The organism is Streptomyces sp. NBC_00287 (assembly GCF_036173105.1).
In the GTDB taxonomy this organism is placed as follows: domain Bacteria; phylum Actinomycetota; class Actinomycetes; order Streptomycetales; family Streptomycetaceae; genus Streptomyces.
On the sequence record NZ_CP108053.1, the window covers coordinates 6,094,307 to 6,151,977 of the forward strand.

Genomic DNA, 57,671 nt, shown 5'->3' on the forward strand with positions numbered 1-57,671 from the left:
CAGCCGCCCACCCGTCCGTAGTAGGCGTACTGACCGGCGTCGTTGAGCAGGCCCGAGCAGGCGTAGAGCCGCTCGATGACCAGCTTGGCGACCGAGCTGTTGTCACCCAGCCAGACCGGCCCGGCGATGACGAGGATGTCGGCGGCCATCACCTGCCGGTAGAGCGACGGCCACGCGTCGCGCTCCCAGCCGTGCTCGGTCATGTCCGGCCAGACCCCGGTGGCGATCTCGTGGTCGATCGGCCGCAGGTGCTCGACCTGAACGCCCTGCTTCTCCATGATTTGCGTGCTGAGGTCGATCAGGCCTTGGGTGTGGCTGCGCTCCGGGCTCTTCTTCAGCGTGCAGTTGAGGAAGAGTGCGCGCAGGTCGTCATAGCTCATACTCCTCAGTGCGGCCCGCGCGCCGAACGTTACAACTGCCCTGTCACAGAGGGAGCGGGAGGCGTCCAGCGGCGCTTTTGGGGCACGGCTCGGGAGATGCCGTAGTCCCTCTTGAGCTGCTCGGGGATGGCGTAGTGCATGACGCGGCCCCGGGTGAGGGAGGACAGTTCGAGGACCGTGGTGAGGTGGCCGAGGCGGTCGAGGGCCCAGGCGCCCAGGGGAGAGCGGTCCTCGATGGTCTCCAGGGCGCCGAGGAGATGCGGGACGGCCTTGACGACGGTGTCCCACGGGGTGCGGGGGACCTCCAGCCAGTCGGCGCAGGTGTCGCCGACGAGGTGGCGGACGAGGGCCGAGACGATCGGGTCGAAGAAGGTGCCGGGCACGATCTCCTCGTACAGGTCGATCAGTTGCCGCGTCAGGTGGGCGCCCTCCTCGGAGGGCCCCATGTGCCGGATCATGTACAGGTCCAGGAACCGACGCGCCTGGTCGAGGTCCTGGGGAACGGCGTCCTGGTCGACGCCGAGCATCGCGCCGACGACCCGCCAGGCGTAGAAGTAGGCTTCCGCGCCCTCGGTGCTCATATGGATGCCGAGGCGGTGCAGGGAGTCCAGGACCAGCAGGGAGAAGAACATCTGCCCGCCGATCATGTCCTCCTGGCAGATCGGCACCCCCAACGCCTCGGTGTCCCAGCGGTTCTCGCGCTTCAGGTGGTGGCGGATGGAGGCGTGCAGCAGGCGGACCTTCTGCGCCGCGGGGATGAAGCGGCTGCCCGCCTCGAACGCGCCGGGCTGCATCAGGTACACGGTGAACTGGCCGGTCTCCGCCATCCGCTTGGAGGGGTACTTCAGCCCGTGCGTGGCGGACAGCAGCCGCGCGACGTGCGGGACGACGTAGCAGGCGGGCATCGAGGCGAAGGAGAGCGCGGTGGAGATGTGCACGTTGTTGTCGATGAAGAACAGCCTCGCCTTCTCCATCTCCCCCCAGTCGACCCACGCCGGGGGCACGCTCGTCGCCTCCAGGTACTCCCGGGCCACCTCCGGCAGCCCGTCCGGCAGCGGTGCGCCGGCCGTGGAGACGTACCGCATCAGGGTGTTGAACTTCCCGACCTCTCCGCGCTCGAAGAGCGTGGCCACGGTGGCGTCGGCGAGTTCGTCTCCGCGTCGGCGCAGCGCGTCCATCGACGCCTCCGTGCAGTTCATGAGAAGGCTCCTTAGTGACGGCGGGCCGCCGCCGAGTGGGCGAGGGTGGTCAGGGCCGCTGCGGCAGGTGCGGGCAGGTCCAGATCGTCGAGCGCGTCGAGGGATTCCCGGACCCGTACGGTGATCATTTCCTCGATCCGGTCGGGCGCCCCCAGCCTGCGCATCACCTCCCGCACCGCCTCCAGACCGTCCCTGTTCAGGTCCCGACGTCCGAGCAGGGTGCGCAGGCGCTCGCGGTCGGTGTCACCGGCCAGCCGCCAGGTCTCGGCCAGCAGGGCGGTCGGCCGGTGTCCGCGCAGATCGTCCAGGTTGGCCTTGCCGGTGCGGTCCGGGTCCCCGAACAGGCCGAGCAGGTCGTCCCGCAGCTGGAACGCCTCGCCCATCGGCAGCCCGTAACGGGAGTAGCCCTCGCGCAGCCGTGCTCCGGCGCCGGCCAGGGCACCGCCGATCAACAGGGGCTGCTCGACGGTGTACTTGGCCGTCTTGTACCGGATCACCTGCAAGGACGCCGAGGTGTCCGGAGCGGCCCCGGTGCGCAGGATCTCCAGGCACTCACCCGCGATCAGCTCCCTGGCCAGCGCCGCCCACAGCGGGCGGGCCCGCGCCAGGTAGGCGGCCGGAAGACCGCTGACGGCGAAGAGCTGCCCGGCCATCGCCATCAGCAGATCGCCGACCAGCATCGCCAGCGAGCGGGCGGCCGTCGTGGCCCGTGGGCGGCGGCGTACGGCCGACCGCAGGGCGACGTGGGCCGTGGGTCGGCCGTGTCGCAGCGGACTGTCGTCGATGAGATCGTCATGCACCACCGCAGCGGCGTGCACCAGCTCCATGGAGGCCGCGGCACGCACCAGGGCGTCGCTGTCGGGCTGCCCCGCCGCCCGCCACCCCCAGTAGCAGAAGGCCGCGCGTAATCGCTTGCCGCCCGCCACCGCAGCCTCGACCTGCTCGGCCACCGGCCACAGCTCCGCATCCACCGCGACGAGGTGATCGGCCTCCTGTGCCACGAAGCCGCACACCAGATCGTCGACGCGCGCTTTGAACGCGGACAGCTCGTCCTGCTCAGCCCTCACCACGGGCCTGCCTGGCCATGACGTGCCGGGCGAGCACCTCAAGATGGGCAGGCGGTACGGCCGCGTACCGGTCCAGCACCAAGCGCCCCCGCGCCATCAGGTCCTGCTCCGCGTCCGCGGCCAGCTCCGCCTTGTCCGAGCGGATCAGCAGGCCCCGCACCGCTCCCACGGCCGACCACACGGTGCTCACCGCCAGGTCGGCGACCCCCGCCGCCAGTAAGACCGCGCGCTCTTCCCCTGTCATGCCACCCCCAGAGCATTCCGAGACGGTTCAAGGGTCGTGTCACACCGAGGCCCTCGACAGGAGGAACTCACCAATGAGTGATCACTTCGCAAGCATGTGCGTAGACCGCGGGAACGGGTACTCCGGGGCACATGACTGGCATCGACCTCAGCAGCAGCGAGTTCAAAGATCATGGCTTCATCGCGCGGCGGTACGCGTACGAGGGTGACAATGTCTCCCCTCCGCTGACCTGGAGCGGCTCACCGGACGACGCGGCCGAGCTGGTGCTGCTGTGCGAGGACCCCGATGCTCCTTCGGGGACCTTCGCGCACTGGATCGTGGTCGGCATCGACCCCCGCAGCGAGGGCGTCAACGCGGGGCAGATCCCACCCGGCGGCACCGAGCTGGTCAACGGCTACGGCGAACGGGGCTGGGGCGGACCGCACCCGCCCCCGGGAGATGAGGCGCACCACTACGTCTTCCGCCTCTACGCCCTGTCGGAGCCCTGCGTCCTCCCCGACGAGCCCCGCGCCGACCAGGTGCACGAGGCGGTCGAGAAGCGGGAGCTGTCCAGCGGCACGCTCGTGGGGCTCTACCGGCGCTGACAGAGCCATGCCCGAGCTTCCGGACGTCGAAGGATTCCGGCAGACCCTGCTGACCTGCAGTGGACGCCGGTCCGTCACCGATATCGACGTACGGGATGCCGGAGTTCTCCGGGGCGTCACCGAGAAACGGCTGCGGAAAGAATTGGAGGGGAGGCGTCTCGGAAAGGCGTGGCGGCACGGGAAATGGCTCTTCGTGCCGACGGGCGACGGCCCCACGCTTGTCTTTCATTTCGGCATGACCGGATCTCTGCGGTGCTGTGACCAGGAGGAACCGGTCGAGGCGCATGACCGGATCGTGCTGACGCTCGGCCGTAACCGGCTCCTGTGTTATCGCGATCAACGCAAACTGCAGGGCGTACGGCTGGCGGACAGCGCCGACGTCGACCGGATTCTGGAGGATCTGGGCCCGGACGCCCTGGCCGTGAAGCGGGACGAATTCCTGGAACTGCTCTCGGGACGACGGGGTGCCGTCAAGAGTGCGCTGATGGACCAGTCAGTCCTCGCGGGCCTCGGAAACCTCCTGTGCGACGAGATCCTCTGGCGCGCTCGGGTCGCCCCTCGGACGTCGACGCGGAACCTGGACGAGAAGACGCTTCGGCGCATCCACGCGGCGATGGGCCGTGTCCTTTCGACCTCCGTACGTGACGGATGTGTGCCGCCCCGACGCGGCTGGCTCACCGGGCGCCGGGACGACAGCGAGCCGCTGTGCCCCCGCTGCGGCACTGCCCTGCGGTCGAGCCGCGTCGCCGGACGCCGCACGGTCTGGTGCCCGCACTGTCAGAACTGAACGGCGTTCAGCGCGCTGTCGGCGGCGGTGAGCACCGTGCGGGCCTGGTGTTCCACCTGGTCGCGCACCGGCACCCAGCGCAGTCGCAGGGCCTTCTCGAAGTCCGCGCACCAGGCGGTGAAGAGCTCGCTCAGCTCGCTGTGGAGCGCCGGGGCCGCGTCGTCGTCCGCCGCCCGCAGCAGCCGTAGCAGAAGACCTGCCGCGCGCAGCGGTTGGCGGCGGGCCACCACGTCCAGGGAGCAGACCTGGGCTGTCGTCAGGGACGCTTCGGCTGCCTGCCGGGCGAGCGGTTCCCAGGAGTCGGCGACCAGGTCGTAGAGGTCGTCGGCCATCCACTCCAGCACGCGTCGGTGCGGGCTCTCCTCGGCCGCCGGCAGGAATCGGCGCGCCCTGTCGAGGACGGCGGTCACCTGCCGTCCGCCGTCGCGTACCAGGGCGGACAGATCGCGCAGCGCGTCGGCCGCTGCCGGATGCGGGGACTGGTCGTCGGCCAGGTCGGTCGCCCACATGGGCACTTCGATGATCGCCGTGACGCCGCCGTACCGCATCGGTGCGCACCAGGTGGACCGCCCGATGTTCTCGGACCCGGCGGCCAGCCGGTCGGTGCTGTCCGGCGGGGGCAGTACGTGGATCCCGGGGCTGGGGTTGTCCCAGTACAGGGCGTCGTACGTGCCGTGCTGGACCGGAATGCCCAGGGCGTAGGCGGACGTCCGGAAGGGCGCGGCGAGTTCGGGCAGGCCTCCGGTCAACTGGACCCAGCTGCCGCCCGCTTCGACGCTGTGGAGGGAGCACTGGAGGAACGGTCGCAGTTCGTCGATCACCTTGAACAGCGCCTGGCTCTCGGGCAGTTGCCGCCCGACGATCGGTGCCCACTCCGGCTGCTCCGCCGCGACCGGGCGGAACGCGCTGCCGTAGTAGCCCTCCAGGGTGGGCTCGGGTACGGCCGTCGCCTCCGCGATCCCCTCGCTCAGCGCGGCGCCGTCCGGATCGAGGCACAGCACGATGTCCCAGGTGACGAAGGCGGGGTCGGTCACCCGCGACAGCCGTTCTCCGCCTGCCACCCGCTCCGCCAGCGCGAGCGCGGTCGCGCCGCCGACCGGCTCGTCGGGATGCGGCCGGGCGACCACCAGAATGTGCCGCGGCCCGTGTCCCACGGACAGCATCAGGATCGGACGGCCCGCGCGGGACGTACCGATGTGGCGCAGACGGCAGACTCCGGGGAACCGGGAGACCAGCCGCCGCGCCGACTCGGTGACGTCCGCGACCGTGGGGTAGCGGTCCATCACTGGCGTCCGGTCAGGAGCCGCCGTTGCCACCGCTGTCGCCGGTGGTCTCCTTCTTGTCCAGCGGACGGATCTCGATCTTGTTCGGCATGCCGTTTCCTCCCGGTGGTGGCTGTGGCGTGCGGTGATCTGTGGTGCTCTTGCAAGAGTTCGTCGATCGAGTCACTGTTGTCAATGTCCGTTGATTAAGGGGCAGTTGGGACTGAGGAGATTGGCGCGAAAGTGACGGTGCACGCGATGCGACGGCCCCGGATCAAGCCGGAACACCGGGCGTACCGCACGGTCGACGGCCATGTGCGGATCGGCAGCGTCGTCCACGGCATCGGGGCCGAGGTCAAGGATCCCGACGGTTGGGTGTGGACGCTGGTCGAGGCCATGGACGGCACGCGCAGCGCCGCCGACATCGTCGCCGAGGTGTCCCGCCGCCACCCCGAACTGCGGCTTCCGGCCCCGGACATCGCCGAGGCGATCACGGACCTCACCACCGCCGGCTACGTCGAGGACGCCGGCGCCTCGCCCCCGGAAGAGCTGTCCGAGCACGAACGCGAGCGCTACGGCAGGGGCATGACCCTGCTGCGCTGGATGGACCTCCAGCCGAGGGAGAGCTCCTGGGAACCGCAGCTGCGCCTGCGCCGCGCCCGGGTCCTGCTGGTCGGAGTCGGCGGCACCGGCGGAGCCGCCGCCCGGGACCTGGTGGCCTCCGGGGTGGGGCGACTGCACTGCGTGGAGCCGGACGTCGTGGAGCTGTCCAACCTCAACCGGCAGACGCTGTACGGCGAGGCGGACCTCGGTACGCCCAAGATCGACGCGGCGTTGAGGGCGTTGCGTGCGCTGAACCCGCACTCGACGGTCACGGGCGAGAGGCGTGAGGTGCGCGGCCCGCTGGATCTCAGGGAGCTGCTGACCGGGGGCTCCGGTGGCTCCGGTGCCGGATCGGCGTACGACGTGCTGCTGCTGGCCGCCGACCGCCCCGCCACGATCCGTAGGTGGGCCAACCAGGTCTGCCTCGAGTTGGGCACGTCGTGGGCCGAAGCCGGCTATCGCGGCCCCCTGGTGAGCGTCGGTGTCTTCACGCCGGGCCGAGGTGCCTGCTGGGAGTGTCTGCGCAGTGCCGAGATAGAGCGCCGCGATCTGCGGCTGGCGGCCGGCCAGGACGAGGACGTCGCCTCGCCCCGTATGCCGTGGAACCCGGTCAACGCCGTGACCGCGGGCCTGTCCGGCAGCCTCCTCGCCCACGCCGCCCTCACGCTGCTGTGCGGCGTCCCCCGGATCGACCCCGGCTGCCGCTTCGGCCTCAACCTCATGATGCCCGGCGACCCGGTCATGCAGCGCTCGGACCTACGGCCCAACTGCCCCGCCTGCAAGGACAGCAACGCACGGACCGACGGCCCGACTGACGAGCGGGACCGGCGGTGAACCCGGGCCCGGAGGCTCCCTCATGACGGACACCGCGGCCGAGGGCCGCCCCCGTATCGAGCCGTCGACCCGCGTCCTGCTGCACGACCTCGCGGTGCGGCGTGACCGGGACGAGTGGATCGTGGGCCGCATGGCCACCCGTACCTTCGTCGCCCTGCCGGCGGCCGGGGCACGCGCGGTGGAACTCCTGGGCGAGGGGCTGAGCGTGGCCCGCACGGCGCGGCGGCTGCGCGACGAGACCGGCGAGGAGTTCGAGATCACGGACTTCGTCAGGGACCTGGCCGCGCTCGGGTTCGTGGCGCGGATCGGCGACTGCCCGGTTCCGGACGCCGAACCGCCGCGCGCGACACTCCCTCGGCTGCGCCCCCACCATGTCCGCCTCGCCCTGCATCCGGCGCTGCCCGTGTTCGTCGGAGTGCTGCTCGCGGCCGCCGTAGTCGTCCTGTTCCGCCGTCCCGATCTGCTCCCCGGCTATCGCGACCTGCTGTGGAGCCCGCACGGCAGCGTGGTGCTGCTCTCCGGGGCGGCCGCCGGGTGGACGCTGCTGCTGGCCCATGAGCTGGCCCACCTCGTCACCGCCCGCGCCGCGGGTGTGCCGGGGAAGGTGCGGCTGGGCACCCGGCTCCAGTTCCTCGTCATGCAGACCGACATCAGCGGCATCGAACTCGCGCCGCGCCGCCACCGGCTGACGGCTTATCTGTCCGGCATCGCACTCAACCTGACCGTGGCATCGGTCCTGATCCTGGTCCTGGCGCTGACGGACACCGGAACGACGACCCACGACCTCCTGGCCGCGGCCGTGCTGCTGGCCCTGCTGCCGCTGCCCTTCCAGTGCATGGTGTTCACCAGGACCGATCTGTACTTCGTCCTCGAGGACCTCACCGGCTGCCGGAACCTGTACGGCGACGGTCTGGCCTACGCGCGGTACGCGTTCCGGCGAGCAGTGCGCCCGCGCAGCTTCGGCGTCGCGGACCCGAGCACTCGTCTGCCCCCGCACGAGCGCCGGGCCGTACGCCTCTACAGCCTCGTCCTCGTGGTGGGTACGGCGGCCTGTCTGACGTTCATGGCCGCCGTCACCCTCCCCGTCGACATCGCCCTGCTGGTCCGCGCGGTCCGGGGCCTCGGTCCGGAACACGGCCTCGCGGGCAACGCCGACTCGGCCGCGGTGCTGATCGTGCTCGGCGGAGTCAACGTCCTGTGGTTGCTCACCTGGTGGCGCAACCGCCGTTCACGCAGGTCCGCGGTGTAGCTCCAAGCTCGTCGTCAGGTGGATCCGGGCATCCACCCAGGCCGGGACGGCCACCGTCGCGCTGTCCCGGGCCAGTTGTGCGGTCAGGGTGTCGAGCAGACCGGCGGCGGTGTGCAGGCCGGTGCGGCGCAGGGCGGTCGCGCTGTCGGTCAGGTGGGTGCGGGTGGGGCCGGGCAGGTTGCGCAGGCCGTGGTGGGACGCCTCGGCGAGGGCTCGCAGGGCTGTTTCCAGGGTCGTGGTGATCGGGTCGGTCTCGCGTCGGGGGGCCGTGGTGAGGGCCGTGTCGCCGTCGCCGGGTGCGAGATCGGGGACGACCAGGCCCGTGGAGGTCAGTACGGCCAGTGGGTCCAGGACGGTACGGCCGTGGTCGCGGGTGAGCATGCCGCTCACGGCTGTGACGCTGCCGTCGGCGAGCGCGGCGGCCAGTGCGTCCAGGCCCGCCGGGCAGAGCGGGTTGTAGTCGGCGCGGATCAGGAACTCGTTGCCCGCCGGGTCGTGGGCCAGGGCTTCCAGGCGCTGCGCCGCGGGGTCGTAGCCGACCGGCTCCACGGACGCGGTCTCCACCACGCGGACCGACTCGGCTTCCACGCGCGGGCGGATCAGGCGCGGCGGCTGTTCCGTCGTCGCGCCGAGGTGGGCGGCGGTGTCCTTGAGCAGCAGCGGCTCGGGCAGGTCGTGCCAGGCCGTGCCCAGCGGGGTGATGCTCGTGGCGGCGATACGGCCCCGGGAGATGGTCACCGTACGGTCGGCCGCGCGGGCCGTGTGTTCGCTGACGACGTTCGCGGTGGCCAGCGCGTGCAGCGGGGTGCCGAGCAGGCGGCGGTTGGAGAGGTCGTGGCCGGTGGGGGACTGGTCCTCCGGCAGGTCCCAGCGCTTGCGCAGCACCAGCGCCAGACCCGCGTCCGCGTGCGCGAAGTAGATCTCGGCCGTGCGGTCCCGTTCGGTTCCACCGATCCGGCATCCGAGCGCCACGAGGCGGACCCGCCGCAACGGTGTCTCCGGCGCCTCCTTGGTGCCCAGCACGCCGACCGGGTCGAGGACGGCGGCGCGCTGTCGGGCGTGGAGCTCGGCCAGGAGGTGGGCGACACGCTCCGGGTCGTAACGTCCGGCACGCGCGGCGTACGCGGCGAGCTGTTCCACGAGCTCGGCCACCGCACCGGCCGGCCAGTGCGCGGAAGCGGCGGTCAGCGCCACCCGGGCCCGGGCGAGGGCCCCACCGAACACGGGGCCCGCCTGCGGTACGCCGTCCAGGAGGAGGTCGTCGGCGAGGGCGAGCGCGGTGCGGAGGGCTTCTTCGTCGGGGTGGGCGGTGGGGGTGCGGGCGCCGACGGATACTTGGGTTGTGTGTTGGGGGGTGGGGGCGGGGGTACGTCCGCTGGGACCGGCCTCTGTTGGGGTATCAGCGGTCGTCGTACCTCCGTCGAGACCGGCCCCCGTCGCCCCCTCCGCGTCCGCCGCCCGGAATGCCCACACCGCCAGCGTCACGACCTCGGCGCGCAGGTCGCCGGAGGCGTCGGTGAGGGCGTAGCCCAGTTCGTGGGGGACCGGGAAACGGACGGTGCAGGTGGGGAGTTCGACGCGGGGGGCCGGGTCGTCGGGGGTGGGGCGGTGCAGGCGGGCGGTGTAGCCGCGGCCCATGGCGCGGCGGGCTGCGGCCAGGGCCGGGCGGCCCAGCGCCGCCGCCAGTGCGTCGTCGTCGAACTCGCCGGGGGACCAGTCCACGAACGCGGACCGGTCGGCGTCGGTGTCCGCGTCCGCGCCGCGTTGGTACGCCAGCACCAGGCCGATGCGGTGGCGGCACACACCGGGCGCCCCGCAGCCGCACTCCGCCGCGTCCAGGCCGAGGCCCGGTGGGAGGGCGGTGGCGGTTCCGTCCGGGAAGCGTCCGCGTACGGTGCCGTCGCCGTCGACGGTCACTTCCGCGCCCGAGCCCGCCGCCAGGTCCTTCTCGGCACGCTTGACGAGACCGCGGTTGGCGAGGGAGATGAGCGTCTCGGGGGTGAGGGCGAGGAGGTCGACGCGGGTCATCTATCGGCCCACCTTCTCCGCGACGAACTCCGCGAGCCGTCCCGGTGTCATCGCGCCCACCGGAGCGCCGGCCTCCGCCAGACGGGCGGCCAGGGAGCGGTCGTAGACGGGATCGGCGGCCTCGTCGAGGGCGGCGAGGCAGAGCACCGTGGTGCCCTGCTCGACCAGTCCCCGGACGGTACGGACCAGGCGGTACGGGTCGCCTCCCTCGTAGAAGTCCGAGATGAGGGCGACGATCGCGCGCCGCGGGTTGTCGACCAGTCCGGCGCCGTAGTCCACGGCCCGCGCGATGTCGGTACCGCCGCCGAGCTGCACCCCCATCAACAGCTCGACCGGATCGGACACTTCGGAGGTGAGGTCCACGACCTCGGTGTCGAAGGCGACCAGGTGAGTCTTCAGCCCTGGCAGGTTCCACAGACAGGCCGCAGTGACCGCCGAGTGGATCACGGAACCGGCCATCGAGCCCGACTGGTCGACCAGCAGCACGAGTTGCCACTGTTCCAGGTGGCGGCGGGTGCGCGCGTGGAAGTGCGGGCGCTGGATGAGGATGCGGCGTTCCTCGGGCTGGTAGTGGGCGAGGTTGGCGCGGATGGTGGTGCGGAAGTCGAAGTCGCGGGCCAGGGGCAGCCGGCTCGGGCGGCGGGAGCGGGAGCCGGTGAAGGCCTGGCGGACCTCCGGGCGCAGCCGCTCCATCAGATCCCGTACGACGGCCTCGACGATACGGCGTGCGGCGGCGAGGACTTGAGGGTTCATGAGGTGCTTGGTGCGAAGTACCGCACGCAGCATCGTCTGGCTGGGCTCGACGCGGGCGAGGACGTCGGGGTCGGTGACGATCTCCTGGATGCCGTAACTCTCGACGGCGTCCCGCTCCAGCCGCTCCACCGTCTCCTTCGGAAACAGCCGGTGGATGTCGTCGAGCCAGTCCACGGCGGTGAGCTGGGAGGGCCCGCTGCCACCTTCCCGCGATCCGGAAGGCCGCCGCACACCGCGCCGGCGCAGGTCCTCGTCGCGGCCGTAGAGCCAGTCGAGTGCCGTGTCGCGGGCGGCGGTGGAGCCTTGGAGGGGGCCGGTGCAGCGCTCGGCGGGGGCACCGAGGATGAGGCGCCAGCGTTCCAGCGCGGGGTCGGGGGTGGTCATGGCGTGGTCCTCGGGCCGTGAACGTTCAGGGGCGGTCATGGCGTCGTCCTCAGGCCGTGGCGGGTGAGCAGTCTGGCCACGTTCTCCTCCAGGGCCCTGGCGCGGGCCAGTTGCAGCGGATCCGCCGTCGTCCGCAGCAACGCACGGGCCGAGCCGCGCTTACCGCGCCGCTCCAATAGCCGCTCGGCGATGCGCTCCCGCTCGCGGGGCGGAAAGAAGGCGAAGGCCTGGCGCAGCGCGGGCAGACCGGTGAGGAAGTCGTCTTCGGGCATGGCCGCGACGATGTCGTCCAGCACGTCGACCAGCGACTCTTCCCCACCGGTGACCACCTCCCGAGCCACGGCGAACAGCCCGGCGAGCCAGTCACCGAGGGTGTCGGGGGCGAGGGTTTTTACGGCTGTTGCGGGGTCGTCGGGGGCAGGTGTGTGCGCGGCGGTGTCGGTCGGGGTTTCGGGGGCCGCGAGTGTGTGTACGGCGTCGTCGGCCGGGTCGTCCGAAGCTGCCGACGCCAATGTGTGTACGGCGTCGTCGGCCGGCGCATCCGAAGCCGCCGACGCGAGTGTCCGTACCGCCGTAGCCGAGCTCCCGGCCCCGCCCAGCGTCCTGCGCAGCCCAAACGCGGCGCCCCTCAAGTCCGCCGGGGCCAGGGCGTCCCCGGCGATGCGGCCGGCGGCCTCCGCGGCGGCTTCTCTCGTGAGTGGCAGGAGTTCGGGGGCGTGCAGCAGCGCGTCCCGTACGGCCGCCAGTGCGCGCAGGCGCCCGAGGTCCACCCCGTCGCCGCCGTGCAGCCCCTCCGCCAGCCAGAACACCCGCTCGACGGCGCCCGCGACGACACCGCCCAGCAGTCTGCCGCGAGCCACGCCGAACACTCGGTCGTGGCGCCACAGCCCGAGTGCCGTGGCCAACACCTCGCCGAGCGGACCCAGTTCCCGGACCTGACCCACCTGCGCCGCGAGCCTGTCCAGCAGCTCCGCGCAGAGCGCCCCGACTCCGCACAGCACCGCGTCGAACAGCAGCCCGGCGAGCGGCCCGGCGTCCGTGCCCGCGGCCTGGGCGCGCTCGGCGAGCAGCACCGAGGCCGCCTCGTCCAGCCGCGCCCCGTACGCGCCCGCCTCGATCAGCGCGGCCTCACGACCCCCCGCCGGTCCCGGCTCCCAACGCTCGGTGAACACCGGATCGGCACCGTCGGCCGGGCCCGAGACACGGGTGAAGCCGGGGATGCCGAGCACCCGCAGGCGGTGCAGGACCCGGCTGCGGGTCAGACCGGACGGGTCGGTGAGGTCGAGGGTGACGGGGCGGTCCGCGTCCGCCAGTCCCAGGCGGGCCAGCTGCTCGGTCACATCGTGCACCAGCGGGGGCAGCGGGGTGTCCGGGTGCAGTCGGCCCTCGGTGTCGCCGGTGCAGGCGGCGACCATCTCCGCCACCACCGGATGGGTGCCCGCGTGCAACGTGCCCCGGGTGGTCCACGGCAGCGGACCGTCCAGGTCGTCGGCGATCAGCGCGCCGGCGAGTCCGTCGAGGACATCGACCCTGGTCTCGTACGGGTGCCCGCGCAGCAGGGCCAGACCCTGGGCCAGACCACGCGCGGCGATCAGGTCGGCCGTGGACACCGGGATTCTGCGACTGCGCAACCGCTCGGCGACGCCACGCAGCAGCCCCTGCGCCGCCGCCCCCGGTCCGTCCTCCCACAGCCGCTGGTAGTAGCCGGGCGAGGGCATGCCCGACTGATACCCACCGAAGGCATCCAACTGCCGAAAGGAGTACGGCACCAGAAAACTCCCCCCGAGCGCACCATCGGGCGGCCGCGGAACCTCCGGCCAGCCGCCCTCCGCCTGGTCCTCCCGGTCCTCCCCGTATGCCAACGCCCGCAGCGCCGGTCGATGGAAACCGCCGGTCACCACCAAAACCGGCCGCCCGTCCGAGTCAGCCACGGCCGCCCGCACCCAGGACGCCATGTACTCCTCGCGTGCCCGGTCGCCGACGTCCGGCTCGGCGTCGCCGCGGACCAGGTCGAAGTAGGTGTCCAGGCGGGCCTGGAGGGCGTCGGCGTCGTCCCGGTCGTCCGTGACCTCGAACAGGCGGTCCCACAGCGCGTCCACCGAGTCCACCGAGAAGTGCGCGCACAGCCGCCCGGTCGCCTCCGCGTATCGCGTCTCGGCATCGGCATAGCGGTTGGCGGCGCCCTCGGCGCGTTCGGTGAACGCCGGATGCCAGGCCGGCAGATCGATGAACCGCACCTCCGCTCCCGCGGCCCGCCCCTCCCGCAGCGCGATCCACTCCGGGGAGTAGTCGCACAGCGGCGCCCAGGAGGTCGCGACCCTCGACTCGTCCCGGTAGTGACTGAACACGGCGACCGGCAACCGGTGTCCGAGCAACAACTCGTCCAGCCGCCCGTTCATATCCGCCGGCCCCTCCACCAGGACGTACGCCGGACGCAGCGTCGCAATCGCCCGCGCGACGAGCCGGGCACAGGCGGGGGAGTGGTGGCGCACGCCGAGAAAGACAGCGGGACCGCCGGACGCGGACGGCATGACACCACCGGCCTCCGATGTGCTCGCCGAGTTCCCCCCGGCCCCCAACGCGCTGCCCATCAGTCCACCAACAGATGCCGAGCATCATGCAGCGCCCGCCACTGTCCGCCCCCGCGGCGCGGCACCTCCTGCTCCAAGAAGCGGCGCAGTCTCGCCAGATCCTCGGGGCTGTCCTTCGCCGCCGTACCCGCGAGGCTCGCCACCACGTCGGCCGCCGTGCCGGACTCGCCGCGCAGGAACCAGCCGCGCACCCCGACCGCGTGCGCGACGGACACGGCCTCCGCGGTGCTCATCACCGTCGACATCCGCTCGCCGCGATCGGCGGAACCGCGCAGCTCACGGAAGGTTCCCACCAGGACCTCCAGCACGTCCCGGCGCGGCGGAGCCGTGACCCCCGACTGCGCCAGAAGCGCTGTCGCCTCGGCCTCGACCAGGGCCAGTTCGGTGTCGAAGTCGGCGATGGGGAAGACCGTCTCGAAGTTGAAGCGGCGCTTGAGCGCGGCGCTCATCTCGTTGACGCCCCGGTCGCGGGTGTTGGCGGTGGCGATGACATTGAAGCCCTGGCGGGCGAAGACCATGCCCTGCGGCCCGTCCAGCTCCGGGACGGCGATGACCCGGTCGGAGAGCAGCGAAAGCAGACAGTCCTGCACCTCCAGCGGACAGCGGGTGATCTCCTCGAACCGCACGATCCGGCCCTCCGCCATGCCGCGCAACATGGGCGCCGGGACGAGGGAGCGGGTCGAGGGGCCCTCCGAGACCAGCAGAGCGTAGTTCCAGGAGTACTTGATCTGATCCTCGGTGGTCGCGGCGCCGCCCTGCACGGTGAGCGCGGAGTCCCCGCTGACCGCCGCCGCGATCAGCTCGGACAGCAGCGACTTCGCCGTGCCCGGTTCTCCTACGAGCATCAGGCCCCGGTTGGTGGCCAGCGTCACCAGGGCCCGCTCCACCAGGGAGACATTGCCGACGAACTTCCGGCTGATACCGGCCTGTTCGTCACCGACCACGAACCGGCGGGCGGCGCGCAGACTGAGCTGCCAGCCGGGCGGACGGGGGTCGTCGTCGGCGGCGCGCAGGGCGGCGAGCTCGTCGGCGTAGCGGACCTCGGCGGGCGGGCGCTGGAGCTGCTCCTCGTGTTCCCTGGTGATGCTCACTTCGCGGTCACCTCCGTGAGGTCGGCGAGCAGCTCGGAGGCGATGACCGGGTCGAGCCCGGCGAAGCTGAGGTCGTTCTTCCGGTTGCGCCAGTAGTCGTCGGGGGTCGTGTTCAGCCATACGGCGTTGAAGGTCTGATCACCCAGCATGTCCACGGCGCCGACGGCGATGCCGGGGTCGAGGTCGATGACCAGGTACCGGCCCTCGTCGATACGCCGGAAGAACCAGCGCTCCACGCCCGCGTCCTGCGGCTCGCCCCGTTCCCACCCGCGCTTGGTGAGCCCGAGCAGCTTCCCGACCGGCACGGTGGCGCCCTCGAACCGGGCCAGCCGGTGCTCCGCGGCCTCCTCCTCGGTGAGCGCGTGCACGGCACGGCCGAGCTGCGGGAAGGGCTGAAGGATCTCGTAGTCGGCGAACAGCTCCGACCAGGCGCCCAGTTCCCCGCCCAGGTTCAGCGGATGGGCGAGCCGGATGCTCGCCCCCTCGGGCAGCGTCAGCTCGTCGTCCTCGACGTCGGCGAACGTACGGTCCTCCGCGACCCGGAACGCCGTCACCTCGCCGTCGGTCTCACTGAGCCAGACCAGCCGCCGGACCAGGTGCCACAGCAGCGGATGGGCGACGAACAGGTCCCGGAACTCCCCGGCCGTCCAGGAGCGTTGCGCCACCATCGCCGCCTCGAGCCGCCGTACCTGGTCGGTGGCGACGGTACGGGCGTCCTTCTTCAGCGCGGCGAACCGCTTGCGCTCGGCCGGGGCCAGCTCCGGGTCGTCCTTGGCGGCGGGGGTGGGCAGGGCCTTGCGGTGCTTGCCGTCGGCGTCCCGGACGTAGGGCCGCAACTGCTCGTCGAAGCCGACGGTGAACTGCCGGGGGCCGTAGTCGATGACGGTGCTGCCGTCCGCGTTCAGGCCGAAGTCGGGCACGAGCCGGTCGCCCAACTGCTCACCGGTCAGTCCGAGTCCCTCGGCGACCTCGGCGATCTTCTCCTGGGCGCGCGTCTTCAGCGCCTTGAACGGCACACGCTGGGCGATGCCGTGCAGATGCAGCAGTGCCACATCGCTGCCGATCGTCGCGAGCACGTTCAGCCCTTCCACCGCGCGGTGATGGGCGGACTCGCCGGGCCAGGCGCGCACCACGGGAGTGAGCCGCCGTACGACCTCGTCGTCTCCCAGCCAGCCCAGAGCATGCAGCGCCCAGCTCTCCTTCGCGGGCATACCGGCCAGGCGCCACTGCTCGAACAGGCCCCAGGCGAAGGCGGCGAGGGAGTCGGCGGTGCAGTGCTCGGTCAGCACGTCGAGGCCTGGGTAGACATCGCCGGGCTTGGACAGCGCCAGGACCATGAGGGCGTTGCGCACCGCGTCGGCGGGAAGGGCGGCGCCGCCCTCCTTGAGCACGATCTGCGGCAGCAGCGCGGGCTCGGCCCAGGCGCCCACGGTCGGCATCCGCGTCGGCAGCGCGCTCTCCAGCGGATCGGCGTCCAGCGCCTCGGAGACGATGCCCGCGGCCGCCTGACCGGACTCGGCGACGGCCGCCAGCACGGCCTCGCGGCCATGGGCCTCCACCAGCAGCCGCAGCGCCCGCTCGGCGCCCCGCCGGGCGTGACCGGCCTTGCCCACCGCGTGCGGGAGCAGACACGGGACGGTGGCGAGACCGTGCCGCTTCAGCCAGGCGCGGGCCAGGGCGTCGGCGGACTTCAGCCGGGCCAGCCAGTCGCTGACCAGACCGGCGACCTCGACGCTCAGATACGGCATGACCAGCATGCTCAGGGTGGCGGGATGTCGCGTCGCGGCGCGCAGCATCAGCGGCAGAGCGTCCACCCCGAACCGCGCGGCCACCGGCTTCAGCGCGGCCTCGCCGTCCCAGTAGTCCTCGGGGGCGCAGTGCGCCAGCAGCGGGCGGACCACGTCCTCGGGCGCGGTCACGAACAGCCGGGCCTGGCGGACGTCCGACAACTGCCCGCCGTTCTGCAGGGTCTTGATCTCCTCTTTCCACTCGTACTTGCCCCGCCAGGTGGAGTACCAGGAGCTGACCCCGGCCCAGGCCTTCTGCTCATCGGGCCGCCAGACGACCTTCGGCTCCGGGGCGACCGGCGCCTTCGCCGCCACGCGCGCCTTCGCGGCCTTGCGCTGCTTCGCCCACGGTGGGCTGACCAGCAGCGCGGGCAAGGCCTCCGCCGAAGCCTCGGCCACCCGGTCCCGGAAGGCGAGCCGCGGCTCGATGAACTCGGCCACACGCGCGGGGAGTTCGGGCAGCACCGCAGCCGTCAGCTCGGCGTGCGTCTGGATGTGCGCGACCAGCAACTGCTCCACAGTCGACGCGTACTTGGCCGTGCCGGTCGCCGCCGCACCCAACAGACGCAGCGCGCGCACGGGCCGGCGCCGCATCGCCTCCATCAGATACGGCCGTACGTTCTTGTCCTCGACGCGGGCCAGCAGCACCCCGAACGCCTCGTCCGTCGGCAGCTCCACCAAGGTGGCCGAGAAGGCACGCACCCGGTCGGAGCCGTACGCCGTTTCGATGCCCCGCTCCAGCACGGGCGCGATGTGCGGGCCGATGCCCTCGGCGAGCGAGGCGACCATCGGCATCGTCCAGTCGTTCCAGCCGAGGTGGAGGGAGGTGCCGACGGTGGCGAGCTGCTCGGGGGAGTTCAGCGAGCACAGCAGCAAGCTCCGCAGGCCCGTGTCGATCTTGTCCGCGTCCGTGCAGGCATCGGCGACCCAGTCGTGCTCGCTGGGCACGACGTACGCCACGACGACCCGACGGCGCACGCTGTCCCGGCACTCGGCGAGGACGGCGACGGTCTCCTGGAAGATGTCCTCGTCGGCGACGGCCAGCAGGGCGCGCAGCCGGCTGGCGAACGGACCACCCCAGTGGCCGCTCCCGGTGGTCGTGCCGGCGCGGAAGCCGATCCGGGGATCCTGGCGATGCCCGCCGTGCTGCATCCAGTGGGTCTCGATGTCGAAGTACTCCACCACCGCCCGCGCGGCGAAGGCCAGGCCGTGCGCGCGGACCCAGGCGTCCACGAACACGCCGTCGGGGAGCTGGTAGTGCATGGTCAGCGATGCCAGGGCGGCAGCGCCGAGGGGGCTCTGACTGCCCTTCAGATGCGCGCGGACGGCATCCACGATCCGCGGGTCGCTCTCCGGCGCGGCGAGCATCTGCTCGATCCAGCCGGCCTCCTCCTTCAGCCGGCCGTCCAACAACTCCTGGGCATCGGCACGGAGTTCGGGGACGGTCCGAGGGATGCCGCCGCGCCTCGGGTGGACCAGGCGACGCCAAGCGGCGGGCATGACGAAGGTGTCCTCGTCGGGAAGCACCGCCGGCTCGGGGTCGGCAGCGACCTCCACCTCCCGATACCCCTTCCCCTCCTTCTCCGCGATGCCCTTCGCCAGATACGCCTCGGCCGCCTCCGCCGAGCCCAACTCCTTCGGCTGCGTACGCCCCTGCGCCCCGACCCTCCCGTAGCGCACGGTGACCGTCGCCCCCTCGGCCTCCGCCTCCCAGAACTTCGCCGAGCCGTCACCGACCAACTCCCAGCGCCGCACAGCCCCTCCCCTCCGCCCGGCCCCCCGGCCGACCGCTCGATCCAAGTGGCTGTCACCGTAGCCGCCCCCACTGACAGTGACCGTCCGGGAGGCCGCGGCGGCGTTGTCAGTGGCGGCTGCCATGATCCAGGCAGGCTTACGAGAGGGGGACGCCCGATGAACCTCGCCGACCGGCTGATGAACGCGCTGACCGACCCGGACTCGACATACGACGACACGTCGGCCGACATGTCGCGGATCTCCGACGAGGAACTCGGCGCCCTGGTCGTCGCGGCCAACGACGTGGCCACCTGGATCCGGCCGGCCGCCCTGGCCCGCGCCGCGGTCGAGCGGGCGGCCGAGGAACGGCAGCCGCGCTACACGCCCGAGGCCTGCCGCCGGATGTTCGAGGTGCTCGTGGGACGGACCGAGAGGGAGGACTTCGCGGATCTCACGCTGGGTCTCGCCGCGGTGCAGCACTGCACGGGTCCGCTGCCCGACGTGTCCGAACCGGTCCGAGCCCTGCTCGAGTTGAGACTGGCGGAGAACAAGGTGCGCCAGCCCTACGCACTGCTCGCGGTCGCGGGGCTCGCGGGCGAGGAGACCCTGCGCAGGGCCGTGGAGGGCCTCTCGCGGGACGCGGGACCCATCGTGGCGGACGAGACGGCCGTCGTCGCCGGACTCAGCCGGGACGAACAACTTCTCCTCGCCGGGATCGACCGCGACCACCCCTTCGGCACGCCACCGCCCGCGGACGCATGGCGCGGATCGGCCGTCACCTCCGCCTACGTCGCCTTCGCCCGCCGCGCCCTTGAGGCAGCGGCCGACCGCACCGACGCGATCCACGCGGGCGTGATTCCCTACCGCTCGGACAAGGCGTTCACCGACCGCGAGGTCCTCGCCGTCGGTCAGGCCGCGCGCGTGGCGCTGCTGCGCGACGAGCCCTGGCTCCCGGAGCTGTTCGACCGTCTGCTGCCAGGCGTGGCCATCGCCCCTACGGCCGCCAGGACGCTCCCCTCGCAGGCCATGCTGTACGAAGTGGTGCGCGCCGCCCAGGACTTCCCCACGCCCGAGCTGGTCACCGCGATCCGCACGGTGCGTCGGAACGTCCGGCACGCGGGCGTGCCCAAGCAACTGGACAAGATGATCAAGAAGGTCGAGGCGGCCCTGGCCGAGCGCACCGACGTGGCCCTACGGCTGCCGCGGCTGGACTTCGACGACGAAGGCGTCCTGCGCCGCGCGGCCGGCGACTACACGGCCGTCCTCACGGTCACCGAAAGCGCCACGCTGACCTGGGAGAAGGACGGCCGCCCGCTGCGCAGCACCCCGGCGCCCGTCCGCCGTGACCACCCCGCGCTGGTCAGGGAGGTGCGCGAGCTGGGCAAGCGGGTCGACGCCCAACTCGTCACCCTCGCCCGCGCGTTGGAGGGCGGCTTCACCGTGGACACCGTCCACCCCTACGGCTGGTGGCGCACGGAACTGGCCGGACATCCGCTCGCCCGGACCGTCGTACGCAGGCTGATCTGGGAGATCGAGGTCGCGCCCGGCGACTGGCGGGCCGTACTGCCGGAGGCGGCGGACGAACTGCCCGACGCACCCGCCGACGCCCGCGTACGGCTCTGGCATCCCCTGCGCGCCGACGCCGACGCCGTGCGGACCTGGCGGGATCTGCTCACCGAAGCGCGCATCCGGCAGCCGTTCAAGCAGGCGTTCCGGGAGATCTACCGGCTCACCCCGGCCGAGCAGGAGACCCGCGGCTACTCCAACCGCTTCGCCGGGCATCTCGTCCACTACCGCAGGATGTTCGCGCTGTTCCGGGCCCGGGGCTGGTCGAGCGGCCGGCTCGGGCCCTGGGACATCGGGGACGAGACCGATGCCGAGCGCGTGCTGGCGGCGGGGGAGTGGCGGATCCGGTTCTTCCACTCCTGGGCCGACTGGGCGGGCGAGGACGAGCTGGCGGCGACCGACCAGGTCCGCTTCGACCGCCGGGCCGAGAGCGGCTGGCGCGAGGTGCCACTGGCCGAGGTGCCCGAGCTGGTGTTCAGCGAGGCGATGCGGGACGTGGACCTGTTCGTCGGCGTTACCTCGATCGCCGCGGACCCCGACTGGACCGACCGGGGCCCCGAACGCGCCTACTGGGAGCGGGCGTCCTTCGCCGAACTCACGGAGAGCGCCGACGCGCGCCGCGACGCCCTGGAGCGGATCGTGCCGCGCCTGAAGATCGCCGACCGGTGCTCGCTCGACGGCCGCTTCCTGGTGGTCCGCGGCGAGCTGCGCACGTACCGGATCCACATCGGCTCGGCCAACATCCTGATGGAACCGGACGGCGCCTACCTGTGCATCGTCCCCGCCCGTCAGAAGAGCGACGGCAAGGTGTTCCTGCCGTTCGAGGACGAGCGGCTCTCCCTGATCCTCAGCAAGGCGTTCCTGCTGGCCGCGGACACGGAGATCACGGACGAGACGATCCGCAGACAGATAGGCAGGCGGAGCTGAGGACAGTCAGCCGTCACGCACATCACCCACCACCCGCGCACAGGCCTCCGCATACCCCCGCACCACCGCCCGCTGCTCATCCTCCCGCCGCCACGCCAGCGCGTACCGGCTCGGCGAGAGGCCTCGCACCGGACGGGTCGTCACACCCCCCAGCGTGATCAGCGGAGCGTTCCCCGTGGCGACGAGGCAGACACCGAGCCCGGCCACCAGCGCCTCGTACGTCTCCTCCGTCCCCGCGATCTCCGCACCGATCCGGGGCGGACGCCCGCCACGTTCGTCCAGAGCGAGCCAGTGGTCCCGCAGCGGCCCCGCGCTCGGGGGCAGCGCGAGGAACGGCTCCTCGAAGAGGTCGGCGAGGTCGACCTCGTCGCGCTCGGCGAGCCGGTGGTGCTCCGGGAGAGCGACCAGCCGGGGCTCCGAGGCGACCACGACCCAGCCGTAGCGGGCCGCGTCGGGCAGGGGCAGCCAGACGAAGGCCACGTCCGCGTCGCCGTCCGCCAGGCCCGCCGTGGGGTCCTCCCAGCTGACCTGGCGAAGGCGCAGCACAGCGGACGGATGCTCCGCCGTGAACCGGGAGCGGATCGCGGGCAGCAGTCCGCCGCGCCCAGGACTGGTGCTCATCCCTACCACCAGCGCCCCGCGCGCCGCGGCCCGCGCCGACTCCAGCGCCGCCGACCCGTCCGCCCAGGCGTCCAGCACCCGCCGGGCATGCGGCAGCAGGGCCGTACCGGCGTCGGTGAGCGTCACGCCCTGCGGTCCCCGGTGGAAGAGGGCCGCGCCCAGCTGCCGCTCCAGCGCCCGCACCTGCTTGCTGAGGGCGGGCTGGGAGACGTACAACCGCTCGGCCGCGCGGGTGAAGTGCAGTTCTTCCGCCACCGTCACGAAGTAGCGCAGGTCACGCACATGAACGTCCGTCGTCATAGCCATCGGTTATCAGAGTGGGTCTTGGACAGGCAACCGACCACCGGAGCAGGCTGATTCACACAAGCGGAAGCGACTACCGGGACCACGGGGAGCTGTGATGAACAAGGTGTGGCTGATCACGGGTGCGAGCAGCGGATTCGGGCGGGCGATCGCCGAGGCGGCGCTGGCGGAGGGCGATGTGGTGGTCGGCGCGGTACGGCGTCCGGAGGCGCTGGACGATCTCGTGGCCGCGCATCCGGACCAGGTGGAGGCGCTGCGGCTGGACGTCGGTGACACGAAAGCCGCCGAGGCCGCGGTCCGGGACGTCCTCGCGCGGCACGGGCGGATCGACGTCCTGGTCAACAACGCGGGGCGTACCCATGTGGGTGCCTTCGAGGAGACCACCGAGCAGGAGCTGCGCGAGCTGTTCGACGTGCATGTCTTCGGCCCCGCCGCGCTCACCCGTGCCGTACTGCCGCACATGCGCGAGCGGAAGTCCGGGGCGATCGTGCAGATGAGCAGCATGGGCGGGCAGCTGTCCTTCGCGGGCTTCTCCCTGTACAGCGGGACCAAGTTCGCGCTGGAGGGCATGTCCGAGGGGCTCGCGGACGAGGTCGCCGAGTTCGGGATCAAGGTGCTGATCGTGGAGCCGGGTGCCTTCCGCACCTCGCTGTTCGCGGCCGACCGGGCCGGGGCCAGCCCGGACAGCGGGCGGTACCCGAAGGTGAGCGGGACGCGTGGCATGGTCGCCGGCGGCGACGGCTCGCAGCCCGGGGACCCGGCGAAGGCGGCGGCCGCCATCCTGGCCGCGCTCCAGGCCGAGCAGACCCCGCTCAGGCTGCCGCTCGGGGACGACGCGGTGACCGCCGTACTCGGTCATCTGGACCAGGTGCGGGAGGACGTGGTCACCTGGGAGAAGACCACCCGGGCGACCGCCTTCGACGACTGACCGGCGGACCGCAAGGCCCTGCACGCAAGTGACGGCGTGTCATGTCGGACGCATGGCACGTGTGTTACGTCCGTGCAGGGCCCTTGTGCAATTCCTGTGGAAGCCTCAATCTTTCGGCTGGTGCACAGAGTTCGCACAGCAAAGCAGCGTTGACATGATCACGCCCATTCTGGGCGGGCTCGGCATGCTCGCACCACCCCCCACCAGCGCACCACCGATTGAGGAGGATCCCTCAGATGGCAGTGATGCGTTCCACCCGGCGAAGACTGGCCGCGATCAGCGTGGCGGCCTCCGCGGTACTCACCGCGGGCCTCGTCTCCGCCCTCCCCGCAGGCGCCGCCCCGACCGCGGGCGACGGCCGGATCCAGTACGCCGGCGCGGCGAACGCCGTGGCCGAGAGCTACATCGTGACCCTGAAGCCGGATGCGGCCCGCGCCGGCTCCGCCGAGGGCCGGGCGCTCGCCAAGAAGTACGGCGCCGACATCGAGCGCACGTACAAGAAGGCGCTCAACGGCTACGCGGTCGAGGCCTCCGCGGCCGAGGCGAAGAAGTTCGCCGCCGACCCGGCCGTCGCCGCCGTCGTGCAGAACCGTACCTTCAGCATCGCGGCGACCCAGCCGAGCCCGCCCTCCTGGGGCCTGGACCGGGTCGACCAGCGCAACCTCCCGCTCAACAGCTCGTACACCTACCCGGACTCGGCCGGTCAGGGCGTGACGGCGTACGTCATCGACACCGGCGTCCGCATCACCCACAGCGACTTCGGCGGCCGTGCCTCCTACGGCTACGACGCCGTCGACAACGACAACACCGCCCAGGACGGCCACGGCCACGGCACCCACGTCGCGGGCACCGTCGCCGGTACCGCCTACGGCGTCGCCAAGAAGGCGCGGGTCGTCGGCGTCCGGGTGCTGAACAACTCGGGGTCGGGTACGACCGCGCAGGTCGTCGCCGGTATCGACTGGGTCGCCCAGAACGCGGTCAAGCCGGCCGTCGCCAACATGTCCCTCGGCGGCGGCGCGGACACCGCGATCGACACCGCCGTCCGCAACGCCATCGCCTCCGGCGTCACCTTCGCCGTGGCGGCGGGCAACGAGTCCACGAACGCCTCGACCAGGTCCCCCGCCCGCGTGACGGAGGCCATCACGGTCGGCGCGACCACCTCGTCGGACGCGAAGGCCAGCTACTCCAACTACGGCACGGTCCTGGACCTGTTCGCGCCGGGCTCCTCCATCACCTCGGCGTGGAACACCAGCGACTCCGCCACCAACACCATCTCCGGTACGTCGATGGCGACCCCGCACGTGGCCGGCGCGGCCGCGCTCCACCTGGCCGCGAACCCCACGGCCACCCCCGCGCAGGTCTCCTCGGCCCTGACGACCGCGGCCACCCCGAACGTCGTCACCAGCCCCGGCACCGGCTCGCCCAACCGCCTGCTCTACGTCGGCGGCGGCACCACCACCCCGCCCGGACCGCGCTTCGAGAACACCGGCGACTACGCGATCAACGACAACTCCACCGCCGAGTCCCCGGTGACCGTCTCCGGCGTCTCCGGCAACGCCCCCTCGGCCCTGGCCGTCGAGGTGCACATCGTCCACACCTACATCGGCGACCTCCAGGTCCAGCTGATCGCCCCCGACGGAACGGCGTACACGCTCAAGGGCTACGGCACCGGCGGCAGTTCGGACAACATCAACACCACGTACTCGGTGAACGCCTCCTCCGAGGTCGCCAACGGCCAGTGGAAACTGCGCGTCAGTGACAACGCGGCGATAGACACCGGGCGGATCGACGCCTGGGCACTCCAGTTCTGACGCTCACTCGATGACCGGGGCGTCCTCAAGGCCCTCCGGGTAGCTGTACTCGTCCTCGTCGAAGGGCCTGGGATCCGTCACCCAGCCCGCGACGAGGGCGAGTCGCGTCTTCCGGTGGACGGCGAGGAAGCCGAAGGGCCGGTCGATACGGACGTAGGCCTCGGTCGTCTCGTACGGCAGATCGCCGCCCGGCGCACCCATCCACGCCATGCCCACCGCCGTCACCGCCGCCGCCCGGAACCCCTCGGCGCTGAAGGTGGCCGTCGCGGACTGCCCGGCCGAGCCCACGGCGAGCGGGCCGGCGCTGATGCCCGGGAAGCCGCCCCACTCGGGGTCGGTGGCGCAGGAGAGCCCGAAGAGCTCGGGGCGGGCCAGCAGGTCGTGCCGGGCGTTGAGGGTGAACTCGACGGTGTCCAGGGACAGTTGCGTTGGCGCCGGCTGTGCGCTGGGCAGCTTGGACACGTGCAGTCCCGGGCCCGCGTCTCCCTTCTTCAGCCGCTCGCCCGCCGTCGGCCTGAGGCTGCCGTCGAGGCAGCCGAGACCGGCGCCGAGGACCTGCCCCGGGGTCATCTCCTCCTCGCCGAGCAGCAGATGGACATCGATGCCGTTGTCGCCGCGCACCACGACCCGGGTGACCTTCCCGGCAGGGGTGCGGGCGACCGCCAGATCGTCCAGGCCTTCGGTGGTACGGCTGAGCCCAGCGCGGTCGAAAGCGCCGCCGAGCCAGCGGCCGTAGCCGCCCTCGAAGGGCTCCTCCCACGTGGTCCGCAACACCAGCGCGCTGGCCAGCACCAGCTCGGTCAACGGCGTCAACTCCACCGGCATCGCGTCGACGAGCCCGCCGGTCCGCTCGGCGGCCCAGGCGTCCAGGGTCTTTTGGTCCGCCCCGAGGTCCCCGCCGAGCACCCCGTGCGTCTGCGCAGGTAGCCCCGCCACCCACTCCGGCCGAGGCTCCAGTGTGCGCCGCGTCCATATCCCCAGCGCGGAGTCCAGGCCGTCCACGGAATCCAGCGCGCCCAGCAACTCCCGTCCTGCCGAAGCTGCTTGATCCGCCGGAACCCCGAGGGCCTCCGCCAACTCCTCCCGCGTCAGCTCGGCGGCACCGTCTGCGAGAAAGGCGAGCAGGGGCCACACGCCCACGGCCGAGAAGACTGTGGCGTCCTCCACCGTGGCGGCCCAGAGTGCAGTCAACCCATTGGCCGCGTGAACCGAGTTCACCACCGCACCCCCGGAAAAGGCACCGGCTCCGTGACCCACCCCGCCGCGAGAACCAGCCGTGTGTGGCGATGGACGGCGAGGAAGGCGAACGGCCGGTCGAAGTCGGCCTCGACCGTCGTGACCATCCACCGCAGCTGGGGTATCCCGGCCCCGGGGGCCGCCGCCATCGCCGTCACCGCGGCGGCCTCGAAGCCGAGCGCGCCGAACTTCGCGACGGCCGCCTGCTGGGCCGAGCCGATGCACAGGGGGAAGTCGCTGACGCCGGGGAAGTGCCCGGCGACGGCGGTGCGGGCCGTCGTCAGCCCGAACAACTCATGCCGCTTCAGCAGGTCATGGCTCGCGCGCACCTCGTACGCCGCCGTCGTGACGTTCAGTGTCGGTGGCGCCGGCCTCATGGCCCGCACCCTCCTCACCCGCACCCCGGGACCCGCTTCGCCGTAAGGGAGCCGGTCGCCCGGCACCACCCGGTCCCGGTCGGTGAGCAGGCCCACGCCCGCCCGCAGCACCTGCCCCGGCGTCATCCCCTCCTCGCCGAGCAGCAGATGGACGTCGAGCGCGCCGGTGCCGCACACCTTCAGCTCGGTGACATGGCCGTCCGGGGTGTCCGCCACGCCGATCCGGTCCAGCAGGGTGCTGCTGCGCCGTAGACCGAGGTACACCTCGCCCCCGCCCCACGGGCCGACCTCCGGGCACCACGGAGTCTCGCGGAAGGGGCGCAGCCAGCGCGTCCGCATCGCCAGCGCGCCGGCCAGCACCAGCTCCGTGCTGTCTTTGACTTCGACCGGCATCCGCTCGATCAGCCCGCCGGTCCGCTCCGAGGCCCAGGTGTCCAGGGCCTTGTGGTCCACCTCGACGTCACCGGTGAGCACCCCGTGCGCGTCTGCCGGCAGCCCCGACTCCCAGCGCTCGTGCAGCTCCAACGTGCGCTTGGTCCACAGGCCGAGGGCGGAGTCCACGCCGTGCGCCGAGCCGAGAGCGGCAAGCAGTTCCCGCGCCGCCGATGCCGCCCGGTCCGCGGGCAGCCCCACTGCGTCCGCCAACTCCTCGCGCGTCCTGCCCGCGGCCCCGTCCGCGAGGAAGGCCAGCAGCGGCCAGACCCCGGCCGCCGAGAAGACCGTGCCGCCCTCCGCGACCCCGGCCCAGCGCGCGGTCAACCCGTTGACGGCCCGGATCGTCGCATTTGTGACCCGCATTCCACCCCCACCCGTGCCGCGCTTACCATGCGCGTGCGTTCAGTCGTACGCCCGTTCTGCATCGTCCCGGCCTCGCCGCCCGAAACAGGAGCACGGTACTCGTGTCCATACCTCCGCCCCACGGGCAGCCTCCGGGACCTCAGGGACCGTACGCACAAGGCCAGTTCCCGCCGCAGAGCCCGTACGGGCCTTACCCGTACCACCCCTACGGCCCCTATGGCCGTCCCGTGCCCGTGAACGGCGTCGCCATCGCCGCCCTGGTCCTCGGCATCCTCTGCTTCCTCCCGGCCGTGGGTCTGGTCCTCGGTCTCGTGGCGCTCGCGCAGATCAAGAAGAAGGGCGAGCGCGGCAAGGGGATGGCGATCGCCGGTTCCGTGCTGTCCTCCGTCGGGCTCGCGCTGTGGACGGTGACGCTTTCCACCGGGTTCGCCTCCGACGTCTGGGACGGCCTCAAGGACGCCGCGAGCGAGGACGGCACCGCCTATGCGCTAGCCAAGGGCGACTGCTTCAACTCCCCGTCCGGCTCCCTGGAGGGCGCCACCTACGACGTGGAGGAGGTGCCCTGCGCCGGGCGGCACGACGGCGAGGTGTTCGCGGTCGTCACCCTGCCCGGCGAACGGTTCCCCGGCGACGACTCGGTGACCCGGACCGCCGAGGACAAGTGCTACACCCTGGAAGCCGAGTACGCCATGGACCCCTGGGCCGTACCGGAGGACGCGGCCGTCTACTACCTCATCCCCTCCAGCCAGAGTTGGCGCTTCGGCGACCGCGAGATCACCTGCCTGTTCGGCAGCACCGACGACAAGGGCACCCTCACCGGCTCACTGCGCAACGACGCGACCACCCTCGACGCGGACCAGATCGCCCTCCTCGAGGCGCTCAACACCGTCGACGACGTGCTCTACGAGGAGCCGGAGGACTACCCCGAGGACGACCTGCCGGCCAACCAGGACTGGGCGAGGGAAGTCGAGGGCGTGCTCGGCGAGCAGATCGAGGCCCTGGAGGCGCACGGCTGGCAGAACGGCGCCGAGGAGCCCGTCGCCGCCCTGGTCACGGACATGAAGGACGCCCGCGCGGCGTGGAAGAAGGCGGCCGCGACCGACGACGTGGACACGTTCTACGAGCACTACGACACCGGCTACGAGTACGTCGACGGCCCCACCACCGTCACCGCCCGCGAGGCTCTGGGCCTCGCCACCACCGTGCCGTCCTACGACGGGGAGTACGACGGCGGGAGCGAGAGTCCGGGCGGCGAGGAACTCGATGTGTGATCGCGGCTATAGCGGGGAGAAAGTGCCTGCGTAAGGCCTCACCGGACACAAGTCATCACATCGAGTGATTCTCTGGCCTTTGCTTGCATGGCACAACCCACGGTTGCCACGCTGTTGCTGTCTGTACAACCTGATGGGAGCGGCCAGTGACATTCGGTGAGCAGCCGGCGTACCTGCGTGTCGCGGGTGATCTCCGCAAGAAGATCGTCGACGGTTCGCTGCCACCGCACACCCGCCTCCCGTCCCAGGCGCGAATCCGCGAGGAGTACGGCGTCTCGGACACCGTCGCCCTGGAGGCGCGCAAGGTGCTGATGGCCGAGGGCCTGGTCGAGGGCCGCTCCGGCTCCGGGACCTATGTGCGCGAGCGGCCGGTGCCCCGCCGGATCGCCCGCTCCGGGTTCCGCCCGACCGGCGGGGCCACGCCGTTCCGACAGGAGCAGGCCGACGGCGAGGCGCGCGGCACCTGGGAGTCCAGCAGTGAGCAGGCCGAGGCGAGCGGGTCGGTCGCCGAGCGGCTCGCCATCAAGGCCGGGGACCGGGTGATGTGCACCAGATATCTCTTCCGAGAGGCGGGCGAGGCGATGATGCTCTCCACCTCCTGGGAGCCCCTCGTGGTCACCGGCCGCACCCCCGTGATGCTCCCCGAGGAGGGCCCGCTCGGCGGCATGGGCGTCGTCGAGCGGATGCGCGCCATCGACGTCATCGTCGACAACGTCACCGAGGAGGTCGGCGCCCGCCCCGGCCTCGCGGAGGAACTGCACATCCTGGGTGGCGTCCCGGGGCATGTGGTCCTCGTGATCCAGCGCACCTACTACGCCTCCGGCCGTCCCGTGGAGACCGCGGACGTCGTCATCCCCGCCGACCGCTACCGGGTCGCGTACCACCTGCCCGTGAAGTAGCGCACAACTCCGGGGCAGTTGCTCCCGGCACCGATCCAACCGGAGCCCCTTCAGCAGGGGTTGGAATCTGGTCGTTCTCGCAGGTCGTCACCAATGTGCCCGGCATGCCGCTGACTTGATGCGTCAGCGCGTGCCGACGGCGCATTCGATGACGTGCGCCCCCTGCGTCCTGGCCGGTTGCGTACCTCTTTGTGAAAAGCCGTATTCGCTGCGTAAAGGTTAGGCGTAGGCTCGGGCATATGCGGATTGCGGTTTCCTTAGCGGGCGGGGCAGGCCCTAGGGCGGGAAGGAGCGGTGGGACGCGATGAACGACAGCACGATCACTCTTCCCTGGCTCGTCATACGACAGGACGACAACGGCAATCGCTACCGCGTGGGCCGGTACGCGACCCGGGCCGAGGCCCAGAAGATCGCGGACAGCCTCGACTCCCGTGGGCACAAGCAGCTCTACTGGGTCGAGAGGATCAGCCAGCCCGGCGCCGAGACCGCCAACTGAGACGCCCCCTGGGGTCCCGTAGGCTCCGGCGCATGACGGAACCGATCGTGGTGGTGGGAGCCGCCCTCCTGAACGACGGCCACCTCCTCGCCGCCCGCCGCAGCGCACCCCCCGAACTGGCCGGCCGCTGGGAACTCCCCGGCGGCAAGGTCGAACGGGGCGAGACCCCGGAGGCGGCTCTGGTCCGCGAACTGCGCGAGGAACTGGGCGTAGAGACGGAAGCGGTGGAGCGGATCCCGGGGGAGTGGCCCCTGCGCGCGCCATACGTCCTGCACGTCTGGACGGCCCGCCTCCACCCCGATTCCCCTGCCCCGAAGCCCCTCCAGGACCACGACGCCCTGCGCTGGCTGACTCCGGCAGAGCTATGGGACGTGGAGTGGCTGGACCAGGACGTTCCGGCGGTACGGAAAATCGAACCGCGACTGGGACGTTCCTAGGGGCGCGGGGAACTGCGCGACCAGCCACAACGAAACCCGCAGTCGCCAGACAACAGCACCCCCCACCCAATAGGCGCACTGCACCCCGGCGTACGCCAATCGCAGCGATACACCCCCATGAATACCGGGTATGTCCCCATTAACCCCGCGAAATAGGACACCCTGCCTGGGAAGTGATCGGTGTGATCGACACCGAAGGCGACTGCGTCGAGTGGACCTTCTCCGCCGAACCCGGCGCCGTCCGTGCCGCCCGGGCCGCCGTCCGCGGACGACTGCACGACTGGGGCCTGGACAGCCTCGCCGATATCGCGGCCCTCCTGGTCAGCGAACTCGTCACCAACGCCCTAAGGCACGCCACCGGCCCCATCGGCGTCCGCCTGGTCCGCCCCTCCCACCTCAGCGGTGTCCTGCTGGTCGAGGTCTCCGACCCGATCCCCGAGTTCCCGCGCGAGCGCATCGCCGCCCCCGAGGACGAGAGCGGCCGCGGCCTGCAACTGGTCGCCCACTCCTCACGCCGCTGGGGCACCCGCCCCGGGGGCGCCGGCAAGACGGTGTGGTTCGAGCTCGCGGTGCCCTGAAACCCGTACTGAATGCTGTACGCCCACCCCCGCCCTGTAGAGCGACTGGTTCAGGCCACTGGCGGTTGTCGGAGTCCGTGATTCGACAGCGTGTTGGCTGGTTAGAAGACTGGAAGTGTTTCCGCGGTCCGGTCCAAAAACGATCGGGAACGTGCTGTGATCGTGAACACCGTGTTGTGCGGCGCCGTAGTGCTGGATACTGCGGGCAGCCGCCTCCGGTGACCGGTGCCGGACGCGGTGAGCTGGAGGGGACGGTTCGCGTGAGCGAGATACCAGCGAAGGCCACGGAGTCCGAGGACCCGTCGGACGGCGCGAGGACGGGGGCCACGGCTGCCGCCGCGGCCGACGCGAGCAGTGGATCCGGCGATGGTTCGCCCGCCGAGGTCCTGTGGCAGACCAGTCCGCCCGGCAGCATGTACGACTACATCCGCGTCGCGTCCTTCTCCATCGGCCCCGACGGTCTCGTCGACCAGTGGAGCCTGCGCGCCGAGCAGCTCTTCGGCATCCCTGCCGGGCGTGCCGTGGGTATGGACCCCATCGCGGCGTTCATCGACCCCGAGCGGCGCGAGCTGGGGCACCGCAAGATGGCCGAGATCCTCGACGGCCGGGAGTGGACCGGTGTCGTCCCCTTCCGCAAGCCGGACCCCGAGACCGGCGAGCGCGGGGAGGAGGCCCTCGCGGAGGTCTACGTCATGCCGACGCGGACCGAGGAGGGCGAGAAGGCGGCCGTCTGCATCGTCGTCGATGTGCGGACCTTGCGCAGAATCGAGACCGACCTCGCCGCCTCGCAGGCTATTTTCGGCCAATCTCCCTTCGGCTTCCTGCTGATCGACCCCGACCTGCGGGTACGCCGCGCCAACCAGCGGTTCGCCTCACTGTTCGGCGGCGCCCCGGACGACCATCGCGGCAAGGGCGTCCACGACTATCTGCCCAGGCCCGAGGCGGAGCGGGTCACCGCCACCCTGCGCCGGGTCCTGGAGACCGGCGAGTCCATCACGGACATGCACGTCACCGGCTTCCTTCCCGGCTCCGACGACCGCCGCCACTGGTCCATCAACCTCTACCGGGTGCACAGCGGCTCCGGCCGCCCCATCGGCATCGCCTGGCTCGGCACCGACATCACGGCCCGCCGCGCCGCCGCCCGCGAGGCCGCCGCCGCACGGCGCAATCTCGCCCTTCTGAACGAGGCCGGCGCCCGGATCGGGAACTCCCTCGACCTGGAGACCACGGCCCGCGAGCTGCTCGACGTCGTCGTCCCCGGCTTCTGCGACCTGGCCACGGTCGACCTCTACCAGGGCCTGCTGGCCGGCGACGAGACCCCGCCCGGGCTCGCCGACGGCAGCGCAGAGCTGCGCCGGGTGGCCTTCGCCAGCGCGGTCTCCGACGCGCCCTTCGTCGGCGGCGGCGCGACCGTCGCGGTCGGCGCGGTCCACCACTACCCCTTCAACTCCCCGTGCGCGGACGCCCTGCGCACCGCGCGGCCGCGGTTCGTGCCCGCCGAGGAGGGCGGCCTCGTCCAGTCCACGCTGGCCGTGCCGATGGTCGCCCATGACACGGTCGTAGGCCTGGCGCAGTTCTCCCGGACGAAGGGCAGCGAGCCGTTCGGGGACCGGGACCGGGATCTGGCCGTGGAGCTGGCGGCGCGGGCGGCGGTGTGCATCGACAACGCCCGCCTCTACCGCAGGGAGCACGAGCGGGCGCTGATACTGCAACGGTCCCTGCTGCCCCCGGGCGACCCGGTCGCCTCCGGCCTGGACATCGCCTGCCGCTATCTGCCGGGCAACTCCCTCTCGGACCGGCCGAGCGAGGTGGGCGGCGACTGGTTCGACGTCATCGAACTGCCGGGTCACCGTACGGCGTTGGTGGTCGGCGATGTGATGGGGCGCGGTCTGCGGGCGGCCGTGGCGATGGGCGAACTCCGCTCGGCCGTACGCACCTTGGCCCTGCTGGATCTCGAACCGGCAGAAGTGCTGAGCGCGTTGGACGAGATCGCGCGGGGCCTCGGGGCGCCGGGCGGCGTCCAGCAGGCGACCCGCGCCGCCCGCCGCCCCCGCGAGGCCGACCTCTCCGAGGTATACCTGGCGACCTGTGTGTACGCGGTCTACGACTCGGTGACCCGGCGCTGCACCTTCGCCAACGCGGGCCATCTGCCGCCCGTCCTGGTCGAGCCGGGCGAGGACGCGCTGATGCTGGACGTGCCGCCGGGCATGCCGCTCGGTGTGGGCGGGGAGCCCTTCGAGGAGGTGGAGGTCGAACTCCCCGAAGGTGCCCTGTTGGCGCTCTACACGGATGGACTGGTCGAAAGCCGCGATCACCCCCTGGACGAGGGCCTGCAGGCCTTCGTAGGAGCGCTGACGGACCCCACCCGCCCCCTGGAGGACGTCTGCGACCACGTCCTCAACACCCTCGACACGCACCACGGCGAGGACGACATCGCGCTGCTCATGGCCCGCGTCCAGGGCCTGCCCGCCGATTCCGTCGGCGACTGGACGCTGCCGCGCGAGCCGCGCAGCGTGGGCCGCGCCCGTGAGTACGCCCGCGGCCGGCTCCTCAGCTGGGACCTGGAGCCGCTCGTCGACACGGCGGAACTCCTGGTCAGCGAGCTGGTGACGAACGCGCTGCGCTACGGCGAGGGCGACATCCGCCTCCGCCTCCTGCTCGACCGCACCCTGGTCTGCGAGGTCTGGGACGCGGGCCTGGTCCAGCCCCGCCGCCGCAGGGCCCGCGACACGGACGAGGGCGGCCGTGGCCTCCAACTGGTCGGCCTCCTGAGCGCCGCCTGGGGCTCCCGCCGCACACCACGCGGCAAGACGGTCTGGTTCGAACTCCCGCTCCCGGACGGCGAAACGGGCCTCACGGATCCGGCGGAGGCGCTGCTGAGCCTGTTCTGACCGGCGCCGGGCGCGGGCTTCCGTACGCCGCCGAAGAGACTCCGCCGGTCACTCCCGCCGCGGACGGGTGCGCGGGCCGCCGAAGCTCGCGGCCGTCGCGGTGGGCGGGGGCACGGACCAGGCGGAGGCGCTACTGAGCCTGTTCTGACCGGCGCCGGGCGCGGGCTTCCGTACGCCGCCGAAGAGGCCCCGCCGGTCACTCCCGCCGGGCACGGGTCCGCGGCCCGCCGAAGCTCGCCGCCGTCGCGGTGAGCGGGCGGCCGCGCGTGCGTACGTCCTGCTCCGCCAGCTCCCGGGCCCGGCGGGCGAGGGCGTCGGCGGTGAGCAGGTCTGTGAGGCCGGGGGTGGCGGCGAGCAGCCGCTGGGCCTCCGCGAGCCGGGTGCGAGGTGCGCTGCCGACCGCGCCGCGGTGGGTGGTGATGTGGTCGTCCGCGGCGGCCGCAGCACGGTGCGCCACGAGCGACGCGGCCGCCGACAGGACCCCGGCCCGCCCAGAGGCGACCGGCACGACACCCCGCACGATCCGCCGCAGCGCATCCAGCGGGTCGTACGGCCCTCCGGTCGCCTCGTCCCGTACGTCCGCCAGGACGCCGTCGGCATGGCCGATCCGGACCTCCGGTGGGCCCCCGGGGGCGCCGGTGGTCCGCTGCCGTGCTCCGGCGATCTCCGACTCCGCGCCGGTGAGCGCGGCCGGTACCAGTCCCGCCGCGGCGGCCAGCTCTCTTGCCAGCCGTTCGACCCCCTCGACGAACACGAGGGCCTGGGCGATCGCACCCTCGGCGGCACGCAGATTGCGGATGGCCCGTTCCGTCTCGCCGAGGTCGGCGCCCTGCCGGGCCTCGTTGAGCCGGGAGGTGGCGAACACGAGCCGGTCCTTGGCCTGTTCTACGTAGCCGGACACATCGGCGATGGCCGCGGGACCGTACCGCTTGCCGAGTTCGGCAAGTGTGGCGCCGGCGCCCGCGGTACGGCCGGTCAGTTCCCGGAACCGGGCCTCGGCGACCTCCAACGCCCCGCCCACATCCCCCTCGAGCCCCCGCAGCTGATCGAACCCGGCCGCCTCCGCGTCCAGCCGCCGCCCCGCCTCCTCGCACCGCCCGACGATCCCCGCGAGCACCTGCTGCCGCCGGGTGTCGTCGTCCGGAACCCCGTCGTCGAAGCGCTGCCGCATACGGAACGCGGAGGCGAGCTCGCCCTCGGCGTCCCGGAGGGCCTGCGCGAAGGGCGCGACGGCCTCGGCCCCCGCCCGGGCCTCGGCAAAGGAGAACTCCTCCCGACTGGTCCGCACCCAGTCGTCGGCGTCGACGAGGAGCCCCCGCGCCCGTTCGTCCAGCTCACCGAGCGGCGGCCCCTGCGCCGGGAGCGGCTCACCGCCGGGGGTGGTCCGAGTCCGCAGCCGTCGGGTCCGCCGCACATACCCGTATCCGGCGATCGCGACTGCGGCCACGGCCGCGACGAGCGGCAACGCGAGATCACCGGGCGAGGACTCCGGCTCCTCCTGGGCGGAGGCACCCGCGACGGGCCGCTCCGAACCGACCGCAACCGGAGCGTCCACCCCCGACGTCATCCCCGGCAACACCAGCCACGCCAAGGCGACCAACACACCCACCACGGCATGCACGACCAGCACGGATATGTGCCCGGCGGCCCGCCGAGGCCGGCCCCGGATCATGGATGACGTCACATTTCGGAGCGTATGAGCAGCAATGCCTCAGCGCGACCGGGATGACCCGTGGTGGAGCGCAGAACGCGAGACAAGGGGACGGGAATGAACCAGGAGACGCAGGAGCAGACCGAGGGCTCCGACACTCCCCCTGAGTCCGCTGCGACACCGACGGCCCCGGAGGAGCCGGAGAAGCCGCGGAAGCCCAAGAAATGGCGCCGCAGAGCCACCCGCACCGCCCTGGCCCTCACCCTCGCCCTGCTCCTCCCCACCCTCACCGCCGCCCTGGCCCTCCGCCTGAACTACACGGGCGACCCCGAGGACGGCACGTACACCAGAAACCGCGACGCCATCTGGCTCGGCCACGCCTGGATGGACGGCCGCAAACGCGACGCGGACGTCACCGCACTCGTGCACCGCCTGAAAACCACCGGCATCCGCGACGTCTACGTCCACGCAGGCCCCCTCAACCACGACGGCACCCTCCCGGAAACCAAGTACCCGCGCGCCCGCTGGTTCCTGAGCGCCGTACACCAACAAGCGCCGCACATCCGCGTCCAGGCCTGGCTGGGCGACAAACTCGCCGGCGAGGGCCCGGACGGCCTGCACCTGGAGAACCCGGCCACCCGCGCAGCCGTCGCCACCTCGACCCGTCAGATCCTCGACACCGGATTCGACGGCGCCCACTTCGACCTGGAACCCCTCCACTCGGGCGACACGGACTACCTCACCCTCCTCGACGCCCTGCACCGCGAAACACAAGCCCGCGACGTCCCCCTCTCGGTCGCCGCCCATCAGATAGACCCGCTCCCCGCCCTGCACTCGGTCGCCGGATTCCTCACCGGCCACCCCAAGTGGTGGTCGCAGAAGTTCTTCGGCGAGGTCGCGAGCAGGGTCGACCAGATCGCCGTCATGTCGTACGACACCGCCATGCCGCTGGAGAGCCTGTACGGCGGCTATGTCGCCCAGCAGACCTCCCTCGCCCTGGAGGTCACCCCGCCCACCACCGACCTGCTGATGGGCCTGCCCTTCTTCCACGAGAGCGACATCGGTCACCACGAGTCCGCCGAGACCGTCTCCGCCGCCGTACGGGGTACCCGCCTCGGCCTGTCCCGCACCGACCCGGACCGGGAGCGCTTCGGCGTCGCCCTGTACGTGGACTTCGCGGCCGAAGCGGGCGACTGGACCGCGTACCGGAAGGGATGGGCACCGAATATGTAACCGCTTCGTCGGGCAGACGTCATTTGTGCTTTGCCGGATTGCGCGGTTCTGTTTGTTGTGAATGGCCTGTGCACGACCTACGGTCCACATCTCCCATTTCCAGTGAAGGCCAAACAACCATGCGAGCCTTAATCACCAGCAAAGCCGCCCGACGCGCCCTGCGCCCGCTCGTGCAGCTGATCGACCAGCGCATCGAACGGGAGGTCCGCCGTCATATCGAGGTCTCCTCGAAGGACGCGCTCCAGAAGGAACTGAGGACGCTGCGAAACCGCCAGCGCCCGCTGGAGCTCTTCTTCGACGGCACCGGCCGCGGCGCGTCCCGGCTGCCCTCGGCGCCCCATCTCAACCGCACCATCATGGAGCTGGAGCAGGCCACCGGCGCCGACCGAGCGGCCTGCGAGCGCAATGTGGCCCAGGCCTTCCGGCTGCTCATCGCGATGGAGGCGCTCGGCGTCGGACGGATCGCCGGCGGCACGATGAACATCGTCGGCAAGCTCTCCGCCGTACCGCTGCTCGACCCGCCGACCGACGAGGTCCTCGAAATCGGCACCCTGTACGGGATGTTCAGCGCCGCCCTCATCCGGATGATGGAGCGCGCGGGACGGCAGCCGAGCCTGACCATCGTGGATCCCCTCGCCGGGACCCAGCTCCAGCCCGGCGCCACCATGGGCACCGACGCCTCCGGCACCCCGGTCAACCTGGCCGCCGTACGCACCAATCTGAGCCTCGCCGGAGCGGCCGGCACCGCCGCCCGCATCCAGCAGGGCTTCTCCGAGGACCCCGAGGTCAGAGCGCTGGTCGCCGACCGGCCCTACGGCGTGGTCATCGTCGACGGCGATCACTCCGCCGCCGGTGTCGCCGCGGACCTGGAGTGGGCGGAGCAGATCGTCGCGCCGGGCGGGATCGTCGTACTCGACGATTTCGGGCACCCCAAGTGGCCCGGGATCAAGGAGGCGTTCGAGAAGCACATGACCACGGACACCCGGTTCAAGTTCCTCGGCCAGGTGGCCCACTCGGGGTATCTGCGGGCGCGGACCTGATCCCTAGGTCCGCCTGCGGATCTTGTTGCCCAGCCACACCAGCGGGTCGTACTTGCGGTCCACGGCCCGCTCCTTCAGCGGGATCAGCGCATTGTCCGTGATCTTGATGCCCTCGGGGCAGACCTCCGTACAGCATTTGGTGATGTTGCAGTAACCGAGGCCGTGTTCGTCCTGGGCGGTGCTCTTGCGGTCCAGGCCGGACTCGGCGGCGGCGTCCAGTGGGTGCATGTCGAGTTCGGCGACGCGCATCAGGAAGCGCGGTCCTGCGAACGCCTGCTTGTTCTCCTCGTGGTCGCGGACCACATGGCAGGTGTCCTGGCACAGGAAGCACTCGATGCACTTGCGGAACTCCTGCGAGCGGTCCACGTCCTCCTGCATCATCCGGTACTCGCCGGGGCCGACTCCCTCGGGCGGCACGAAGGCCGGGACCTCGCGCGCCTTGGTGTAGTTGAAGCCGACGTCCGTGACGAGATCCCGGACGACCGGGAAGGCGCGCAGGGGCGTCACCGTGATCGTCTCCTCGCGGGTGAACACCGACATCCGCGTCATGCACATCAGGCGCGGCCGACCGTTGATCTCCGCCGAGCACGAACCGCACTTGCCCGCCTTGCAGTTCCAGCGGACGGCGAGATCCGGGGTCTGGGTGGCCTGGAGGCGGTGGATGATGTCGAGGACCACCTCGCCGTCGTTCACCTCGACCTTGAAGTCCTCCAGGCCGCCGCCCCCGACGTCACCCCGCCACACCTTGAAGCGGGCCTCGTAGCTGCTCACTCGTAGAGCTCCTCTTCGGCGAGGTACTTGACCAGCTCCTCCTTGTCGAAGAGGGCGAGCAGGTCAGGGCGGATGGGGTCGGTGGTCTCCCGGGTGAGGTCGATCTGGCCGCGCTCCGGGTCGGTCGCCGCGAGGCCGCCGGTGGGGTCGGCCAGCCGGCACAGCAGGTTGATGTTGCGCCAGGTGCGCTCCATCGTCGGATGGTCCTCGCGGGTGTGGCCGCCGCGTGACTCGGTGCGCTCCAGCGCGGCCCGCGCCACGCACTCGCTGACCAGCAGCATGTTCCTGAGGTCCAGCGCGAGGTGCCAGCCGGGGTTGAACTGGCGGTGCCCCTCCACCCCGGCCCGCCGGGCGCGTACTCGCAGCTCGGCCAGTTTCTGAAGGGCGTGCGCCATCTCGCCCTCGCGGCGGATGATGCCGACGAGGTCGTTCATGGTCTGCTGGAGCTCTTGGTGGAGGCTGTACGGGTTCTCCGGCGTGGCCTCGTCGGGGCTCTCCGCGGAGAAGGGGCGCAGTGCCTCGGCCGCCGCGGTGTCGACCTGGACGTCGTCCACCTCGGGGCGTTCGAAGGCGAGGGCCGCCGCGTATTCGGCCGCGTGCCAGCCCGCCCGGCGCCCGAACACCAGCAGGTCGGAGAGGGAGTTGCCGCCGAGCCGGTTGGAGCCGTGCATACCGCCCGCGACCTCACCGGCCGCGAAGAGACCGGGCACCCCGCGCGCGGCCGCCGTGTCGGACTCGACCGCGATGCCGCCCATCACGTAGTGACAGGTCGGCCCGACCTCCATCGCCTCCGCCGTGATGTCCACGTCCGCCAGCTCCTTGAACTGGTGGTACATGGACGGCAGTCGGCGTTTGATCACCTCGGCGGGCATCCGCGTCGACACGTCCAGGAAGACCCCGCCGTGCGGGGAGCCGCGGCCCGCCTTCACCTCGGAGTTGATCGCACGGGCGACCTCGTCGCGGGGAAGCAGCTCAGGGGGACGCCGGTTGTTGTCCGGGTCGTCGTACCAGCGGTCGCCCTCCTCCTCGGATTCGGCGTACTTCTCCTTGAAGACGTCAGGGATGTAGTCGAACATGAACCGTTTGCCCTCGGAGTTCCTGAGCACCCCGCCGTCGCCGCGCACCGACTCGGTGACGAGGATGCCCTTCACCGACGGCGGCCAGACCATGCCCGTCGGGTGGAACTGCACGAACTCCATGTTCAGCAGCGGCGCGCCCGCGAGCAGCGCCAGCGCGTGGCCGTCGCCGGTGTACTCCCACGAGTTCGACGTCACCTTGAAGGACTTGCCGATGCCACCGGTGGCGATCACCACGGCGGGGGCTTCCAGGACGAAGAAACGGCCGGTCTCACGGTCGTAGGCGAAGACACCGGAGACTCGATTGCCGTCCTTCAGGACCCGGGTGACCGTGCACTCCTGGAAGACCTTCAGGCGGGACTCGTAGTCCCCGGTCTCCTTGAAGTCCTGCTGCTGCAAGGCAACGATCTTCTGCTGGAGGGTGCGGATCAGTTCGAGCCCGGTGCGGTCGCCGACGTGGGCCAGGCGCGGGTACTCGTGGCCGCCGAAGTTGCGCTGGGAGATCCGGCCGTCCTTCGTACGGTCGAACAGGGCGCCCCAGGTCTCCAGCTCCCACACCCGGTTCGGGGCCTCCTGCGCGTGCAGTTCGGCCATCCGCCACTGGTTGAGGAACTTGCCGCCGCGCATGGTGTCGCGGAAGTGGACCTGCCAGTTGTCGTGCTCGTTGGCGTTGGCCATTGCGGCCGCGATCCCGCCCTCGGCCATCACCGTGTGCGCCTTGCCGAACAGCGACTTGCAGATCACCGCCGTACGGGCGCCCCGCTCGCGCGCCTCGATCGCGGCCCGCAGTCCGGCGCCGCCCGCGCCGACCACGACGACGTCCCACTCCTGCCGGTCCACCACGGACATCAGAACAACCTCGGATCGTCGAAGGCACCGGACGCGACGAGATAGACGTAGAAGTCGGCGAGCGCCACGCTCACCAACGAGGCCCAGGCGAGCAGCATGTGACGGGCATTGAGCTTCCCGACCCAGGTCCACATCCGGTAGCGCACGGGGTGCTTGGAGAAGTGCTTGAGCTTGCCGCCGACGATGTGCCGGCAGGAGTGGCAGGAGATCGTGTACGCCCAGATCAGCACGATGTTGACGAGGAACACCAGGGTGCCGAGGCCCATGTGGCCCCACTCGTAGTGCTCGTCGCGGAAGGCGAGCACGGTGTCGTACGTCAGGATTCCGGCGACCAGGATCGCGGCGTAGAAGAAGTACCGGTGGATGTTCTGCAGGATCAGCGGGAAGCGGGTCTCACCGCTGTACTTCTGGTGCGGCTCGGCCACCGCGCAGGCCGGCGGGGACGCCCAGAAGCCCCGGTAGTAGGCCTTGCGGTAGTAGTAGCAGGTCAGCCGGAAGCCGAGCGGGAAGATCAGGATGATGATGGCGGGGGAGATGCCCCACCAGCCGCCGAAGATCTCCCAGTTGGGGCCGTTCCTCATCGGCTCGCAGTTCTCCGCGAGACAGGGGGAGTAGAACGGCGAGACATAGGGCGCCGCGTAGTAGTCGGCGTTGGCGAAGGCGCGCCAGGTCGAGTAGACGATGAACGCCAGCAGACCGGCCGCGGTGACGGCGGGCGCCAGCCACCAGCGGTCGGTCCGCAGATGCGGGGCGGAGATCGCGGCGCGCGTACCGGCTCGTACACCGCCGCTGTTCAGATGGGGTTCCGTACCAGTGGCCAAGGTTTGACTCCGGTCGGTTCGGGTTCAGGGGGCTCGTCGGTCCCGGGCGCCTAGACCCTCGTCGTCCGTGTCGATCCACAGAGAGTCGTCGTATGGGGTGTCGGGGATGGTGACGAGATCGGGGCGCTTCTGAGTCGCGGGGGCGGAGGCCGCCGCGCGCAGCAGGGCCACGCTCTCGCGCAGGTGATCGCAGTCGGTGCGGACGCGGCGGATGTCCAGACCGCCGCTGCCGAGCTGCTGTTCCAGTCGGCTCACGGACCTGTTCAGGTCGTCGAGGCACCGCTGGACTGACGTCAGGTCGTCGTGCACGGACATGACGTGACCTCGCTTCCGTCGGCCGTGCGGCCGTGGGTGGCAACGTTCATGCGCCTGCGAGTGTTGCGCGTCACACCTGTCGCTGTGAAGGGACGTGCACCGATTGGCCGAGGCGCGTAGGTGCATCCCGCGGTGCGTTGCGCCGCACGGGTGGGGTTCCCGGCGTGGCTCGCCGTGTCGCCGCCCGTTGCCGAACCCTTTCCTCTTCAGTGGCCGCATAGATGTGATCAGCTCCATATACCGCCAAACGTGATCATAACCCCCCGCGGCTCCCGGAGGTAAGCAGAGATGTCCCACGACGGCCCCGGACCGCGCGCGGTAATGCGCTCGGTCGTTCTTCTCAGCGTCAGTGCGCTCGCGCTCGCCGGTTGTGCCTCCGAGGATCCGGCGGGCAAGCCGCTCGCGGAGCAGGACATCGCCCCCGCCGCCCGCTCCCTGGTCGCCGACGGCGGCACCCTGCGCTGGGCCGTCGACGCCGTGCCGGAGACCCTGAACACCTTCCAGGCCGATGCCGACGCCACCACCACCCGGGTCGCCCAGGCCGTCCTGCCGTCGATGTACCGCCTCGACGCCAGCGGGCGGCCGGAGATCAACCCCGACTACCTGGAGACCGCGAAGGTCGTCGAGACCGAGCCGAAGCAGGTCGTGCTGTACAAGCTGAACCAGCAGGCCGTCTGGAGCGACGGCCGGGAGATCGGCGCCGCCGACTTCGCCGCCCAGTGGCGGGCCCTGTCCGGCAAGGACTCCGCGTACTGGACCGCGCGCAACGCGGGCTACGACCGCATCGAGCGGATCGAGCGCGGCGCCAACGACCTGGAGGTCAAGGTCACCTTCGAGCGCCAGTACGCCGACTGGCGCTCGCTGTTCTCGCCGCTGTACCCGAAGGACGTCATGGGCACCCCGGACGCCTTCAACGACGGCGCCCGCCGCAAGCTCAAGGTCACCGCCGGGCCGTTCGCCGTGCAGAAGGTCGACCGCAAGGACGACGAGATCACCCTGGCCCGCAATCCGCGCTGGTGGGGCAGTCCGGCCAAGCTGAACGAGATCGTGCTGCGCGCCGTGCCCCGCGACGAGCGGGCCCAGGCGCTGGCCGCCGGGACGCTCGACCTGGCCGAGATCGACCCCGACACGGTCCGCCGGATCGGCCTCGCCGCCCGCGCCGGCGGCAAGGGCACCAGCACACCGCTGCAGGGCGCGACGCCCTTGTACGGCGAGGAGAACAGCGCGCGGAAGGAACAGCGCAAGGCGCTCACCAAGTACGACCGTCAGCAGCAGGCCCTCAGGCGCTTCGAGGTCCGTCGCTCGCTGGAGCCCGCGTTCACCCAGCTCGCCCTCAACGGCGCCGACGGTCCGCTCGCCGACGAGCGCGTCCGCCGGGCGGTGGCCCGGGCGCTGGACCGCAAGGAGCTCGCCGGTGCCGTCCTGAAGCCGCTGGGGCTGCCCGCGGAGCCCGTCGGCAGCCACCTGGCGCTGGCCGGACAGGCCGCCTACGCCGACAACAGCGGCGCGCTGGGCGGCCAGGACACCGCGGAGGCCCAGGCGCTGCTGGCGGACGCCGGGTGGGTGCCCGGTGGCCCGGTGAAGCAGAAGAAGGGCGAGAAGGCGGCGGGGGCGGAAGGGAAGAAGGACGCCGAGAAGAAGGGCGAGGAGGAGTCCGAAGGGGGCGACGACGGCGACGACGGCACGTACATCGTCGGCGACGACGACAAGGCACCGGCCGAGGCGGACCGGGAGAAGAAGCGGCACGACCTGAAGCAGCAGGGCGGGGCGCCGGGCGCCTACGCCCCCAAGGGCACCGCGGCCCCGGCGGGCGCCCCGGACAGGGCGCTGGCCAAGGACGGCAAAGCGCTGACGCTGCGCTTCGTGCTCCCCTCAGGGCCCGGCTCGGAGAGCCTGCGGACGGTCGCGGAACGCATCCGGCGCATGCTGGACCGGGTGGGCATCCGCACCGAGCTGTCCAAGGTCTCGGACGAGAGCTACTTCAAGGACCACATCGCCTCCGGCGAGTACGACCTGGCCCTGTACTCCTGGCCGGCCTCCGCCTTCCCCGCCACCGACGCCCGCCCGATCTACGCCAAGCCGGTCCCGGCCGCCGACGGCTCCCTGAACGTCGAGCAGAACTACACCCGGGTGGGCACCGACCATGTGGACCAGCTCTTCGACCAAGCGGTCTCCACGCTGAACGAGGGCGAGACAAAGAGCCTCATCCGCAAGGCGGACTCCCGGATCTGGGCAGCGGCCGGCTCGATCCCCCTCTACCAGCGCCCCCAGCTGACAGCGGCGAAGAAGAACCTGGTGAACGCGGGCGCCTTCGGCTTCCAGACCCCGGTGTACGAGGACATGGGCTTCTTGAAGAAGGGCGCGCGGCCGGCGGCCGGCCCGTCGAAGAAGTAGGGGTGATATTTGGGGGCCGACGGCCGCCGTCGGCCCCGTAAACCCATCCCCACCTGCACCGATGTATCCCGGCGCGCCTCCGCACCCGCAGCCCCGTACCATGGGGTGAGGCCGTGGCATGTCAAGCCCGGCAGGGCCCGCGTAACACTGATGTACGCGCAGGCCGTCCTCACACTCCGGGAGAACGCCGCAATATGGCCACGCGCCACGACATCCGTAACGTCGCCATCGTCGCCCACGTCGACCACGGCAAGACGACCATCGTCGATGCCATGCTCAAGCAGGCCGGCTCCTTCGCCGCGCACGCCGCCGAGTCCCTCGACGACCGCATGATGGACTCGAACGACCTGGAGCGTGAGAAGGGCATCACGATCCTGGCCAAGAACACGGCCGTCAAGTACCACCCGAAGGATGGCGGCGACGTCATCACCATCAACATCATCGACACCCCCGGCCACGCCGACTTCGGCGGTGAGGTCGAGCGCGGTCTGTCGATGGTGGACGCGGTCGTGCTGCTCGTGGACGCCTCCGAGGGCCCGCTGCCGCAGACCCGCTTCGTGCTCCGCAAGGCGCTCCAGCAGCGGCTGCCGGTCATCCTCTGCATCAACAAGACGGACCGGCCGGACTCCCGGATCGACGAGGTCGTCAACGAGACGTACGACCTCTTCCTCGACCTGGACGCCGACGAGGACCAGATCGAGTTCCCGATCGTCTATGCCTGCGGCCGTGACGGCATCGCCTCGCTGACCAAGCCGGAGGACGGCACCGTCCCCGCCGACTCCACCAGCCTGGAGCCGTTCTTCTCCACCATCCTGGAGCACGTCCCGGCCCCGATCTACGACGAGGCCGCCCCGCTCCAGGCCCATGTCACCAACCTGGACGCCGACAACTTCCTCGGCCGTATCGCGCTGCTCCGTGTCGAGCAGGGCGAGCTCAGGAAGGGCCAGACGGTCGCGTGGATCAAGCGTGACGGAACGATCAGCAACGTCCGTATCACCGAGCTGATGATGACCGAGGCGCTCACCCGCAAGCCCGCCGAGGTGGCGGGACCCGGTGACATCTGCGCCGTCGCCGGTATCTCGGACATCATGATCGGTGAGACCCTGGCCGACCCGGAGAACCCGGTCGCGCTGCCGCTGATCACGGTCGACGAGCCCGCGATCTCCATGACCATCGGCACCAACACCTCCCCGCTGGTCGGCCGCGGCGGCACCGGCAAGGGCGCCGACGCGAAGGCGGCCGTCAAGGACCGCAAGGTCACCGCCCGTCAGGTCAAGGACCGCCTCGACCGCGAGCTGATCGGTAACGTCTCGCTCCGTGTCCTCGACACCGAGCGTCCCGACGCCTGGGAGGTCCAGGGCCGTGGTGAGCTCGCGCTCGCCATCCTGGTCGAGCAGATGCGCCGCGAGGGCTTCGAGCTGACCATCGGCAAGCCCCAGGTCGTCACCAAGCAGGTCGACGGCAAGACGTACGAGCCGGTCGAGCGCATGACGATCGACGTGCCCGAGGAGCACATGGGCGCGGTCACGCAGCTCATGGGTGTCCGCAAGGGCCGTATGGACAACATGTCCAACCACGGCTCCGGCTGGGTCCGCATGGAGTTCGTCGTGCCGTCCCGCGGTCTCATCGGGTTCCGGACCGAGTTCCTGACCCAGACCCGCGGCACCGGCATCGGCCACTCCATCCACGAGGGCTTCGAGCCCTGGTTCGGCACGCTCCAGACCCGTAACAACGGTTCCCTGGTCGCCGACCGCGCCGGTGCCGTCACCGCCTTTGCGATGACGAACCTTCAGGAGCGCGGTGTGCTGTTCACCGACCCGGGCACCGAGGTGTACGAGGGCATGATCGTCGGCGAGAACTCGCGCTCCGACGACATGGACGTCAACATCACCAAGGAGAAGAAGCTCACCAACATGCGGTCGTCCTCGGCCGACTCGTTCGAGGCGATCGTCCCGCCGCGCAAGCTCTCCCTGGAGCAGTCGCTGGAGTTCTGCCGTGACGACGAGTGCGTGGAGGTCACCCCGGAGGCGGTTCGCATCCGCAAGGTGAACCTGGACGCCCGCGAGCGCGCCCGCGCCGCGAGCCGCGCCAAGCACGGCTGAACCGCCCTGTAGCACCGGCACTTGAGCCCGGATCCCCTCATGGTGAGGGGATCCGGGCTTTCTGCAACCGGTTTTTCGACCCCCGACTGTCCGTAATGCGGAGATCCTCGCCCGATAGCCATGTAACACGTCCGTTTCGCGCCCTTCTCGGGGCGAACGCTTTGTCCAGATTTTGGAAGGTCTACGCGCCAGCTGTGACTGAATTGAGATTTAAAGACAGTGGTCGGTACTTGGCACATGGCAGATAGTTAGCCGCGTAGCGCTCGGGTCAATGGGTCTCGCGCTGTGGGGACAGCGCCGACTCACGAGCACCAGGGGGTGTCTGACCCTCCGTCAGGGGTGTCGGAGGAAAGACATGTACCCCCTCCTGTCGGTGAACGCGTTGAGTCACGAGGAGGAACCCATGTGCGGTGTCATGCGCACCAGGTGGGTCATGCCGTCCGTTTTCGTCGATCCACGTTCCGCGCGGGGCAGTTGCCGCTGACGTGGTGACCGGCGGACAGAACCGCCGTTCAACTACGCGCGTCCGGCTGCGGTTTCCGCATGCCTCGGGGTGCCCCGACGTTTCTTCATGATCCGATCCGCGACCACGCACACCCTGCGCCGGTCGTGGGTTCGGCACACCCACACCTGTGAAACGGACGAACTGTGACAAGTCCCATCGATATCGAGGGCGGCGGGAGTTCGGTCGTCGTCGATGGCGAACCAGAGCCGAAGACGAAGCCCGAGGACGAGCAACTCATCGGCCGGTCTCCCGGCCAGCTGATGTGGATCCGCTTCAAGCGCGACCGCACCGGCGTGATCTCGGCGTACGTCGTCATCTTCTTCTTCGCGGTCGGACTGCTCGCCCCGCTGATCGCCAAGCTGTACGGCAAGACCCCGTACACGGTGTACGCCGACGAGCGCCCGGAACTGTTCGACAGCGCGGGTGTGCCGGTGCAGCCCAACGGCGGTATCAGCGGCGAGTTCTGGTTCGGCCTCGAACCGGGCAACGGCTACGACGTCTTCACCAAGCTGCTCTACGGAATCCGCAACTCCCTGGGCATCTCGCTCGCGGTGACCCTGGCCACCGTGATCACCGGCATCGTCCTCGGCGTCGCGGCCGGCTACCTCGGTGGCAAGACGGACTATGTGATCAGCCGGGTGATCGACTTCCTGCTCGCCATCCCCTCCCAGCTGTTCTTCATCGCGAGCATGCCGGTCGTGGTCTCCCTGTTCGTCAGCCCACGGGACGAGACCCCGGTCTATGTCCGGGTCGTCGCGCTGATCTCGGTGATGTGGGTGCTCGGCTGGATGAGCCTCGCGCGCATCCTGCGCGGCACCGCACTGGCCCTGCGAGAACGGGAGTTCATCGAGGCCGCCAAGGTGAGCGGCGCGCCGCCGGGCCGCATCATCCGCAAGGAGGTCCTGCCCAATGTGGTCACACCGATCCTGGTGCAGGCCACCTATATGCTGCCGAACTTTGTGACCGCCGAAGCCGGTCTGAGCTTCCTGGGCGTGGGTCTGGTCGAACCGACCCCGGACTGGGGCCAGATGTTCTCCAAGGCGGCGACCGAGCTCGTCATGCAGAACGACATCACCTACATGTTCTTCCCGGGCATCTCGATGATCATCTTCATCGTGGCCTTCAACCTGCTCGGGGATTCGGTCCGGGACGCCTTCGACCCCAAGACGGCCCGCTGACCGACACGTTGAGGGGCGTCCTCGCCCGACCTCCGGCCGACGACACACGACCGTCGCCGGACAGCACTTCATCGGCACTGGTGAACACATAGATGGGTGGGAATTGAGTGATGGGTAAGGGTGGACGCCACGCGTACGCCGCGATCTCCCTGCTCGCGGCGGGAGCTCTTGTGCTCACCGGCTGCAGCGAGGGCGGCAGTGAAGGCACCGGCAACGACAAGGAAGACAAGGAGAACGCCCAACGGCAGCAGTCGGGCATCGAGTTCGGCGACGCCGAAGCCTCGACCGGCCCCGCCGCCGAGGTCCCCGGCGCCAAGCCGGGCGGCGCGATCACCGTGCTCCAGCGCGACAGCTTCGCGCACCTCGACCCCGGGCAGATCTACGTCTCCGACGAGATGGCCCTGTCGCAGCTGATCCACAGAGGCCTCACCGGCTACAAGGCCACCAGCGACGACGGCAAGAAGCACGAGGTCGTCGGCGACCTGGCCACCGACTCCGGTACCACCACGGACGGCGGCAAGACCTGGAAGTTCACGCTGAAGGACGGGATCAAGTGGGCCGACGGCTCCGCGATCACCGCCACCGACGTGCGCCACACCTTCGAGCGGCTCTTCGCGCCGTTCATCTCCAACGGCCCGACGTTCATCCAGCAGTGGCTCGCCGACACTCCGGGCGCGGAGTACCGGAGCCTGCTCAAGGACGGCCCCTACAAGGGCAAGCACCTGCCGGACACGGTGCTGGAGACGCCGGACGACAAAACGATCCTGTTCAAGTTCAAGTCCGCCAAGCCGGACCTGCCGTACGCGCTGGCCATGGCGGGCTACTCGATCGTCTCCGAGGAGAACGACACCAAGGAGAAGTACGACAAGGAGCCGATGACGGCCGGTCCGTACAAGATCCAGGAGTTCAAGTCCGGCAAGTCGATGGTCCTGGTGAAGAACACCAACTGGGACGCGAAGACCGACCCGATCCGCCGCCAGTACGTCGACCAGTTCAACTTCCAGTTCAACAAGCAGTTCGAGGACTCCACCAAGGCCATCCTCGACGACTCCGGCACCAACGCGACCGCGATCAGCTTCAATAACGAGGTGGACGCGGGCAACTTGTCCAAGGTGCTCGGCGACTCGGCAATGAAGTCACGCACCATCTCCGGCTACCAGCCGTACGTGGGCCAAATGAATATCAACCTGTCTCACAAGGAGATGCAGGACAAAGCCGTCCGGGAGGCCATAGCCTATGCCCTCCCGATCACCCCGTTCGTGCGAGCCTCTGGCGGCACTGCGGCCCGTGAGGTCGCCGGCGGTCTGATCAGCCCGACCGTCACCGGCTACGACCCGGCCTTCGACCCCTTCGGCAAGAAGAAGAAGCCCGCCGGTGACCCGGCCAAGGCCAAGGAACTGCTGGACAAGGCCGGCAAGTCGGGCCTGAAGCTGACCTTCGGCTACATCAACACCCCCGAGGGCCAGCAGTACTCCACCGCCATGGCGGCGGGCCTGGAGAAGGCCGGCTTCGATGTGCAGCGCCAGGAGATCCCGGCCGAGACCTACTACGACCAGGTCTCCAAGGTCGAGAACAACTTCGACATCTACCACACCGCGTGGGGTGCCGACTGGCCGAGCGCCTCGACCGTCATCCCGCCGCTGTACGACGGCCGCCAGATCCAGGACGGCGCCTCGAACTACTCGCACATCAACGACCCGAAGGTCAACGCCGACATCGACAAGGCGTCCACCATCACCGACCCGGTGAAGGCCGCCGAGGCCTGGAACAAGATCAACGAGTACATCGTCAAGGACGTCGTCTCCAACATCCCGACGGCGTACTACAAGCAGACCCAGATCGCCGGTTCCAAGATCGGTGGCCTGGTGTACGACGACGTCATCGGTGGCGTCGACCCGCGCCGGCTGTTCGTGAAGTAACCCCTTCCCGACCGCGGTGCCCGGTGCGCCCCGTCCCGTGACGGGGCGCACCGCGCCGCACGGCCTTCGAGTCCGAAAGCTGCCACTGAGATGCTGCGCTTCCTCTTCCGCCGGATCCTCGGCTCGATCGTGATCCTGATCCTGCTGACCGTCGTCGCCTTCCTGCTCTTCTTCGGCATGCCCCGGGACCCGGCGCTGCTGATGTGCGGCAAGACGTGTACGCCCGAGGCGCTGGAGAACATCCACCGCACACTCGGCATCGACAAGTCGATCCCCGAGCAGTTCTGGATCTTCATCCAGGGGATCGTCATGGGCCGCGACGACTTCTCCCAGGGGCCCTGCCCCGCCCCCTGTTTCGGCTACTCGTACCACACCAACGAGCAGGTCTGGTCGACGCTGCTGGACCGGCTGCCGCTGACCGTCTCGCTCGCGCTCGGCGCCACCGTGGTGTTCCTCTTCGTCGGGCTCGGCACCGGCATGATCGCCGCCTGGCGGCGCGGAACACTGGTGGACAAGTCGTTCACGGCGGGCTCCATGGTGCTCAGTTCGATGCAGATCTACTTCCTGGGCCCGCTGGCCATGGCCATCCTGGTGTACCAGACCCATATCTTCGACGAACCCCGCTACACCGAACTCACCAAGGATCCCGTCGCCTGGTTCACCGGGCTGATCATCCCCTGGGTCGTCCTGTCCACCATCTTCGCCGCGCAGTACACCCGTATGGCGCGCTCGTCGATGATCGAACAGCTCCAGGAGGAACACGTCCGCACCGCCCGCGCCAAGGGCATGAGCAGACGGTACGTCTTCTTCCGGTACGCCTGGCGCGGCTCCCTCATCCCGATCGTCACCATCCTCGGCATCGACCTCTCCTCGATGCTGGGCGGCGCGATCATCACCGAGTACACCTTCGGACTGCCCGGACTCGGGCATCTCGCGGTGGAATCGGTGCAGTTCAGCGATCTCCCGCTGCTGCTCGGCGTGATGCTCTTCGCCGCCGCCGTGATCCTGATGTGCAACATCGTCGTCGACGCCGTGTACGCCGTGATCGACCCGCGCGTGCGGCTGTCCTAGCCGCCCTTAGGAGCACTTTCGTGACCACTTTGACCAAGGAGGCCGGGGCCCCCGTTCCGGCCGGCGCGGGCGCGTTTCTCTCGGTGCGGGACCTGCATGTCAGCTTCCGGACCGAGGACGGCATCGTCCGGGCCGTCGACGGGCTCTCCTTCGACCTCGAACGGGGCCGCACGCTCGGCATCGTCGGGGAGTCGGGCTCCGGGAAGTCCGTCACCAACCTGACCGTCCTCGGCCTGCACAACCCGATGTTCACTACCGTCGAGGGCGAGATCCTGCTCGAGGGTCAGGAGCTGACGACCGCCCGGGAGTCGGAGCTGGAGAAGCTGCGCGGCAACAAGGTCGCGATGATCTTCCAGGACCCACTGACCGCGCTCTCCCCGTACTACTCGGTGGGCCGCCAGATCGCCGAGCCGTACATGAAGCACCGGGGCGCCTCCAAGAAGGAGGCCTGGGCGCGGACCGTGGAGATGCTCGGCAAGGTCGGCATCCCCAACCCCAAGGAGCGGGCGAAGGATTACCCGCACCAGTTCTCCGGCGGTATGCGTCAGCGCGCGATGATCGCGATGGCGCTGGTCTGCGACCCGGACCTCTTGATCGCCGACGAGCCGACGACCGCGCTGGACGTGACGGTCCAGGCGCAGATCCTGGATCTGCTGAAGGACCTCCAGCAGGAGTTCGGCTCGGCGATCATCTTCATCACGCACGACCTCGGGGTCATCGCCGACATGGCCGACGACATCATGGTGATGTACGCGGGTGGCGCGATCGAGCGGGGCTCGGCGCGCGAGGTGCTCAGGGCGCCGCAACATCCGTACACCTGGGGCCTGTTGAACTCCATGCCACGGATCAACTCGGACGTCGGCGCGCCCCTCGCGCCCATCCCGGGCTCCCCGCCGTCGCTGCTCAAGCCGCCCCCGGGCTGCCGGTTCCATCCGCGCTGCACCTTCCAGGACCGGGTGGGCGGCAGCCGCTGCGTCACCGAACGCCCGCTGCTGGGCCCCGACCGGGCCTCCGCCTGTCATCTGACGGCGGAACAGAAGCGGACCATCTTCATCGAAGAGATCAAGCCCCGGCTGGGCTAGGGCCACAGGAGGACACGTCATGACAGAGGACCTCGTCCTCCCCGCACCCCGGCAGGCCGCGACGGCCGGGGAGCCGCTGCTGAAGGTGGAGGGGCTGACCAAGCACTTCCCGGTGAAGGGCGGTTTCCCGATCCGCCGGACCGTCGGCCATGTCCAGGCCGTCGACGGCATCGACCTGACCGTGCACGTCGGCGAGAGCTTCGGCCTGGTGGGGGAGTCCGGCTGCGGCAAGTCGACGACCGGCCGCCTGATCACCCGGCTGCTGGAGCCGACTGCCGGCTCGATCTCGTACCGCGGCCAGGACATCACCCACGCCAACCGCAAGCAGCTCGCCCCGATCAGGTCCGAGATCCAGATGATCTTCCAGGACCCGTACTCCTCCCTCAACCCCCGCCAGACGGTCGGCAAGATCATCTCGGGTCCGATGGAGATCAACGGCATCGACCCGGAGGGCGGCCGCGAGAAGCGGGTACGCGAGCTGCTGGAGATCGTCGGCCTCAACCCCGAGCACTACAACCGCTTCCCGCACGAGTTCTCCGGCGGTCAGCGCCAACGGATCGGTGTGGCAAGGGCGTTGGCCCTTGAACCGAAGCTGATCGTGGCGGACGAGCCGGTGTCGGCCCTGGACGTCTCGATCCAGGCCCAGGTGGTCAACCTGCTCCAGAAGGTGCAGGACGAACTCGGCATCGCGTTCCTGTTCATCGCCCACGACCTCGCTGTCGTACGGCACTTCTCGCAGCGCGTCGCGGTCATGTACCTCGGCAAGGTGATCGAGGTCGGCGACCGTGAGTCCATCTACACCCGCCCTCGCCACCCCTACACCCACGCCCTGCTGTCCGCGGTGCCCGAGGTGAACCTGGCGGACGAGGACGCGGCCCCGCGCGAGCGCATCCGCCTCGCCGGCGACGTCCCCTCCCCGATCTCCCCGCCCTCCGGCTGCCGCTTCCGCACCCGCTGCTGGAAGGCGCAGGACAAGTGCGCGGCGGAGGAACCCCCACTGATCCGTATCTCCGGCAACCACGAGGGCCACTTGACGGCCTGCCACTTCCCGGAGGACCCGACGATCGAGGCCCGGGCGGAGGACATCGTGCTGGACCCGGCGTTGGCGGCCTTGGAGGAGTCGCTGGAAGGGGTGCGTGACGACGAGTGACGACACCGCGGGCCGGTGGGGGCTGTCGCGCAGTTCCCCGCGCCCCTGAAGGGGCGTAGCCGCGCCCTGCGACCGTGATGATCTCCGGGCTCGTGGCGGTCAGGGGGACCGTCCCCAGTCCCCGTACCGCTCGGCCACCGCGAGCCCGGACGCCCGTAGCGGCCTGTCACGTCAACGGAAATGGAACAGGGCCCGTGCCGGGGAGGCACGGGCCCTCGCTCCCCTTGGAAGCGGACGTTCATGGGCTCGGGTCAATGGGCCGGTGAAAGTCCGTTCCGGTGACGGCGGCTGACGAAAAGGGGTGTGTCAGACCGCGGCCTCGGGGTCCTTGGAGAGACGGGGCGCGGGCACGGTGGCCTCCGTCTCCGGGTAGTGGCAGGCGGTCAGATGGCCCGGCTTGTTGCCCTCGACCTGGACCAGCGGCGGCGCCTCGGAGGCGCACTTGTCCGTCGCCTTCCAGCAGCGGGTGCGGAAGCGGCAGCCGGAGGGCGGGTTGATCGGGGAGGGCACGTCGCCCTGGAGGCGGATGCGCTCGCGGGCGGGCTGGTCGTCCGCCGTGGCCTCGGGTACGGCGGACAGCAGGGCCCGCGTGTAGGGGTGGCGCGGGTTGCCGTACAGGTCGTCGCGGTCGGCGATCTCGACGATCTTACCCAGGTACATGACCGCGACGCGCTGCGAGAAGTGCCGTACGACAGCCAGGTCGTGGGCGATGAAGACGAACGCGATGCCCAGCTCCCGCTGCACCTTCTGGAGCAGGTTCACGACCTGGGCCTGGATCGAGACGTCCAGGGCCGACACCGGCTCGTCCGCGACGATCAGCTTCGGCTCCAGGGCGAGCGCACGGGCGACCCCGATGCGCTGGCGCTGGCCGCCGGAGAACTCGTGCGGGAAGCGGTTGTAGTGCTCGGGGTTGAGGCCGACGATCTCCAGGAGCTCGCGGACCCGCTTCTCGCGGCCGCCCTCCGGGTGGATGTCGTTGATCTCCATCGGGCCGGAGATGATCTTGCCGACCGTCTGCCGGGGGTTGAGGGAGGCGTAGGGGTCCTGGAAGATCATCTGGATCTCGGACCTGATCGGGGCGAGCTGTTTGCGACCCGCGTGGGTGATGTCCTCGCCGCGGTAGGAGATCTTGCCGCCCGTGGGCTCGAGGAGCCGGGTGATCAGGCGGCCGGTGGTGGACTTGCCGCAGCCGGACTCTCCCACCAGACCGAGGCTCTCGCCCTCGTGCACCTGGAAGTCCAGGCCGTCGACGGCCTGCACCGCGCCGATCGTGCGCCGGATCGGGAAGCCGCCCTTGACCGGGAAGTGCTTGGTCAGACCGGTGACGTCCAGGAGGGGGTTGGTGTTGCTCATGATCGTGAAGTCCCGTCTCAGTTACGTCAGTGCCGGGATCCGGCGAGGTCGGCGAAGAATTCCTGGCGCTGGTCGAGCGTGAGGTGGCAGGCGGACCCCCGGCCGTCCTCGACCTCCAGCTGCGGACGCTCGGTGGAGCACAGCCCGCCCGCGACCTTCTCGGCGAAGTTGCAGCGCGGGTGGAAGCGGCAGCCGGACGGCGGGTTGAGGAGCGAGGGCGGCGAGCCCGGGATCGGCGACAGCGGGACGTCGACCGGGCCGTCGAGGCTCGGCATGGAGCTCAACAGGCCCAGGGTGTAGGGGTGCTGCGGCGTGCGCAGCACCTCCTCCTTCGTGCCCCGCTCCACACACCGGCCGCCGTACATCACCAGCACATCGTCCGCGATATCGGCGATGACGCCGAGGTCGTGCGTGATGAAGATGATCGCGGTGCCGAACTCCTTCTGGAGGTCCTTGAGCAGGTCCATGATCTGGGCCTGCACGGTGACGTCCAGCGCCGTGGTCGGCTCGTCGGCGATCAGCAGCTCGGGGTCGCAGACCAGCGCCATCGCGATCATCGCGCGCTGGCGCATACCGCCGGAGAACTGGTGCGGGTAGTCGTCCACCCGGATGTCCGGCTGCGGGATGCCCACCCGCTTCAGCATCTCGATCGCCCGCGCCCGGGCCTCCTTCTTGGAGGCACCGGTGTGCTTGCGGTACGTCTCGCCGATCTGCGTGCCGATGGTGTGGTACGGCGACAGCGAGGCCAGCGCGTCCTGGAAGATCATGGCCATCTTGTTGCCGCGCAGCCGCTCCAGCTCCCGCTCGGAGGCGGTGATCAGCTCCTTGCCGTCGAGCAGGATCTCCCCGTCGATCGCGGTGCGGTGGCGGTCGTGCAGACCCAGGATCGTCAGGTTGGTGACGGACTTGCCGGAACCTGATTCACCCACGATGCCGAGCGTCTTGCCCTTGGCGAGATCGAAGGTGAGCCCGTCGACGGCCTTGACGATGCCGTCCTCGGTGGAGAAATGGACCTTCAGATCCCTGACGGACAGGAAGGGCTGCTGATCGGTGCTCGTCACGGGGACGCTCCTGAGGGGTGATGCCGGGGGGAAGCTGGTGGGGGCCCGGGTCAGGCGAGCCGGATGCGCGGGTCGATAAGGGCGTAGACGGCGTCCACGATGATGTTGGCGAAGACGATGCCGGCCGCCGCGACCACGGTGACGCCGAGCAGCATGGGCAGGTCGCTGTCGGTCACCGCACGGACGGCCAGCGTGCCGATGCCCTGAAGGCTGAACGTCGACTCGGTGATGATCGCGCCGCCGATCAGCGTGCCCATGTCGATGCCGAAGATCGTCACGATCGGGCCCATGGCGCCGCGCCAGGCGAAGCGGAAGAAGACATTGCGCTGGGACAGGCCCTTGGCGCGGGCCGTGCGCACATAGTCCTCGCTCAGCTGCTCCACGAGCTGCGAGCGCGTCATACGGGTGTAGTTGGCCGTGAAGATGATGGAGAGCACGATCCACGGCAGCAGCAGGCCCGAGACCCAGGCGCCGGGGTTCTCGGTGATCGGTGTGTACGACGGCTGGCTCAGCAGACCGAGCTGCTGCACCAGGAAGAACATCGCGATGTAGCCGACGAAGTAGATCTGCATCGACGAGCCGAGCAGCGAGAACGAGCTGGCGATCTTGTCCAGCGGCTTGCCCTGCTTCACCGCCGCGATCATGCCCGTACCGACGCCGATGATCAGGAAGAAGAAGGCCGCGCCGAAGGCGAGGGACAGCGTGGTCGGGAAGCGGTCCATGATCGTGTCGAAGACCGGCTCGCTGTTGGTGAACGAGTAGCCGAGGCACGGCGCGTCGCAGTGCCCGACGCCGGCGTAGTCGCGCCCCATGAAGATGCCCTGCAGCCAGTGCCAGTACTGGACCGGCATCGGGTCGGCGATCCCGAGGTTCTGCCGTACCTGCGCGAGCAGTTGGTCGTCGCAGACCTTGCCGCAGGCCATCCGCGCCGGGTCACGCGGGATGGCGTAGAAGAGGAAGAAGGTGACGGCGCTGATGACCAGCAGAATGACGAGCGCGCCGAGCACTCGGCGGACCAGGAAACGGAACATGGGGTGAGACTTTCCGGACGGGGCGCCGTCGCCGGGGAGTGGGGTGCGTGGAGGGGGACGGGGCGGCGGTCGCTGCGGACCGCCGCCCCGAGGAAACGTCAGGCCTTGGCGTAGACCTTGCCGATGGCGACGCAGGTGTCACCGGCGTTGTAGATGACGCCGCCGACCTTGGAACCGTAGAAGTAGTTCCGGATCGGGTTGTAGTCGGGCACGCAGGCCGCGAGCTCCATGATCTGCTTGTCGATCGCGCCCCAGGCCGCGTTGGCCTTCTCCGGGTCGGTGATGACGGTGGCCGCGGCGATGGCCTTGTTCACACCGGTGTTGTCCAGCTGCGACCAGTTGACACCGCCGTCGGCGATCTGGCTGCCGTCCCAGCAGGGCTGGATGACCGCGTAACCGGCCGGCCAGTCCGGGCCCCAGCCGGCGGCGAACATGTCGAACTTGTTGTCCAGCTGGCTGATCTCGCTGTAGAAGGTCGTCTTGTCGACCTGCTGGGTCACCACGTCGAAGCCGGCCTTGGTGAGCGCGGTCTTGATGGTGACGGCTTCCTTGACGGCCTTGTCGGACTGCTGGAAGGCGATGACGATCTTCTGGCCCTCCGCACCGGCCTCCTTCAGCAGCGCCTTGGCCTTCTCCGGGTCGCCCATCGGCTTGGTCTTCTTGCCGTACAGGTCGAAGTCCGAGTGGCCCGGGGTGAGCGGGGAGATGATCGTGGTGGCGGTGGAGGTGACCGCCGCGCCACCGCGCTGCTGCTTGAGCTGCTGCGCCGGCCACGCCCAGTTGAGCGCCTGGCGGACCTTGGCGTCCTTGATCCGCGTCATGTTGATCGGGAAGTAGTAGCAGGTCGTGTCGACCTGGGTCAGCACACGCGCCTTCATCTTGGCGTCGCCGAGCACCTTCGAGATGCGCTCGGAGGCGACCTCGTTCAGCAGGGAGAGCGAGTACTGGTCGTTGCCGGAGTCCGCGATGTACCGGTCGGTGGAGGCCAGCGACTGGAAGCCGAACTGCATGACGACCTTGTCCGGGTAGCCGTTGCGGCACGGGTCCTGGTCGGCCTCCCAGTGCTCGTTGCGCACCAGGGTCAGCGACTTGTCGATGCTACGGCTCTCGATCTTGTACGGGCCGCAGGAGTACGGGCGCTTGTCGTACTTCTTCTGCGTGTCGTGCTTCTTGGGCACGATCGCGAAGCCGCGCATGGCCAGCATGAAGTTGAAGTCGCTGTGGCCCTCCGTCAGACGGAAGGTCACCGTGTTGCCGTCGATCTCGATCGAGGAGAGGTGCTTGCCGTCGTACGGGCCCTTGTACTTGTCGCCGCCCTCGAGCCAGTTCTGCGGGTAGCGGGGACCCTCGGTG

Annotated in this window: 44 protein-coding genes (2 of these 44 running past the window's edge); 22 read left to right on the top strand and 22 right to left on the bottom strand. The window is 70.4% G+C overall.

The features are described 5' to 3' along the window. The 4 genes in view from OHT76_RS27955 to OHT76_RS27970 are tightly spaced (at most 29 nt apart) and all read right to left on the bottom strand, a layout consistent with a single transcriptional unit that may run on beyond the window. A protein-coding gene (locus OHT76_RS27955; RefSeq protein ID WP_328873618.1) for a flavodoxin family protein crosses the window boundary here: on the bottom strand, positions 1-380 show its 5' portion. The gene continues 322 nt to the left of window position 1, outside the view; the window shows 380 of its 702 coding nt (coding positions 1-380); its start codon is at positions 378-380; its stop codon lies beyond the left edge, outside the window. Between the two features lie 29 nt (positions 381-409). Next, the gene (locus tag OHT76_RS27960) at positions 410-1,579 is read right to left on the bottom strand and encodes an oxygenase MpaB family protein (RefSeq protein ID WP_328873619.1); all 1,170 of its coding nucleotides are present in this window, start codon (positions 1,577-1,579) and stop codon (positions 410-412) included. Positions 1,580-1,590: 11 nt separating this feature from the next. After that, entirely contained in the window at positions 1,591-2,646 is a 1,056-nt protein-coding gene (locus OHT76_RS27965) for a polyprenyl synthetase family protein (protein WP_328873620.1), read from the bottom strand. Further along, positions 2,636-2,890 (bottom strand): polyprenyl synthetase, encoded by a 255-nt coding sequence (locus tag OHT76_RS27970; protein ID WP_328873621.1) that lies wholly within the window; start codon positions 2,888-2,890, stop codon positions 2,636-2,638. The genes OHT76_RS27965 and OHT76_RS27970 overlap by 11 nt, the downstream gene beginning before the upstream one ends. 131 nt (positions 2,891-3,021) lie before the next feature. Between OHT76_RS27970 and OHT76_RS27975 the strand changes: the two genes are divergently transcribed. Both OHT76_RS27975 and OHT76_RS27980 read left to right on the top strand, forming a co-directional pair. After that, positions 3,022-3,474, top strand: a complete 453-nt coding sequence (locus tag OHT76_RS27975) for a YbhB/YbcL family Raf kinase inhibitor-like protein (protein ID WP_328873622.1) — start codon at positions 3,022-3,024, stop codon at positions 3,472-3,474. A 7-nt stretch (positions 3,475-3,481) separates the two neighbouring features. Then, entirely contained in the window at positions 3,482-4,261 is a 780-nt protein-coding gene (locus tag OHT76_RS27980) for an Fpg/Nei family DNA glycosylase (RefSeq protein WP_328873623.1), read from the top strand. Here the strand turns inward: OHT76_RS27980 and OHT76_RS27985 are convergent. Further along, positions 4,252-5,544, bottom strand: coding sequence for a M14 family zinc carboxypeptidase (locus tag OHT76_RS27985; RefSeq protein ID WP_328873624.1), 1,293 nt, complete (start codon positions 5,542-5,544; stop codon positions 4,252-4,254). The two genes, OHT76_RS27980 and OHT76_RS27985, sit on opposite strands and share 10 nt — an antisense overlap. Positions 5,545-5,781: 237 nt before the next feature. Here OHT76_RS27985 and OHT76_RS27990 point away from each other — a divergent pair, with 237 nt between their 5' ends. After that, entirely contained in the window at positions 5,782-6,960 is a 1,179-nt protein-coding gene (locus OHT76_RS27990) for a HesA/MoeB/ThiF family protein (RefSeq protein WP_328873625.1), read from the top strand. A 22-nt stretch (positions 6,961-6,982) separates the two neighbouring features. Then, on the top strand, positions 6,983-8,209 hold the full coding sequence (locus OHT76_RS27995) for a hypothetical protein (protein WP_328873626.1): 1,227 nt from the start codon (positions 6,983-6,985) through the stop codon (positions 8,207-8,209). On the opposite strand, the gene OHT76_RS28000 is transcribed toward OHT76_RS27995, so the two are convergent. Genes OHT76_RS28000 through OHT76_RS28020 form a run of 5 tightly spaced genes read right to left on the bottom strand, consistent with a single transcriptional unit; the run spans position 8,189 to position 18,721 of the window. Next, entirely contained in the window at positions 8,189-10,237 is a 2,049-nt protein-coding gene (locus OHT76_RS28000; protein ID WP_328873627.1) for a hypothetical protein, read from the bottom strand. The two genes, OHT76_RS27995 and OHT76_RS28000, sit on opposite strands and share 21 nt — an antisense overlap. After that, positions 10,238-11,413 (bottom strand): VWA domain-containing protein, encoded by a 1,176-nt coding sequence (locus OHT76_RS28005; RefSeq protein ID WP_328873628.1) that lies wholly within the window; start codon positions 11,411-11,413, stop codon positions 10,238-10,240. It abuts the gene before it with no gap. Beyond that, positions 11,410-13,905 (bottom strand): DUF5682 family protein, encoded by a 2,496-nt coding sequence (locus tag OHT76_RS28010; protein WP_328873629.1) that lies wholly within the window; start codon positions 13,903-13,905, stop codon positions 11,410-11,412. The genes OHT76_RS28005 and OHT76_RS28010 overlap by 4 nt, the downstream gene beginning before the upstream one ends. Before the next feature lie 59 nt (positions 13,906-13,964). Continuing rightward, positions 13,965-15,056, bottom strand: a complete 1,092-nt coding sequence (locus OHT76_RS28015; RefSeq protein ID WP_328873630.1) for an ATP-binding protein — start codon at positions 15,054-15,056, stop codon at positions 13,965-13,967. After that, positions 15,053-18,721, bottom strand: a complete 3,669-nt coding sequence (locus OHT76_RS28020; RefSeq protein WP_328873631.1) for a DUF4132 domain-containing protein — start codon at positions 18,719-18,721, stop codon at positions 15,053-15,055. The genes OHT76_RS28015 and OHT76_RS28020 overlap by 4 nt, the downstream gene beginning before the upstream one ends. A 33-nt stretch (positions 18,722-18,754) precedes the next feature. Between OHT76_RS28020 and OHT76_RS28025 the strand changes: the two genes are divergently transcribed. Continuing rightward, positions 18,755-21,070 (top strand): DUF4132 domain-containing protein, encoded by a 2,316-nt coding sequence (locus tag OHT76_RS28025; protein ID WP_328873632.1) that lies wholly within the window; start codon positions 18,755-18,757, stop codon positions 21,068-21,070. A 6-nt stretch (positions 21,071-21,076) separates the two neighbouring features. Here the strand turns inward: OHT76_RS28025 and OHT76_RS28030 are convergent, their stop codons facing one another. Next, on the bottom strand, positions 21,077-21,997 hold the full coding sequence (locus OHT76_RS28030) for a LysR family transcriptional regulator (protein ID WP_328873633.1): 921 nt from the start codon (positions 21,995-21,997) through the stop codon (positions 21,077-21,079). Positions 21,998-22,091: 94 nt separating this feature from the next. On the opposite strand from OHT76_RS28030, the gene OHT76_RS28035 reads away from it, so the two are divergent. Both OHT76_RS28035 and OHT76_RS28040 read left to right on the top strand, forming a co-directional pair. After that, positions 22,092-22,922: an oxidoreductase gene (locus OHT76_RS28035; protein WP_328873634.1), complete on the top strand. Its 831-nt coding sequence runs from the start codon at positions 22,092-22,094 to the stop codon at positions 22,920-22,922. 236 nt (positions 22,923-23,158) lie between these two features. After that, positions 23,159-24,733, top strand: coding sequence for a S8 family peptidase (locus OHT76_RS28040; RefSeq protein WP_328873635.1), 1,575 nt, complete (start codon positions 23,159-23,161; stop codon positions 24,731-24,733). A gap of 3 nt (positions 24,734-24,736) precedes the next feature. Here the strand turns inward: OHT76_RS28040 and OHT76_RS28045 are convergent, their stop codons facing one another. Together OHT76_RS28045 and OHT76_RS28050 are read right to left on the bottom strand one after the other, a co-directional pair. Further along, positions 24,737-25,951 carry a serpin family protein gene (locus OHT76_RS28045; protein ID WP_443049844.1) on the bottom strand — a complete coding sequence of 405 codons (1,215 nt, stop codon included), beginning with the start codon at positions 25,949-25,951 and terminating at the stop codon, positions 24,737-24,739. Next, positions 25,948-27,144, bottom strand: coding sequence for a serpin family protein (locus OHT76_RS28050; RefSeq protein ID WP_328873637.1), 1,197 nt, complete (start codon positions 27,142-27,144; stop codon positions 25,948-25,950). The genes OHT76_RS28045 and OHT76_RS28050 overlap by 4 nt, the downstream gene beginning before the upstream one ends. A 101-nt stretch (positions 27,145-27,245) precedes the next feature. Here OHT76_RS28050 and OHT76_RS28055 point away from each other — a divergent pair, with 101 nt between their 5' ends. The 6 genes from OHT76_RS28055 (at position 27,246) to OHT76_RS28080 (ending at position 33,716) form a co-directional block, all read left to right on the top strand. Further along, a complete protein-coding gene (locus OHT76_RS28055; RefSeq protein WP_328873638.1) occupies positions 27,246-28,415 on the top strand; it encodes a DUF4190 domain-containing protein in 1,170 nt (389 codons plus the stop codon). A gap of 146 nt (positions 28,416-28,561) precedes the next feature. Further along, positions 28,562-29,314 (top strand): GntR family transcriptional regulator, encoded by a 753-nt coding sequence (locus OHT76_RS28060; protein WP_328873639.1) that lies wholly within the window; start codon positions 28,562-28,564, stop codon positions 29,312-29,314. 304 nt (positions 29,315-29,618) lie between these two features. Continuing rightward, the gene (locus tag OHT76_RS28065; protein ID WP_328873640.1) at positions 29,619-29,810 is read left to right on the top strand and encodes an SPOR domain-containing protein; all 192 of its coding nucleotides are present in this window, start codon (positions 29,619-29,621) and stop codon (positions 29,808-29,810) included. A 32-nt stretch (positions 29,811-29,842) separates the two neighbouring features. Further along, positions 29,843-30,247, top strand: a complete 405-nt coding sequence (locus OHT76_RS28070; RefSeq protein ID WP_328873641.1) for a (deoxy)nucleoside triphosphate pyrophosphohydrolase — start codon at positions 29,843-29,845, stop codon at positions 30,245-30,247. Positions 30,248-30,399: 152 nt separating this feature from the next. Next, the gene (locus tag OHT76_RS28075; protein WP_328876637.1) at positions 30,400-30,825 is read left to right on the top strand and encodes an ATP-binding protein; all 426 of its coding nucleotides are present in this window, start codon (positions 30,400-30,402) and stop codon (positions 30,823-30,825) included. Positions 30,826-31,085: 260 nt separating this feature from the next. Further along, the gene (locus OHT76_RS28080; protein ID WP_328873642.1) at positions 31,086-33,716 is read left to right on the top strand and encodes a SpoIIE family protein phosphatase; all 2,631 of its coding nucleotides are present in this window, start codon (positions 31,086-31,088) and stop codon (positions 33,714-33,716) included. A gap of 196 nt (positions 33,717-33,912) precedes the next feature. On the opposite strand, the gene OHT76_RS28085 is transcribed toward OHT76_RS28080, so the two are convergent. Beyond that, on the bottom strand, positions 33,913-35,400 hold the full coding sequence (locus OHT76_RS28085; protein WP_328873643.1) for a hypothetical protein: 1,488 nt from the start codon (positions 35,398-35,400) through the stop codon (positions 33,913-33,915). 84 nt (positions 35,401-35,484) lie between these two features. Between OHT76_RS28085 and OHT76_RS28090 the strand changes: the two genes are divergently transcribed. After that, positions 35,485-36,600, top strand: a complete 1,116-nt coding sequence (locus OHT76_RS28090) for a hypothetical protein (protein ID WP_328873644.1) — start codon at positions 35,485-35,487, stop codon at positions 36,598-36,600. Between the two features lie 119 nt (positions 36,601-36,719). Beyond that, on the top strand, positions 36,720-37,640 hold the full coding sequence (locus OHT76_RS28095) for a class I SAM-dependent methyltransferase (RefSeq protein ID WP_328873645.1): 921 nt from the start codon (positions 36,720-36,722) through the stop codon (positions 37,638-37,640). A gap of 3 nt (positions 37,641-37,643) precedes the next feature. Here OHT76_RS28095 and OHT76_RS28100 read toward each other — a convergent pair whose 3' ends face one another. The 4 genes from OHT76_RS28100 to OHT76_RS28115 are packed head-to-tail and all read right to left on the bottom strand — an operon-like array spanning position 37,644 to position 41,472. Continuing rightward, on the bottom strand, positions 37,644-38,411 hold the full coding sequence (locus tag OHT76_RS28100; RefSeq protein ID WP_328873646.1) for a succinate dehydrogenase/fumarate reductase iron-sulfur subunit: 768 nt from the start codon (positions 38,409-38,411) through the stop codon (positions 37,644-37,646). Beyond that, the gene (locus OHT76_RS28105; protein ID WP_328873647.1) at positions 38,408-40,336 is read right to left on the bottom strand and encodes a fumarate reductase/succinate dehydrogenase flavoprotein subunit; all 1,929 of its coding nucleotides are present in this window, start codon (positions 40,334-40,336) and stop codon (positions 38,408-38,410) included. The genes OHT76_RS28100 and OHT76_RS28105 overlap by 4 nt, the downstream gene beginning before the upstream one ends. Continuing rightward, entirely contained in the window at positions 40,336-41,157 is an 822-nt protein-coding gene (locus tag OHT76_RS28110; protein ID WP_328873648.1) for a hypothetical protein, read from the bottom strand. The genes OHT76_RS28105 and OHT76_RS28110 overlap by 1 nt, the downstream gene beginning before the upstream one ends. A gap of 24 nt (positions 41,158-41,181) precedes the next feature. Next, complete coding sequence (locus OHT76_RS28115; protein ID WP_328873649.1) at positions 41,182-41,472, bottom strand: hypothetical protein; 291 nt, start codon at positions 41,470-41,472, stop codon at positions 41,182-41,184. A gap of 288 nt (positions 41,473-41,760) precedes the next feature. Here OHT76_RS28115 and OHT76_RS28120 point away from each other — a divergent pair, with 288 nt between their 5' ends. From OHT76_RS28120 to OHT76_RS28150, 7 genes are all read left to right on the top strand, one after another. Beyond that, positions 41,761-43,866, top strand: coding sequence for an ABC transporter family substrate-binding protein (locus tag OHT76_RS28120; RefSeq protein ID WP_328873650.1), 2,106 nt, complete (start codon positions 41,761-41,763; stop codon positions 43,864-43,866). Positions 43,867-44,060: 194 nt separating this feature from the next. Next, positions 44,061-45,968, top strand: a complete 1,908-nt coding sequence (gene typA / locus OHT76_RS28125) for a translational GTPase TypA (protein ID WP_328873651.1) — start codon at positions 44,061-44,063, stop codon at positions 45,966-45,968. A gap of 648 nt (positions 45,969-46,616) precedes the next feature. Next, a complete protein-coding gene (locus OHT76_RS28130) occupies positions 46,617-47,651 on the top strand; it encodes an ABC transporter permease (protein WP_328873652.1) in 1,035 nt (344 codons plus the stop codon). Between the two features lie 110 nt (positions 47,652-47,761). Further along, positions 47,762-49,570, top strand: a complete 1,809-nt coding sequence (locus tag OHT76_RS28135) for an ABC transporter substrate-binding protein (RefSeq protein WP_328873653.1) — start codon at positions 47,762-47,764, stop codon at positions 49,568-49,570. Positions 49,571-49,660: 90 nt separating this feature from the next. After that, complete coding sequence (locus OHT76_RS28140; RefSeq protein WP_328873654.1) at positions 49,661-50,641, top strand: ABC transporter permease; 981 nt, start codon at positions 49,661-49,663, stop codon at positions 50,639-50,641. Positions 50,642-50,661: 20 nt separating this feature from the next. Further along, positions 50,662-51,723 carry an ABC transporter ATP-binding protein gene (locus tag OHT76_RS28145; RefSeq protein WP_328873655.1) on the top strand — a complete coding sequence of 354 codons (1,062 nt, stop codon included), beginning with the start codon at positions 50,662-50,664 and terminating at the stop codon, positions 51,721-51,723. Between the two features lie 19 nt (positions 51,724-51,742). Further along, positions 51,743-52,873 (top strand): ABC transporter ATP-binding protein, encoded by a 1,131-nt coding sequence (locus OHT76_RS28150; RefSeq protein WP_328873656.1) that lies wholly within the window; start codon positions 51,743-51,745, stop codon positions 52,871-52,873. A 306-nt stretch (positions 52,874-53,179) separates the two neighbouring features. On the opposite strand, the gene OHT76_RS28155 is transcribed toward OHT76_RS28150, so the two are convergent. The 4 genes from OHT76_RS28155 to OHT76_RS28170 form a co-directional block, all read right to left on the bottom strand. Continuing rightward, positions 53,180-54,226 carry an ABC transporter ATP-binding protein gene (locus OHT76_RS28155; RefSeq protein ID WP_328873657.1) on the bottom strand — a complete coding sequence of 349 codons (1,047 nt, stop codon included), beginning with the start codon at positions 54,224-54,226 and terminating at the stop codon, positions 53,180-53,182. A gap of 26 nt (positions 54,227-54,252) precedes the next feature. Continuing rightward, a complete protein-coding gene (locus tag OHT76_RS28160) occupies positions 54,253-55,287 on the bottom strand; it encodes an ABC transporter ATP-binding protein (RefSeq protein WP_328873658.1) in 1,035 nt (344 codons plus the stop codon). A 50-nt stretch (positions 55,288-55,337) separates the two neighbouring features. After that, the gene (locus tag OHT76_RS28165) at positions 55,338-56,318 is read right to left on the bottom strand and encodes an ABC transporter permease (RefSeq protein WP_328873659.1); all 981 of its coding nucleotides are present in this window, start codon (positions 56,316-56,318) and stop codon (positions 55,338-55,340) included. 98 nt (positions 56,319-56,416) lie between these two features. Continuing rightward, positions 56,417-57,671 carry the 3' portion of an ABC transporter substrate-binding protein gene (locus tag OHT76_RS28170; protein WP_328873660.1) on the bottom strand. Its footprint extends 503 nt past the window's final position, so the window shows 1,255 of its 1,758 coding nt (coding positions 504-1,758); the start codon falls outside the window, past its right edge — the gene reads right to left on this strand; the stop codon is at positions 56,417-56,419.

Bases quoted from the DNA above. Each gene is read 5' to 3' on its own strand.
- OHT76_RS28035 (WP_328873634.1), top strand. From the start codon at position 22,092: ATGAACAAGGTGTGGCTGATCACGGGTGCGAGCAGCGGATTCGGGCGG.
- OHT76_RS28135 (WP_328873653.1), top strand. From the start codon at position 47,762: ATGGGTAAGGGTGGACGCCACGCGTACGCCGCGATCTCCCTGCTCGCG.
- OHT76_RS27995 (WP_328873626.1), top strand. From the start codon at position 6,983: ATGACGGACACCGCGGCCGAGGGCCGCCCCCGTATCGAGCCGTCGACC.
- OHT76_RS28020 (WP_328873631.1), bottom strand. From the start codon at position 18,721: ATGGCAGCCGCCACTGACAACGCCGCCGCGGCCTCCCGGACGGTCACT.
- OHT76_RS28165 (WP_328873659.1), bottom strand. From the start codon at position 56,318: ATGTTCCGTTTCCTGGTCCGCCGAGTGCTCGGCGCGCTCGTCATTCTG.
- OHT76_RS27985 (WP_328873624.1), bottom strand. From the start codon at position 5,544: ATGGACCGCTACCCCACGGTCGCGGACGTCACCGAGTCGGCGCGGCGG.
- OHT76_RS27960 (WP_328873619.1), bottom strand. From the start codon at position 1,579: ATGAACTGCACGGAGGCGTCGATGGACGCGCTGCGCCGACGCGGAGAC.
- OHT76_RS28070 (WP_328873641.1), top strand. From the start codon at position 29,843: ATGACGGAACCGATCGTGGTGGTGGGAGCCGCCCTCCTGAACGACGGC.
- OHT76_RS28005 (WP_328873628.1), bottom strand. From the start codon at position 11,413: ATGACCGCCCCTGAACGTTCACGGCCCGAGGACCACGCCATGACCACC.
- OHT76_RS28065 (WP_328873640.1), top strand. From the start codon at position 29,619: ATGAACGACAGCACGATCACTCTTCCCTGGCTCGTCATACGACAGGAC.
- OHT76_RS27970 (WP_328873621.1), bottom strand. From the start codon at position 2,890: ATGACAGGGGAAGAGCGCGCGGTCTTACTGGCGGCGGGGGTCGCCGAC.
- OHT76_RS27980 (WP_328873623.1), top strand. From the start codon at position 3,482: ATGCCCGAGCTTCCGGACGTCGAAGGATTCCGGCAGACCCTGCTGACC.
- OHT76_RS28095 (WP_328873645.1), top strand. From the start codon at position 36,720: ATGCGAGCCTTAATCACCAGCAAAGCCGCCCGACGCGCCCTGCGCCCG.
- typA (WP_328873651.1), top strand. From the start codon at position 44,061: ATGGCCACGCGCCACGACATCCGTAACGTCGCCATCGTCGCCCACGTC.
- OHT76_RS28155 (WP_328873657.1), bottom strand. From the start codon at position 54,226: ATGAGCAACACCAACCCCCTCCTGGACGTCACCGGTCTGACCAAGCAC.
- OHT76_RS28090 (WP_328873644.1), top strand. From the start codon at position 35,485: ATGAACCAGGAGACGCAGGAGCAGACCGAGGGCTCCGACACTCCCCCT.
- OHT76_RS28025 (WP_328873632.1), top strand. From the start codon at position 18,755: ATGAACCTCGCCGACCGGCTGATGAACGCGCTGACCGACCCGGACTCG.
- OHT76_RS28040 (WP_328873635.1), top strand. From the start codon at position 23,159: ATGGCAGTGATGCGTTCCACCCGGCGAAGACTGGCCGCGATCAGCGTG.
- OHT76_RS28105 (WP_328873647.1), bottom strand. From the start codon at position 40,336: ATGTCCGTGGTGGACCGGCAGGAGTGGGACGTCGTCGTGGTCGGCGCG.
- OHT76_RS28115 (WP_328873649.1), bottom strand. From the start codon at position 41,472: ATGTCCGTGCACGACGACCTGACGTCAGTCCAGCGGTGCCTCGACGAC.
- OHT76_RS28140 (WP_328873654.1), top strand. From the start codon at position 49,661: ATGCTGCGCTTCCTCTTCCGCCGGATCCTCGGCTCGATCGTGATCCTG.
- OHT76_RS28030 (WP_328873633.1), bottom strand. From the start codon at position 21,997: ATGGCTATGACGACGGACGTTCATGTGCGTGACCTGCGCTACTTCGTG.
- OHT76_RS27990 (WP_328873625.1), top strand. From the start codon at position 5,782: ATGCGACGGCCCCGGATCAAGCCGGAACACCGGGCGTACCGCACGGTC.
- OHT76_RS28150 (WP_328873656.1), top strand. From the start codon at position 51,743: ATGACAGAGGACCTCGTCCTCCCCGCACCCCGGCAGGCCGCGACGGCC.
- OHT76_RS28000 (WP_328873627.1), bottom strand. From the start codon at position 10,237: ATGACCCGCGTCGACCTCCTCGCCCTCACCCCCGAGACGCTCATCTCC.
- OHT76_RS28050 (WP_328873637.1), bottom strand. From the start codon at position 27,144: ATGCGGGTCACAAATGCGACGATCCGGGCCGTCAACGGGTTGACCGCG.
- OHT76_RS28120 (WP_328873650.1), top strand. From the start codon at position 41,761: ATGTCCCACGACGGCCCCGGACCGCGCGCGGTAATGCGCTCGGTCGTT.
- OHT76_RS28010 (WP_328873629.1), bottom strand. From the start codon at position 13,905: ATGCCGTCCGCGTCCGGCGGTCCCGCTGTCTTTCTCGGCGTGCGCCAC.
- OHT76_RS27975 (WP_328873622.1), top strand. From the start codon at position 3,022: ATGACTGGCATCGACCTCAGCAGCAGCGAGTTCAAAGATCATGGCTTC.